This window comes from Stenotrophomonas sp. GD04054, assembly GCF_029836955.1.
In the GTDB taxonomy this organism is placed as follows: domain Bacteria; phylum Pseudomonadota; class Gammaproteobacteria; order Xanthomonadales; family Xanthomonadaceae; genus Stenotrophomonas; species Stenotrophomonas maltophilia_A.
This window is the reverse complement of the sequence record NZ_JAOECR010000015.1, coordinates 1-55,309: the sequence shown is the minus strand read 5'-3', so window position 1 is coordinate 55,309 and position 55,309 is coordinate 1. Positions and strand designations below refer to the sequence as shown.

Below are 55,309 nucleotides of genomic sequence, written 5' to 3'. Positions count from 1 at the left end.
GCTGCACAACGTGGATGCCTCCTCGGCGATGAAGCTGGCGCTGGGCCTGCTGATCGGTGCGCTCAGCCACTACCGTTTCATCGGTGTCATCGGCGTCGGTTTCATCGCGCTGCTGGCATTGCCGCAGGGGCGGCGCATGCTGGCCGATCCGCGCGTATGGGTCGCACTGGCGGTGGGCGTGCTGGCATGGCTGCCACTGCTGGCGTGGAATGCGGACAACCACGATGCCGGTCTGAAATTCCAGGTGGTCGAGCGTCATCCCTGGGCCTTTGAATGGGGCGGGCTGTGGTTCCTGGTGATCCAGCCGATGCTGGTGACGCCGATCCTGTGCATGGCGATGTGGAAGGTGGCGCTGGCAGGAACCCGGAGCGGTGGCGGTGCGCGCGTGCAGTGGCGCTATTTCGGCCTGGTGGGCGGCGTATCCACACTGGGCATTTTCGTGCTTGGCTTCTTCACTGACGTCGAGCGGATCAGTTTCCATTGGCCGCTGCCGGGCTACCTCGCACTGCTGGTGGCGGTGCCGGTAGTGCTCAACGGCTGGCCGCGCTGGCTGCGCCGCACCGGCTGGTGGCTGGCAGGCGCGGGCATGGTGCTGGCGTTCGGCTACTACCTGATGGCATCCACGCCGGCACTGCGCGAGCAGATGGCCGGCAGCAAGTACTACCCGCGCAATTTCGCTGGCTGGCAACCACTGGCCGTAGCGGTCCATGAAGAGCTTCGGCAGATGCCGGAAGGGACGCGCGTGCTGGCCGGCAACTTCAAGGTCGGCGCCGAACTGGGCTTCCAGCTGGGCAATGGCAACATCGAGGTGCTGCCGCATCCGCTCAATGACAAGCATGGCCGCACCGCGCAGCTGGCACAGTGGGGCCTGCTGCATGAGGGCGAGCGCACGGCGCCGATGCTGCTGGTGCTGTCACCCAGCGACCAGCGCTATCGCGAACTGCTGGAGCGCTATCACGCCATCTGCGATCAGGTGGGGCCGATGCCGGCGCCACGCGTGGTCAGCAGTGATCACGGGTTCCAGCGCTTCCTGTTGTTCCGCCTGCCGGTGCAGCGCGCGGAAGGGCCGTGCGTGACGCCGGCGATGGCGTGGCTGGATGCGCCGTCCAATGGCGAGAAGGTGTCCGGCACGTTCGCGATCAAGGGCTGGGCGTTCAAGGATGGCGTCGGCCTGGCACGCGTCGAAGTGCTGGTCGATGGCCGTTCCATCGGTGACGCCCGCTATGGGCGTGTGTTCGACGTGCGCCCCGTGTGGCCGGACAGCACCGATCCGCAGCACCCGGCGGTGGGCTTCGACGCATCGCTGGATACCACCACGCTGGCGCCGGGCAGGCATTGGCTGGGCCTGCGCCTGTATGGCCGCGATGGCAGCGTGGAGCAATGGCAGGAGCAGCCGTTCGAGGTCCGTTGAGGCCTCTGCTTTTGTAGGGTCGAGCCATGCTCGACTGCTTTTTCCGGGCCGCCTGCCATCTACAGCAGAAGCAGTCGGGCAGGGCTCGACGCTGCAGTTCAGGGCACCGCGAAACCGGCCCTGCGCAGCAATCCGCATACCGCAATCAGCGGCAGGCCGACCAGCGCGGTCGGGTCGCGGTTGTCGATGGCGTCGAACAGGCTGATGCCCAGGCCCTCGCATTTGAAGCTGCCGGCGCAGTCCAGTGGCTGCTCGGTGGTCACGTAGCGGGCGATCTCGTCCGGTTCCAGTGCGCGGAAGCAGACTTCGGTCAGATCGACGGCCGTGAATGATTCTCCATCACGGCTGAGACAGACGGCGGTGTGGAAGCGCACGGTCTGCCCGGACATCGCTGCCAGCTGCGCACAGGCGGCCTCGACCGTACCGGGTTTGCCCAGCGGCTGGCCGTTCAGGTCCGCGACCTGGTCCGAGCCGATTACCCAGGCGCCCGGATGGCGGGCAGCCACCTCGGCGGCCTTGGCCGCAGCCAGGCGCGTGGCCAGAGCCCGCGGCGCTTCGCCATTCAACGGGGTTTCATCCACCTCCGGGCGCGCGCAGTCGAAGGCAAGGCCCAATCGCTGCAGCAGCTCGCGGCGGTAGCGGGAGGTGGAGGCCAGGACCAGTGACATGCGAGAATACCGGGGCAGGGCGCGGCAGTCTGGCGTGTCCGCAGCGCCAGCGGCAAGTCCTGTATGGCGGGCATTTGACAGCCGCCGCCCCGATCCTTAGTATTCAGCGGCTTATGTCCGCGAACGTGCCCGAAACGCTGGATGCCTGGCGGATGGTTGTAGCGCGAAGGCGCTTCGACGGTCAGGTGTCCCTGGCTGAATTGACCCGCCTGCAGGGGTTGGTCGCAGATACCGACGGTGAGTGCAATTACTCGCTTGAATTCGGTCGCGACGACGTCTTGCGGGTATCCTATGTGGAACTGACCATCGACACCGCGTTGCCGCTGACGTGTCAGCGCAGCATGCAGCGATTCCTGTTGCCGGTGAAGGTGACCCAGAGGCTTGGCCTGATCCGCGACGAGGACGAGGAATCGTCCCTGCCGGAGGAGTACGAGGCGTTGCTGGTGCCGGAAGACGGCCAGCTGCGTCCGCTGGACCTGGTCGAGGACGAGTTGGTGCTGGCGGTGCCTGTGGTGCCGCTGTCGCCCGACGGTGAGGCAGTCGATCAGGACTGGGCACCGAGCGAAGAAGAAACAAAGCAGGCCAACCCGTTTGCGGCGTTGGCGGCATTGAAGAAACAATAGCAGCCGGTTGTCGTCGGCGGCTGCGGCGAAAGCGAAAAGTGTGCTGGGCGCTGGCGTCCTGTGCGACGAAACGACGAAGCAAAACGAACCGAGTTTGGAGCAATCCCATGGCTGTCCAGAAATCCCGTGTTACCCCGTCCCGCCGCGGCATGCGTCGTGCGCATGACGCCCTGAGCGCCAAGCAGCTGTCGACCGACCCGACCACCGGCGAAGTGCACCTGCGTCACCACATCACTGCCGATGGTTTCTACCGCGGCAAGAAGGTCATCCAGACCAAGACCTCGGCCGTCGAAGAAGATTGATGTGCCGGGAAGGCCGCTGCCTCCGGGCAGCGGCCTTTGCCTTCTTTCCCGGGTGTGCCGGTGATCGGCGGCCCGCGCAACAGGAAACATGATGAGCAAGCGGATCTACTCGAGGATCGCGGGCACCGGTAGCTATTTGCCGGAAAAAGTCCTGACCAACGCCGACCTGGAAAAAATGGTCGAAACCTCGGATGAGTGGATCCAGTCGCGCACCGGCATTCGTGAGCGGCACATCGCGGCCGAAGGCGAAACCACCAGCGACCTTGGCTACAACGCCGCCCTGCGCGCGCTTGAAGCCGCAGGCATCGACGCCTCGCAGCTCGACATGATCGTGGTCGGCACGACCACCCCTGATCTCATTTTCCCGTCCACCGCGTGCCTGATCCAGGCAAAGCTCGGTGTGGCCGGGTGCCCCGCCTTCGACGTCAACGCCGCCTGCTCGGGCTTCGTGTTCGCGTTGGGCGTGGCCGACAAGTTCATCCGCTCCGGCGACTGCAGGCACGTGCTGGTGATCGGCACCGAAACGCTGACCCGCATGGTCGACTGGAACGATCGCACCACCTGCGTGCTGTTCGGCGATGGCGCCGGTGCTGTCGTGCTCAAGGCCGACGAAGACACCGGCATCCTCAGCACCCACCTGCATGCCGATGGCAGCAAGAAGGAGCTGCTGTGGAACCCGGTTGGCGTTTCGACCGGCTTCAAGGACGGCGCCAATGGCGGCGGCACCATCAACATGAAGGGCAACGACGTGTTCAAGTACGCCGTCAAGGCGCTGGACTCGGTCGTGGACGAGACTCTGGCTGCCAACGGCCTGGACAAGTCCGACCTGGATTGGCTGATTCCGCACCAGGCCAACCTGCGCATCATCGAAGCCACCGCCAAGCGCCTGGACATGTCGATGGACCAGGTCGTGGTCACCGTCGACAAGCACGGCAACACCTCGTCCGGCTCGGTGCCGTTGGCGCTGGACGCCGCCGTGCGCTCGGGCAAGGTCGAACGTGGCCAGCTGCTGCTGCTGGAAGCCTTCGGCGGCGGCTTCACGTGGGGTTCGGCTCTGCTGCGCTATTGATAGTGCAAGTTACGACAACGTGAAGCTTTGTCGTTGCGGCCCCTTTGGGGCCGTAACGCGTTTAAGGAGGACCTGTCATGGTTGAGCCCATCGTCATCGAAGGGCAACGTGCCTGGCTGAAGCAGTACGGCAAGGGAAGCCGCGCGCTGGCCCTTGGCCTGCTCAATTTTGTTGCCCGTCGTTTTCATCTGGATGCCCTGCGCCCGCCGCCGCACCGTGGCGGTGACGCCGCGCGCGAAACCGAAGCCCGCCGCCTTGCAGAACTGCAGGCGCAGGGCGTGAACGTGCCCGATGTGCTGGGCACCGGCCATGCTGCGCTGGTGATCGGCGACAACGGCAGTTCGTTCAATACCTGCCTGCGCGAAGCCGACGAGGCCGGTCGCGACCGCCTGGTGATGGCGGCCATGCTGGCCATTGCCGCAGCGCATGCGCGCGGCGCCTATTTCGGTCAGCCGTTGCCGCGCAATCTCACCTGGGATGGCGAGAAGGTCGGTTTCATCGACTTCGAGGAAGATCCGCTGGAAGTGATGGATCTGTCCGAAGCGCAGGCCCGCGACTGGCTGATGTTCGGCTATGGCGTGGCCAAGTACTACGCCGACCGCCCCGAGCACCTGCAGGCGATGATGGCCGAGGCGATGGGCGATGCGCAGGCGCCGGTGCGCGAGCACGTGCATGCGGTCACTGGCCGCCTGCGCAGCCTGGCCCGGGTCTGCATGAAGCTGGGCCGCTCGGCGCGCGCGCTGGCCCACTCCATCTTCATCGCCCATGGTGCCAGCACCGCTGGCGTGCTGATGCTGGTGGGCCTGTGCGTGGATTTCCTCGCCGACGGCGATCTGGACGTCCTGCAGCTGTTCTGCTGACTGTGCGTCCGCCGGGCCATGCCCGGCGGCGTTCCGCGGCAGGCCCACCATACGCGTGCATACGCGCACGTACAGACGACACGGCATGTTCCCCCTTATCATGGCCCGCTTCGATTGCAACAAGCGGATGACCGCGTGACCGTATCCACCCTCGCTTTTGTCTTCCCCGGCCAGGGCTCGCAGTCTGTGGGCATGGTGGCCGAGCTGGCTGAACTGCACCCGCAGGTGCGTGAAGCCTTCACCGAGGCATCCGATGGTGCCGGCGTCGACCTGTGGGCGCTGTCCCAGGGTGGCCCGGAGGAAATGCTCAACCGCACCGAATACACCCAGCCGGCCCTGCTGGCCGCAAGCATCGGCGTGTGGCGCGCCTGGAACGCCGTGGGCGGTCCGCGCCCGTCGGTGCTGGCCGGTCACAGCCTGGGCGAGTACACCGCCCTGGTTGCCGCTGGCGCGCTGAGCCTGCATGACGGTGCGCACCTGGTGCGCCTGCGCGGCCAGCTGATGCAGGAAGCCGCACCGGCCGGCGTCGGTGCCATGGCCGCCGTGCTCGGCGCCGAAGACCAGCTGGTGCTGGACGTCTGCGCCGAAGCCGCAGGCAGCCAGGTGGTGGTGCCGGCCAACTTCAATTCGCCGGGCCAGATCGTGATCGGTGGCGACGCCGACGCGGTCGACCGTGCGCTGGCGCTGCTGGCCGAGAAGGGCGTGCGCAAGGCGGTCAAGCTGGCCGTGAGCGTGCCCTCGCACACCCCGTTGATGCGCGAAGCCGCCAACCGCCTGGCCGAAGTGATGGCCGGCCTGGCCTGGCAGGCGCCGCAGCTGCCGGTGGTGCAGAACGTCGACGCCAAGGTGCATGACGGTATTGACGCGATCCGTACCGCGCTGGTCCAGCAGCTGTACCAGCCGGTGCAGTGGACCGGGTGCGTGCAGGCGCTGGCCGGCCGTGGCGTCACCCGGATCGCCGAGTGCGGCCCGGGCAAGGTGCTGACCGGCCTGGTCAAGCGCATCGACAAGGCCATCGACGGCCGTTCGCTGGCCACGCCAGGCGACTTCGAAGCCGCCCGCGAGGCATGGTCGGCCTGATCCCCCTTGTTCCTGCCGACCGTACCGGTGGCCGCTGCACGCGGTACGGTACGGCGGCCGTCCCAGCCTGAGGAAAACATCATGAGCAAGCCCCTGCAGGGTGAAATCGCACTGGTCACCGGCGCCAGCCGTGGCATTGGTGCCGCCATCGCCGATCTGCTGGCCGCCCAGGGCGCCACCGTCATCGGCACCGCCACCACTGAATCCGGCGCCGCCGCGATCGGTGAGCGCCTGGCCGCCCACGGTGGCCACGGCCGCGCGCTGAACGTCACCGACGCCGCCGCGCTGGACAGCGTGCTCGATGGCATTGCCAAGGAATTCGGCCCGATCTCGATCCTGGTGAACAATGCCGGCATCACCCGCGACAACCTGCTGATGCGCATGAAGGACGAGGACTGGGCGTCGATCATCGACACCAACCTGACCAGCGTGTTCCGCACCAGCAAGGCGGTGATGCGCGGCATGATGAAGGCGCGCAAGGGCCGCATCATCAACATCGCATCGGTGGTGGGCGTGACCGGCAATGCCGGCCAGGCCAACTACGCTGCCGCCAAGGCCGGCATCATCGGCTTCAGCAAGTCGCTGGCCAAGGAAATCGGTTCGCGCGGTGTCACCGTCAATGTTGTCGCACCTGGCTTCATCGACACCGACATGACCAAGGCGTTGCCGGAAGAAGCGCGTACCGCGCTGATCAACGACATCGCCCTCGAACGCCTGGGTTCGCCGGAAGACATCGCCCATGCGGTGGCCTTCCTGGCCGGCCCGGCTGCCGGTTACATCACCGGCGAAACCCTCCATGTGAACGGTGGCATGTACATGCCGTAAGCAAGGGGCGCAGGGATTGCGCCGCAAGTGGTTGATCTGCGGAGGTTTTTGCTGCGATGCAAGGCCGCGCCGGTTTCCACTACACTATCCCACGGCCATCGCCTTTGATGGCGACCACTTTTGAACCACAACTCCATCTGGAGCGAGATCCCATGAGCACCATCGAAGAACGCGTCAAGAAAATCGTCGTCGAACAGCTTGGCGTCAAGGAAGAAGAAGTCACCAACAGCGCATCGTTCGTCGATGACCTGGGCGCTGACTCGCTGGACACCGTCGAGCTGGTGATGGCCCTGGAAGAAGAATTCGAGTGCGAGATCCCGGACGAAGAAGCCGAGAAGATCAGCACCGTGCAGGCCGCCATCGACTACATCAAGGCCCACGTCAAGGCCTGATGTCAGACGGCAGTGCGCGCGCGGGCTCACGCTCGCCGCGCACCGCACCCCATGGGGCCGCTGTTGCGGCCCCGTGTGTTTGAGCATCACACCGAAGCAAACCGAGTTGCCCGTTGAAATCATCCGGGCCAGGAGAATCAGCAATGAAGCGTCGCGTCGTCGTAACCGGCCTGGGTATCGTCTCGCCGTTGGGCAATGATCTGGCCAGCAGCTGGGAAGGCATCACCCAGGGTCGTTCGGGCATCGGTCCGCTGACCAACGTTTCTGATGCCTATCTGGATCGGTTCACCACCAAGATTGCAGGTGAGGTCAAGGGATTCGACATCACCGCCGACAATGAACTGTTCGGCAAGTTCCGGGTCAGCGGCAAGGATGCCAAGAAGATGGACCCGTTCATCCATTACGGCCTCGGTGCCTCGTTCATGGCCCTGCACGACTCGGGCCTGGAGATCACCGACGCCAATGCCGAGCGCATCGGCGCCATCGTCGGTGCCGGCATCGGCGGCCTGCTCGGCATCGAAGAGCAGACCATCGAGTTCCATGAGGGCAAGAAGATCTCGCCCTTCTACGTGCCCAAGACCATCATCAACATGCTGCCGGGCCAGCTGAGCATCATCACCGGCCTGAAGGGCCCGTCGTTCTCGGCGGTGTCTGCGTGCGCGACCTCGAACCATTCGATCGGCACCGCCATGCGCATGATCCAGTACGGCGATGCCGACGTGATGGTGGTCGGTGGTGCCGAGCGTGGCTCGTCGCCGACCGCACTGGGCGGCTTCTGCGCGATGAAGGCCATGAGCACCCGCAACGACGCCCCGGAACAGGCCTCGCGCCCGTGGGACAAGGACCGTGACGGCTTCGTGCTGGGCGACGGCGCCGGCATCCTGATCCTGGAAGAGTACGAGCACGCCAAGGCACGTGGCGCGAAGATCTACTGCGAACTGGCCGGCTTCGGCGCCAGCTCCGACGCGTACCACATGACCGCACCGAGCGAGAACGGCGAAGGCGCCGCGCGCTGCATGGTCATGGCCATGAAGGACGCCGGCGTGACCCCGGAACAGGTGGGCTACCTCAACGCGCACGGCACCTCCACGCCGCTGGGCGACCTGGGCGAGACCATGGCGATGAAGACCGCCTTCGGCGACCACGCCTACAAGATGATGGTCAGCTCCACCAAGTCGATGACCGGCCACCTGCTCGGCGCTGCCGGTGGCGTGGAAGCGATCTTCTCGGTGATGGCGCTGCAGGACAACGTCATCCCGCCGACCATCAACCTGCAGCAGCCGGGCGAAGGCTGCGACCTGGACTACGTGCCCAATGAAGCACGCCAGGCCAAGGTCGACGTGGTGATGTCGAATGGCTTCGGCTTCGGCGGCACCAACGGCACGCTGATCTTCAAGCGCGTCTGACCGAGTTGCAGCGTCGGGCCATGCTCGACTCCGCCGTTGTGTAGAGTCGAGCCATGCTCGACTGAACGTGCGTCACGCACGAGGAGGCCGCCGCAAGGCGGCTTCCGTGCATCTGAATCCCCGAACTGGCTGCCATGACCCACGCACCGCTGATCCACCCGCTGCCGCACCCGATCGATCTGCTGGCCCTGCAGCAGCACGACCCGTCGCGCTTCCCGCTGCTGATGGAATCCACCGCCTCGGGCACCGCCCAGGGCCGCTGGAGCCTGCTGCTGGCCGCGCAGGGCGATAGCCTGCGGCTGGATGCCGATGGCCAGGTGCGCGACCAGCACGACGCGGTACACGCCGGCAGCTTCCTGCAGGTACTGGACCGCGCCTGGCAGCGCGAACGCCTGCCGCACGACGGCAGCCACAGCCTGCCGTTCCGCGGCGGCTGGGCGTTGATGCTGGATTACGAAGTGGCCAGCCAGATCGAGCCGGTGCTGCCGGCGCGTGCGCGCGAGGACGGCCGCCCGACTGCGCTGGCGCTGCGCTGCCCGGCCGCGGTGCTGCACGACCACCACAACGAGGCCAGCTTCGTCATCGTCGAAGCCGGCGAGCAGGCGTTGCTGGATGCGCTGGTGGCGCTGGCCTCGGCCACGCTGCCCGAAGCCGGGCAGGGCTGGCAGCCACCGCAGTCGGTCGGCGAGGACGCGCCGCAGCGCTTCACCGACGGCGTGCGCCGGGTGATCGAATACCTGCGTGCCGGCGATGTGTTCCAGGTGAACCTGTCGCGGCGCTGGAGCGCGCAGTTTGCCGCACCGGTCAGCCCGCAGGCGCTGTACGCGCAGCTGCGCCGTGCCAACCCGGCACCGTTCGCCGGCCTGTTCAGCGCGCACGGCCGCCATGTGGTCAGTTCCTCGCCGGAGCGGCTGGTGTCGGTGCATGCCGGCCACGCGCAGACCCGTCCGATTGCCGGCACGCGTCCGCGCTTCGAGGGGGACGATGATGCTGCGCGCATCCAGGAGCTGGTCGGTCACCCGAAGGAGCGTGCCGAGCACGTGATGCTGATCGACCTGGAACGCAACGACCTGGGCCGTATCTGCCTGCCCGGTACCGTGGTGGTCGATGAGCTGATGACCGTGGAGAGCTACGCGCACGTGCATCACATCGTCAGCAACGTCAGCGGCCATCTGCGCCCGGAGATCACCCCCGGCGAGGTGGTCGCCGCCACCTTCCCCGGCGGCACCATCACCGGCTGCCCGAAGGTGCGCTGCATGCAGATCATCAGCGAGCTGGAGCAGGTGCCGCGTGGTGCCTACACCGGCGCGTTCGGCTGGCTGAACCGCGATGGCGACCTGGACCTGAACATCCTGATCCGCACCGCCGAAGTGGATGGCCACGAGGTGAGCTTCCGCACCGGCGCCGGCATCGTGGTCGACTCGGACCCGGACAAGGAACTGGACGAGACCCGCGCCAAGGCCCGCGGCCTGCTGCGCGCGCTCGGCCAGCAGGGGTAGTGCCGGCCGCTGGCCGGCAACCCCATTCCCCCACGGTGGGTGCCGACCGTTGGTCGGCACGCAGGCGCCACCCCGGTCATGACCCCAATCCACCGGCACGGTATCCTGCACGACGGAATCGAGTTCAGAGGTAGTCCATGGCGGGAGCCAAGCGCGGGTGTCTGTTCGTGGTAACGCTGGTGGTGGTGCTGGCCGCCGTCGTGGCCGGCGCGGGCGCATGGTTCTTCTACCAGCAGACCCGGTTCGCCGACGCCCCGATCACCCCGTCCGCCGAGAGCGTGGTCATCGCCAGCGGCGATGGCATGAACAGCGTGCTGCGCAAGCTGCGCGACGCCGGCGTGGACGAGGGCCAGGACGCGCAGTGGCAGCTGCTGGCGCGTCAGCTCGATGCGGCCGGCAAACTGAAGGTGGGTGAGTACGCGCTCAGCAACGACCTGACCCCGCGTGATCTGCTGCTGCGCATGCGCGCCGGCAAGGTGCTGCAGCATCGAGTAACGATCATTGAAGGCTGGAACATCCGCCAGTTGCGTGCCGCGCTCAAGCGCGCCGAGCCGCTGCTGCACACCACCGACAACCTCGATGACGCCGCGTTGATGCAGCGCCTCGGCTTCGGTGGCCAGCATCCGGAAGGCCGCTTCCTGCCGGAGACCTACGTCTACCAGCGTGGCGACAGCGATCTGGATGTGCTCAAGCGTGCTCACGCTGCAATGCAGGACGCACTGGATGAAGCCTGGGAAAGCCGCGCGCCGGACCTGCCGATCAACACGCCCTACGAACTGCTGACGATGGCCTCGATCATCGAGAAGGAAACCGCGCTGGCCAGCGAGCGCCCGCAGATTGCCGGCGTGTTCATGCGCCGCCTGAAGATCGGCATGCGCCTGCAGACCGACCCGACCGTGATCTACGGCATCGGTGCTGCGTATGACGGCAACATCCGCCGCCGCGACCTGACCACCGATACGCCCTACAACACCTATACCCGCGCCGGCCTGACCCCGACCCCGATCGCCATGCCCAGCCGCGATGCGCTGATGGCAGCCGCGCAACCCGCAGCGGGCGACGCGCTGTACTTCGTCGCCGTGGGCGATGGCAGTGGCGCGCACGTGTTCTCGCCCAGCCTGGACCAGCACAACGCCGCAGTGGCCCGCTACCTGCAGCAGCTGCGCCAGCAACGTACCAAGGAGACCCCGGCGCAATGAGTCCAGCGCTGCTTCGCCACCCGCGTTTCGTCAGCCTGGAAGGCGGCGAGGGCGCAGGCAAGACCACCGCCATCAATGCCATCCGTGACTGCCTGCGCAGCCACGGCCACGAGGTGGTGCTGACCCGCGAGCCGGGCGGTACGCCGCTGGCCGAGCGCATCCGTGGCCTGGTGCTGAAACCCGATGCCGAGATCGCCGCCGAGCCGCTCAGCGCCGAAGCCGAGCTGCTGCTGGTGTTCGCTGCACGTGCGCAGCATGTGCGCCAGGTGATCCAGCCGGCACTGCAGCGCGGCGCCTATGTGCTGAGCGATCGCTTCACCGATTCCAGCTATGCCTACCAGGGCGGTGGCCGCGGCCTCGATCCGCAGTGGATTGCCGATCTGGAACGACGCGCGGTGGGCCTGCTGCCGGGCCTGACCCTGCTGCTGGACGTGGACGTGGCAGTGGGCCGCGCGCGCGCCAATGGCCGCGACCTGTGGCCAGACCGCATCGAGAGCGAACAGGATGATTTCTTCCAGCGCGTGCGCGAAGTGTTCCGCAGCCGCGCGCAGCAGGACCCGCAGCGCTTCGCGCTGATCGACGCCGGCCAGGTGCAGGCGCGTGTAGCGGCTGATGTGGTCGCGCAGGTCGAGCGCTGGCTGCAGGACGGGGAGGGCGCATGAGCACATTCTCGCCGTGGCAGCAGCGCGCGTTCGATCAGACCGTGGCAGCGCTCGATGCCGACCGCCTTGGTCATGGCCTGCTGATCTGCGGCCCGGCCGGGCTGGGCAAACGCGAGGTGGCACTGGCGCTGGCCGACCACGTGCTGGCGCGCGGCGATGCCGCGCATGCCATGCGCACGCGCCAGCTGATCGCCGCCGGCACCCATCCTGACCTGCAGCTGGTCAGCTTCATTCCGAACAAGAGCGGCGACAAGCTGCGCACCGAGATCGTCATCGAGCAGGTGCGCGAGATCACCGACAAGCTGGCGCTGACCCCGCAGTACGGCGTGGCGCAGGTGGTGATCGTCGACCCGGCCGATGCGATCAACCGCTCGGCGGCCAACGCGCTGCTGAAGACGCTGGAAGAGCCGCAGCCCGGCCGCTACCTGTGGTTGATCAGCAGCGACCCGGCGCGCCTGCCGCAGACCATCCGCAGCCGTTGCCAGCGTCTGGAATTCAAGTTGCCGCCGCAGCACGAAGCGCTGGCCTGGCTGCAGCAGCAGGGCCACAGCGAAGCATCGGCGCGCGAAGCGCTGGACGCGGCGCGCGGCCACCCCGGCCAGGCCGACAACTGGCTGCGCGAAGATGGCCTGAGCCTGCGCCGCGAAGTGGGCCGCGAGCTGGAACAGCTGGCCGCCGGCAAGACCGGCGCGGTGGAGCTGGCGCAGAAGTGGTGCGGTGATGACAACGCGGCGCTGCGCCTGCGCTTCGCTGCCGACCTGGCGCTGGCCCAGGCCAGCACCGATGCCTTGACCACGCCGGAGCGATTGCACAAGCTTGCAGCCTGGTTCGATGCGGCCAACCGCACCCGCGACCTGCTGCGCACCACGGTGCGTGCAGACCTTGCCGTGGTCGAGTTGCTGCTGGCCTGGAACAAGGTGAACGAGCGGCCTGCCGCAAGGGGAAATCGATGAGTGCCAGCAACGCCCGCCAGGGCATCCTGTCCCTGGCCGTGAAGGACAAAGCCGCGCTGTACAGCGCGTACATGCCATTCGTGAAGAACGGCGGCATCTTCGTGCCCACGCCCAAGCGCTACTTCCTGGGTGACGAAGTGTTCCTGTTGCTGACCCTGCCCGATTCCAGCGAGCGCCTGCCGGTGGCCGGCAAGGTGATCTGGGTGACCCCGGCCGGCGCGCAGGGTAACCGCACCGCCGGCATCGGCGTGCAGCTGGCCGACGGTGCCGAAGGCGAGGGCGTGCGCCACAAGATCGAGACCCTGCTGGCCGGCCTGACCGGCTCGGACAAGCCGACGCATACGATGTGATTGCGGTAGCGCCGGGCGATGTCCGGCTGCATTCGCCGAAACGCCGTGAACCCGCTGTTCTGTAGAGCCGAGCCATGCTCGGCTGCGCACCCCGAAAACACCCGTGAACACGAATGTGAAAAACTGTTGACGGCCTCTGAAAAGCCCCTATAATGAGCGGCTCAGCAACACACCGGGCGGTTAGCTCAGCGGTAGAGCATTGCCTTCACACGGCAAGGGTCACAGGTTCGATCCCTGTACCGCCCACCATGTTGCAGAACGAAAGAAGCCTCCAGCAATGGGGGCTTTTTTGTTGCCTGTGATTCCGTAGTGCCCGCCGAAGCGATCACCGTTTCAGCCGAGGTCCTCCAGCAGCTCGCGCGCGATCATCGCGGTTGCATCCAGCAGGTCGTGACCGCTGCCGGCCCGCACCACCACCGCCAGCAGGCTACGGCCCACATTGGCATTGCCGCCGCTCAGTTCCATCTCGCCTTCAAAGCACAGATCGGCCAACCATTCTTGGGCCTGCTGCAGCCCGCGCTTGCGGACGCGGCGGAACTCCGCGAGCAGCTTCGCCTGGCCGGCCTCCTGCTCACCATCGGCAAGCAGGCCGATGGCACCGCCGTGCGCCGCGCGCCAGATGGCCGGTAGCGGGCGACCGTTCGCGTCCACCACGTCCGCCGAGAACTGCGCGCAGTACATTTCGTAGCGCTTGCCCGCTGTGCTGCAGGGCACGATGCCGGCCTCGGCCAGCAGGCGTTCGGCTTCATCCAGTTTGCTGAACTTCAAGCGCAGCAGTGCAGGACGGCTCAGGTGTTGTGCCAGCGCCTGCTGGTTGGCGGTGAACCAGACGTTCCAGCCCACGCTTGCGCGGCCTTCCAGTGCGGCCTTGAAGTACTCCAGGTATTCGGCGTCCATTGCGGTCTCCTGCGCTCCCTGCGCGATTGTAGCGGGCGCATATCCGGGCCGGTCAGGCGTCGTCGCCGGAGAGGCAATGATGTGCCTCGCGTACCAGCTGTCGCGCGGCCACGATCAGCCCGTCGGTGTGGAAGGCGCCCAACTGTTCGTCCGGGTCGCCTTCGTTACGCACGTGGGCGGGCCCGTGCCACGAATGGAAGCAGAGGGTTCCATTCCTGCGCTGTCCCGCCGCCCCGGGCAGGCGTAGTCTCAGCCCGTCGCCGTGCCCATCCACTCTGGAGTGCCACCATGCCGCTCGCCCGCATTGATCTTCGCAAAGGTAAATCCGCCGACTACCTGCAACGCGTCGGCGAAACCATCTACCAGGCCATGCGCGCGGTGGGCGTGCCGGAGAACGATCGCTTCCAGATTTTCCAGCAACATGAGCCGGGCACGTTGATCTATGACCCCGGCTACCTGGGCGTGGACCGCACCGACGATTTCATCTGCATCCAGATCACCTGGAACGAAGGGCGCACGCTGGAGCAGAAGAAGGCGCTGTACGCCGGCATCGCCGAGGGCCTGCACGCGGCGGTGGGTATCCGCCGCGAGGATGTGTTCATCAACCTGGTGGAAGTGAAGCGGGAAAACTGGTCGTTCGGGAACGGGCAGGCGCAGTACGTGAGTTGATGCGCGAAGCGCATCCACGCATGGCGTGGATCCACAGCGTGGTGGGCGTGCGCAGGGAGGGCGTGCCCATCGCTGTGGCCGGCAGCACAGCCCTGCGTCACCGTGTCGCAGGGGGCAAACCCTGAACCGGGTCCAAGGTTGGTCAGGGCCCCGTAGAATGGCGGCGTGCGTCGTTCTGTCCTCCACCGCCGGTTCCAGGCCCTGGCATGGCTTGCCATGCTGCTGGTGCTGCTTGCCCCGCTGGTGAGCCGCTGGCTGGCGCATGGCCACGTCGCGGCCGCCGCACCGGTGGCAGCCATGGATCACGCGATGCACGCAGAGCATGTGCAGCACGCGATGGACGGGCACCACGACCATCACGCGATGGCGATGCCGCACGGCGAGGCCGCAAAGAAGCCACCTGCCGATCCACACGCCGATCATGAGATGGGCGTGGACTGCGATTACTGCCTGATCGCTGCACGGCTGATCACGCTGCTGGTGGCGGCAGTGCTGCTGTTGGCGCCGATGGCACCGGTGTGCCGCGCGCTGCGCGGTGCGGTGCGGGCGTTGCCGCAACGGATCAGCGGCACATTGGGAGCGCGTGGGCCGCCAGCCATGATGGCCGCCTGAGCCGCACGCGCGTTGCATTGAACATTTTTCCATGAGGTTGCCGGCCACGGCCGGTGCCCGCACGCGCGTGTTTGCCCCTTTCTGATTGCTGCCCTGCCATTGCGGGGTGGCCTTGCATGCCGTGAAAAAAATGAAAACGAACCCCAACTCCGCGCACCTGCGCCGGGCGACGCTGCCTGTCCTGTGCGCATTGCTCCTGCACGCCGCGCCCCTGCTTGCCGCCGATGCGGCACCACCGACCACGCTGGATACCGTGCGGGTGGTCGATACCCGCAGCGGTGAGCTGTCGTCCACCGCCAACGCCGGTTCCGCGCTGGGCCTGAGCGTGCTGCAGACACCGGCCAGCCTGACGGTGATTTCGCGCGAACAACTGGAACAGCGTGGCGACAGCAACCTCAACGATGCGATCAGCCGGGCAGGTGCGATCAGTGCGATGCCGCACCCCGGCAACGGCCTGAGCGCGCTGTCCAGCCGCGGCTTCACCGATGGCGCTTCGGTGATGCGCCTGTACGACGGGCTGCGCCAGTACGGCGGCGTGGGCATCACCTTCCCGTTCGATACCTGGTCGATCGAGCGCATCGAAGTGCTGCGTGGGCCGGCGTCGGTCATCCATGGCGACGGTGCGATCGGCGGCGTGATCAACATCGTGCCGAAGAAGCCCACGCGTGGTGCGATCGAGAACGAGATCAGCGTAACCGTGGGCAGCGAGGACACCGCGCGCCTGGGCTTCGGCAGCGGTGGCGCGCTGACGCCCGAGCTGGCCTACCGGCTGGACGTGAGTGGCAACTACAGCGGTGGTTGGGTCGATCGTGGGCGCAACAGTGACGCGACATTCTCCGGCGCGTTGCTGTGGCAGCCGCGCGCGGACCTGCAGCTGACCCTCACCCATGCGCAGGGCTACCAGCAACCGATGCGCTACTTCGGCACGCCGCTGGTCGAGGGCCGCCAGCTGGAGGCGCTGCGCCACCGCAACTACAACGTGGAAGACAGCCAGATCCGCTATCGCGACCGCTGGACCCAGCTCGATGCGCTGTGGACGCCGACCGCGAACGTGGAATGGTGCACGCGCCTCTACCAGATCGACAGCCAACGCGATTGGCGCAATGCCGAGGCCTATGTCTACAACCGCGCTACCGGCTTGATCGATCGATCTGGCAATACCGAGATCACCCACAACCAGGACCAGACCGGACTGACCTCGACGCTGCGCGTGCAGGGAACGGCGGGTGGCCTGCAGAACAACTTCGCGGTGGGCCTGGACGCCAACCGCGCGCACTTCAAGCACACCAACAACACCTATGCCGGCAGCTCGGGCCCGATCGACCCGTTCGATCCGGTGCCGGGCCAGTTCGCCAGCGACGCGCCGAACCTGCCGCGCTACCGCAATCGTGCCGAGCAGTACGCGCTGTTCGTGGAAGACCGGTTGGCGCTGAGCGAGCGCTGGTCGGTGCTGGGTGGGCTGCGCCACGACCGCGCGCGCATCGACCGTACCGATCTGATCAGCGGCCAGAACGCGTTCTCGAAGACCTACAGCAGCACCGGCTGGCGCGCAGGTACGGTGTTCGCGCTGCGGCCGACGCTGAGCCTGTATGCGCAGTACTCGCAGGCGGCGGACCCGGTCAGTGGGCTGCTGATGATCAGCCCGGCCAACGGCGCCTTCGACCTGGCCAAGGGCCGGCAGATCGAGGTGGGCCTGAAGCAGGCCTTCGATGGCGGCGAGTGGACGCTGGCGGCGTATCGCATCCGCAAGACCGGGCTGCTCAGCCGCGATCCGCTGGTGCCGGACCGCCGCGTGCAAGTGGGCGCGCAGACCTCGCGTGGTATCGAGGCGTCGCTGAACTGGAACGTCGCGCCGCACTGGACGCTGGATGCCAACGCCACGGTGCTGAAGGCCGAGTTCGAGGACTTCCTGGAAACCACCGGGTCGCCGCCGATGCTGGTGTCGCGCGATGGCAACGTGCCGCCGAACGTGGCCGAACGCCTGGCCAATGTGTGGTTGAGCTGGCAGTTCGCACCGGACTGGAGTGCGGCGGGTGGCGTTCGCTATGTCGGCAAGCGCTATGCCGACAACGCCAACACATTGGAGCTGCCCGGCTACAGCACGACCGATCTGGCACTGACCTGGCAGGCGGCACCGCGCACGCGATTGTCAGCGCGATTGTTCAACGTGTTCGACAAGGCGTACTACGCCACCGCGTACTACACCAGCACGCAGTGGCTGCTGGGCGCGGACCGGCGCGTCGAGTTCACCGTCGACCATCGCTTCTGAGGACGCGCACCATGTCGCTGCGATCCACTGCCAAGCGCTGGACCTACCTGGTGCACCGTTGGCTCGGCATCGGCGGATGCCTGCTGATGCTGTTGTGGTTCGTCAGCGGCATGGTGATGTTGTTCATCGGCTACCCGAAGCTGACGCCCGGTGAACGTCTGGCGGCATTGCCGGTGCTGCCGGAGGCCCGCGATCTGCGCGGGCTGTCGGTGCTGCCTGCAGCCGTGCAGGCCGAGCCGGAGACCGTGGCACTGACCACGCTGCGTGGCGAGCCTGCGTATGTGGTTCGCGCGGGAAGCAACGTGGGGGCGTGGTCAGCCGTCACCGGCCAAGCCCTGCTGCCAGTGTCGGCACAGCGCGCCGAAGCATCCGCTGCACAGTTCGCCGGCGGCCAGGCCTTCGTGGGTGCGACGCGCGTGGACGAGGACCGCTGGACGCATTCGCGTGCACTGGACGCGCATCGGCCGCTGTATCGCGTCGAGGTGGGCGGTGCACAGCCGGGCGACCTGTATGTGTCCTCGCGCACCGGTGAAGTGGTGCTGGACGCACCGCATGTACAGCAGCGCTGGAACTATGTGGGGGCCTGGCTGCACTGGCTGTATTTCCTGCGCATGCAGTCGGTGGATCCGGTGTGGACGTGGGTGGTGATCGTGCTGTCCGCGCTGTGCACGGTGGCGGCGGTCAGCGGCATCGTGGTGGGTGTGTGGCGCTGGCGTTTCCGCGGGCGCTACCGCTCCGGTGCGAAGACGCCGTACGTCGAACCGTGGATGCGCTGGCACCATCTGATCGGACTGATGGCTGCGGCCTTCGTGTTCACCTGGATCTTCAGCGGGCTGATGTCGATGAATCCATTGGGAGTCTTCAGCAGCACGCGTGAAGCGATCGATGTTGAGCGCTATCGTGGCAGCGCGGTAACGGTGGATGGCGCGTTGGGTGAGCCGGTGAAGCTTCTGGCGGTGGCCGATGCTGAGCGCTTCCAACCGGTCGAGATCCAGTGGCGCCGCATCGGAGGCGAGCTGTTCGCAGTGCTGCTGGACGGGCGGGGCGAGACCCGCATCGTGTCCAGCGGCAATGGGCACTTGCAGGTTGCGCGGTTGCTGCCGGCAGCGTGGCTGCAGCAGAAGGTGCGTGCGCTGTCCGCTGCGCCGATGCAGGGCTTCGTGGTGCAGCAGGCAGCGGATGCCTACTTCTATCCGCGTGCGCCCGAAGCCATGAATGGTGCAGCGGTACGCCGCTTCCCGGTAGCAGTGGTGGACTTCGGCGATGCCGAGGCGACGCGCGTCTATCTCGATCAGGCCACCGGCGACCCGTTGCTGACGATGGGGCATCGCGAGCGCGTGGGGCGCTGGTTGTTCTACTTCCTGCACAGCTGGGACCTGCCGGCGATGCTGCGCCAGGAAGGTGCCCGGCTGGCGGTGTTGCTGCTGCTGAGTGCTGCTGGCACCGCGCTGTGTGCCACGGCGACGGTGATCGGCTATCGGCGATTGCGGATGAAGCTGCGGCACAGGCGGCGCTGAGGCCCTGGGCTACATCCGCAGCCAACGTGTGGACACGGCCACCAGCAACAAGGCCGTGGCCACGCCGATGAACGCAGCGATCAGGCCGAAGTGGTTGGCAGCAAAACCGATCAGTGCTGGGCCAGCAAGGATGCCGGCAAAGCCCAGCGTGGAAACGGCGGTGATTGCCAGTGCGCCGGGCATGCGGGTCTGGTGGCCGGCCAGCGAGAACAGCGCGGGTGCGATGTTGGCGCAGCCGAGGCCGACCAGCACATAGCCCACCAGCGACGCCTGCCACGGCGTGACCAGGGTCAGCACCAGCACTCCCGCGGCGGCGAGCAGCGCGCCGAACACGATCGCGCGCTCACGGCCTACGCGTGCCACCAGTGCGTCGCCGAACAGGCGCGCCACGGTCATGGTCAGGGTGAAGGTTACATAGCCGATACCGGCGAGGCTGGCATCGACGCGACGCACATCGCTGAGGAAGACCGCGCTCCAGTCCAGCATCGCGCCTTCACCGAGGAAGGCGACGAACGCCAGCACGCCGATGAACAGCACGATGCCGTGCGGCAGGGCCAGCATCGGTGCGTCGTGCGGCATGCGTTCGCTGTGCCAGTACGCCGCCGACAGCAGCATCACCAGCAGCATGGCGCCGACGCCGATCAGCACCGATGCCAGTGGCGGCAGCTGTGCGGACAACAGCACGGTCATGGTGGCCGCGCCGAGGAAGCCGCCGATGCTGAAGAAGGCATGGAAGCCGGACATCATCACGCGCCGCGCTTCGCGCTCGACGATGACGGCCTGCACGTTCATCGTGCAGTCCATCGCGCCCACGGCGGCGCCGAACACGAACAGCACCAGCCCCAGTGACCAGGCCGAACCGGCCAGCGCCAGGCCGGGCACGGTCAGGCAGATCAGCAGGCTGCTGGCCACCATCACCCGCCGGCAGCCCAGGCGTGCGGCCAGTACACCGGACAGCGGCATGGCCAGCAGCGAACCGGCACCGAGGCAGAGCAGCACCAGGCCCAGCGTAGCGTCGTTGATGTCGGTGCGCGCTTTGGCGAATGGCACCAGGGTGGCCCACAGCGCAGTGGCGAAGCCGGGAATGAAGAACGCAGCGCGGGTCGCGTGCTGTTCGGCACGCGCGCGGTTGGCAAGGGACATGAGCGGTACGGTCAGGGCGGAGTGGGGTGTACCGCGATGCCTGCGGCGCGGAAGCGCGCCGCCAATGCGGGGGGCGCGGTGGTGGTCAGCACCAGGTCGTCGATCTCGTCGAGGCTGGCGATCTGCCAGTTACCGCGGGCACCGAGCTTTTCAGTGGTGGCGGCGACGATGACGCGGCTGCTGCAGGCCACCATCGCGCGTTTCAGCGTGGCTTCTTCCGCATCCATTGCCCAGACGCCGGTGTCGCCGTCCACTGCGCAGGGGCCGGGCAGGTATACGTCGGCGCGCAGGCGCTGCACCTGCGCCAACGCTTCAGCGCCGACCGCGCCGCCACCGCTGGCCAGGCGGCCGCCGATCAGCTGCACCGAGGTGCCTTCAAGCATGCTGGCGGCGGTGGCGATCTGCGGAGCATTGGTGATCACCGTCAGGCCGAGAGCGGTCGGCAGCTGCTGGGCGATCGCCAGGTTGGTCGACCCGGCGTCGAGCAGTACGACCTGGCCGGGCTGCAGCAGCGCGCAGACGCGGGCGGCCAGCTCGGACTTGTCGCCGCGGTCGCGGGTCAGTCGCTCGCGTAGCGGGCGTTCCTTGGGGGGCGGCAGCACGGCGCCGCCGTAGACACGCTGGCACAGGCCTTGGGCGGCCAGCTCGCGCAGATCACGGCGGATCGAATCTTCGGAGACGGCATAGCGGCGCGCCAGTTCGGCGGCGACCACGCGGCCCTGCTGGCGCAGTTCCTCGAGGATCTGCAGGGTGCGCTGGGCGGGGAGGGGGCTGGGATCGGAGCTCATGACGCAATTCTGCACGTTCGTGCATTAACGTGCAACAACGTGCATTGGGCGGGCGTGGTCACAGATCGGCTGGACTGTCGGTGAACCCGACCGCGCCAGCGTCTATGGATCGCCCTCGCGGCCCGGCATTATGGCGGGGCACCTGGCATGGAATCCACGATGTCCCCCACCGTTCACCGCAAGCTGCGCATCGGCGCGGACCAGTACACCGGCCAGAAAGTGGTCGACCAGCAGTTCTACGAATGCGATTTCTCCGGCGCGGACCTGACCGCCACCGAGTTCATCAACTGCAGCTTCTACGACGCTGAAAACCGCGCCGGTTGCCGCTTCAACGGCGCCACATTGAAGGAAGCCAGCTTCCGTAGTTGCGACATCAGCATGTGCCACTTCAGTTTCATCAAGGCGCTGGGCCTGGAGATCAGCGAGTGCCGTGCGCAGGGCGCGGATTTCAGCAACGCCAGCTTCATGAACCAGATCACCACGCGCAGCTGGTTCTGCAGTGCCTTCATCAAGAAATCGAACCTGCGCTATGCCAATTTCTCGCGAGTGACGCTGGAAAAGTGCGAACTGTGGGAGAACCGCTGGGATGGCGCGAACGTGAGCGGTGCCAGTTTCGCCGGTTCGGATCTGTCCGGTGGCCAGTTCGAGGGGATCGACTGGAACAGTGCCAACTTCACAGACTGCAACCTGACCAACTCCGAGCTGGGCGAGCTGGACCTGCGCAGCACCAACCTGCGTGGCGCCACGCTGGATGTGCAGCAGGTGGCGCTGTTGATGCAGCGTATCGGCATCACGGTGGTGCCGTAGGCATCACCCGGTGTACGCCACCCAGCCCTTGAAGCTGAAGCCGGCGTAGAACAGCTCCACACCGTCGAAGCCGGCCTCCTGCAGCAGTGCGACCTCCTGCTCGGGTGCCAGCAGCGGCAACCGTTCGGCAATGGCGTCGATCGCGCGCTGCGCATCGGCGTGGGCAACCCCCGAGGCTTCGGCGAACGCTGCGTAGCGCTGTAACCAGCGCAGCTTGCCGGCCGGGTCCTGCGGCACGCTGTGGTGCGCCACCACCAGTGGCGCGCCGGGTTGCAGGCGCCGGTGCAGTTCGCGCAGCGTGTGCAGGCGCTGCGCGGCATCGAGGAAGTGCAGGGTCAGCAGGCAGCTGGCACCGTCGAAGCGCGCATCGGGTGCATCGTCGATATAGCCTTCCAGCAACTGCACGCGCGACATCAGCGGACCCAGTGTCTGCTCGGCCAGGGCCAGCATCGGCGCGGCCGGGTCGACCCCCAGCAGCTGCCAGCCCGGCTGCGCCTCGGCGAAGGCCTTCAGTTCCAACCCGCCACCGGCACCCAGCACCAGCACGCGGCCCTGAGCGGGAACACGTTCGGCCAGCAGCAGCCGGCTCATCTGCTGCAGGGCGAGGAAGCCAGGCACCTGGCGCAGCGGCGCTTCGGCATAGCGGGCCACCGCCTGCGGATCGGAGAACGTGGACATGCGCGGATTCCTGCAGCGGGGGACATACCACTGTAGCGCGGCGCGCAAGAGGCATTGCGCGCCGCTGCCGCACGGGCAGGATAGGGCTCAGGCCGCTGCGGCCTCAAGCACGTCTTCCAGCCGCACCTCGCCGAGGAATCCACCGCCGCTGGTTGCCGGCTGCTGCGCTTCGATGGCGTGGGCGAACTGCACGCCGGCGTCGTCCTGCAGGCGCTCGAACAGCTGCTGCACCCTTGGGAACTCGCGTCGATCGACCACCTGGTGATAGTCGTTCCAGCGCGCGATGCCTGCGAAGTAGGCGTCGGCAAAGCTGCGCTGTTCGCCCAGCAGCCACGGGTCCGTGCCGATCATCTGCTCCAGCGCCTGGTGGGCGTGGCGCACCTTGGTCGTGCCATAGGCACGCAGCGCCTCGCCTTCATCGCCTTCCGCATGCTCCAGTGCGTGCCAGAGCGGCGCGTAGGCACCGAAGAAACTGGTGTTGAGATAGGCCAGCCGATGGTTGAGGCGATCGAAGCCGGAGGTGCCCTGTGCGAAGCCCAGGCCCTGTGCGATGCCCTTCGCGGCCAGGTGGTTGAGGATGGCCAGGCTCTCGCTGAGCAGCTCGCCCTGTGTGGTTCGCAGGGTCGGGGTTTCGCCCAGTGGATTGAGGCGGTGGTAGTCTTCGCCCTGCACCTGGCCGGGCATCTCGATGCGGCACAGGTGATACGGCTGGCGCAGCCACTCCAGCGCGATGATGGAGCCGAACGAGCAGCCCGAGGGCACGCCGTAGAAGAGGATCGGGGTCATGGCAGGTTTCCGGTTCGAGCCGCGATGCGGCGGGTGAGGAAAGCGTGCCCGCGTGGACATTGCTCCGGAAGCCGTGCGAATGGCATCCTGAAGTCTACATATGTGGACGTTGCGCATGCTCAACCTCAACGATCTGGCCCTGTTCGTGACTGCGGTGGAGCAGGGCGGTTTCGCCGCAGGCGGGCGCCATCTGGGCCTGCCGCGCTCGACCCTGAGCAAGCGCGTGGCGCTGCTGGAAGAACAGCTCCAGGTACGGCTGCTGCAACGCAGTTCGCGCCGCTTCGCATTGACCGAGGTCGGCCAGGAGTTCTTCGAGCGCGCACGCGCAGCGTTGTCTGAGGTCGAGGCCGCCGAGGCCATCGTCCGCGACCGCCAGGCCGAACCCAGCGGCACCGTACGCATCAGCGCTTCGATTCCGGTGGTGCAGGGCGAGCTCGCCGCGTGCCTGCCTGCACTGGCCCGCCGCTATCCACGGCTGCGCATCGAAGTTGAAGTGAGTGATCGTTTCATCGATCTGGCTCAGGAGGGCATCGACATCGCTCTGCGCAGTCACTTCGGTCCGCTGCCGGATTCCGGGTTGGTGCAGCGAATGCTCGGCAGCGAGCGCATCGTGCTGGTGGCGTCCCCTGGCTATCTGGCAGCCGCGCCGGCAGTGGATACGCCCGAGCAGCTACGTGCGCATGCCGGCCTGCTGACCGCGCGTCATGCAACGCGCTGGACGCTGCACGGCCCCGACGCCCGCACCGTGCAGGTGGAGCCGAAGGTGGCGCTGGTCGGCAATGAATCGCAGCTGCTGATCGCGGCGGCCGAAGCGGGTCTTGGCATCACCGTGTTGCCACACAGCCTGTGTGCCGCAGCCCTTGCCGCCGGCCGCCTGCAGCAGGTGCTGCCGGCGTGGCATGCCGGCGAAGTGACCACCAGCGTGCTGCTGCCGCATCGTCGCGGCCAGTTGCCGGGCGTGCGCGTGGTGGTGGATACGCTGGTCGCGCATTACCAGCTCAACGCAGCGCGCGCGCCAGTACCTGCCAGATCCTCGGGTCCTGGCACTGCGAAACGTTGAAACGTACATAGTCGGCCGCGCGCTGCGACTGGCTGAACGCGTTGCCCGGCGCCAGCACGATGCCCTCGCGCAGGCATTGCCGCGCCAGTGCAGCGGCGTCGCGGCCATCCGGTAGTTGGCACCACAGGAACAGACCGGCTTCCGGCTGCAGCCACGGGGTGATGCCCAGCGTGTGCAATTTCCGCAGCGTGTGCCGACGTGCATCGGCCAGGCGCGAACGTACCGACTGCATATGGCGGCGGTAGCCACTGTCGGTCAGCGCGATGTGCATCAACTGCATCGCCAGATGGCCGCCGCCGAAGCTGGTGGCCAGCTTCAGGTCGGTCAGCGCCTCGATCCAGTCGTGGCGCGCAGCGATGTAGCCACAGCGCGAAGCCGCCGACAGCGTCTTGGAGAAGCTGCCGACGTGGATCACCCGCGACAGTCCATCGAGCGCGGCCAGCCGCGGTGCAGGCTGCAGTTCGAAGTCGGCGAAGATGTCGTCCTCGACGATGATCAGTTCATTGCGTTCGGCCAGGCCCAGCAGGCGGTGCGCGGTGCTGGAGGAAAGCACCGCGCCGGTCGGGTTGTGCAGGCCTGAGTTGGTGATGTACAGCCGCGGCGTATGCGCCTGAACTGCCTGCGCGAACGCCTCCAGGTCCGGGCCGCTGTGCGTGTACGGCACGCCGATGGCCTGCACCTGGTGCGCCTTCAGCAACGCGTGGTAGTTGAAGTAGCTCGGGTCATCCACCAGCACGCAGTCGCCGGGCTTGAGCAGGAAACGGCAGAGCAGATCGACCGCGTGCGTACCGGATTCGGTCAGCAGGATCTGCTCCATCGGCGCATCGATGCCCAGCGCCGCGCTGCGCCGTTGCAGCAGCTGGCGCAATGCGGGCAGCCCGAGCGGGCCGGCGTAGTCGACCAGCTGTGATGCATCGGCACGTGCGAGCCGACGCAGGCCGCGGCGCACGCCATCGTGATACAGCCAATCACTGGGCATCCAGCCGCAGCCCGGCTTGAGGTGGCCCGCCGGCGTTTCCAGCGATTGCCGCGACACCCACAGCGGATCCACCGCGCGGTCCAGCCGCGGCTCCATTTCAGCCAGCGCCAGCGGTGCGGCCGGCCCACTGACGTAGAAGCCGGATCCTGCGCGCGCACTGATCAGGCCTTCGGCGGCCAGGCGCTCGTAGGCCTCGACCACGGTCGAGACCGACACCCCCATCGCCGCCGCCTGCGCACGTACCGAGGGCAGGCGGGAGCCGGGGCCATCCACCCGCGCACCGATGCGGGTGCGGACGGTCTGGATGACCGATTCGATGCGGGTGAGCGAACGTGGCATGGCGGAACCGTAGTGGAAGTGTGGGCAGTACAGTTACTTGCGACTGTACTGGATTGTAGCTGGGGTCGTTCCGCGCTGGATGCTTCCATACAGGTCCAGCCGGGCATCGTCCGGCACCTTCAGGAGTACAGGTGTGGAACGGTCGGCGAGTGGTTGGATCAATGGCTTCATCGGTGTGGTGATCTTCGCGGGCTCCCTGCCGGCCACCCGCTTGGCGGTGCTGCAGCTGGACGCCGGATTCGTCACTGCTGCACGCGCGACCATTGCCGCTGTGCTCGGCCTTGGCCTGCTCCTTCTGCTGCGCCAGCCGTGGCCGCGGCGCAATGACCTGCCAGGCCTGGTGGTGGTCAGTCTGGGGGTGGTGGTCGGCTTTCCGCTGTTGACCGCGCTCGCGCTGCGGCATGCGTCATCGGCACACACCATCGTGTTCCTCGGCCTGCTGCCACTGAGCACTGCGGTGTTCGGCGTGCTGCGCGGCGGCGATCGACCGCGCCCGGCGTTCTGGTTGTTCTCGCTGCTGGGCAGTGCCTGCGTGGTCGGCTATGCGGTGCGCAACGGCATCGAGGCCTCGCTGCAGGCTGACCTGCTGATGCTGGCGGCGATCGTGGTGTGCGGGCTGGGCTATGCCGAGGGCGGTCGGCTCGCCCGCCATCTGGGTGGCTGGCAGGTGATCAGCTGGGCGCTGCTGCTGGCGTTGCCGGTGATGCTGCCGCTGACAGTGCTGATGCGCCCGGCCTCGTTCACCGCGGTCGGTGCGTCGGCGTGGTGGGCGCTGGGCTACGTGGCGGTGTTCAGCATGCTGATCGGCTTCCTGTTCTGGTACCGCGGGCTGGCGCAGGGCGGTATCGCCGCCGTCGGCCAACTGCAGCTGCTGCAGCCCTTCTTCGGCCTGGCCCTGGCCGCGCTGCTGCTGCACGAAGCGGTCAGCCTCAGCATGGTGCTGGTGACCGTGGTCGCGGTGATCTGCGTGGCAGGCGCGCGCCGCTTCAGCCGCTGAACGAAAAAGGGGACGGAGGGGATTAAGTCGTAATCGGCCCTACTGTGCCTGAAACGACTTAATCCCCTCCGTCCCCTTTCCGACGATAGCGTGCGCGTATCGTGGAGGGCGGTGAACAGTATTGGCTGCGGCCTGCGTGCTTGGTTGAAGCTGGGCGCATGAAGCCGATCTCGCGTATTTCCTTCGAAGGCCAGGTGGGTCTGGTGACCGGCGCCGCCGGTGGACTGGGCCTGGCCTACAGCCGCCTGCTGGCCGAGCGTGGCGCGCATGTGGTGATGCATGACGTCGGTGCCGGCACCGATGGCCGTGGTACCGATCCGCTTCGCATCCAGCACAGTGCCGAAGCGTTGCAGGCGCGGGGGCTATCGGTGCAGGCCGTCAGTGATCCCATCGACCATCGCACGGGCTGCCACGGGCTGGTGCAGGATCTGCTGCAGCAGCACGGCCGCATCGATTTCCTGATCCACAACGCCGGCTGGGTCGAGTACCAGACGCTGGAAGCGATCGAGGACGATGCGCTGGAGCAGATGCTGTGCCTGGCCGCGAAGACGCCGTTGTGGCTGGCGCAGGCGGCGTGGCCGGCAATGCGCGCGGCGGGCGGTGGGCGCATCGTCATCACCACGTCCGATCGCGCGCTGTATCCGCAGTACGCACAGCGCGGGCTGTCCGCTTACGCGGTGGGCAAGCTGGCCGCGCTTGGTCTGGTCAATGTGCTGGCACTGGAAGGTGCCGAGCATGGCATCTTGGTCAATGCGGTTTCGCCGGTGGCAAAGACGCGCATGTGGGGCATCGATGGTGAGCCCGATGAGCTGCATCCGGAAGCTGTTGCGCACGGTGTGGCCTATCTGGTATCCACGCGCTGCCAGGACGGCGGCTGGGTGCTGCGCGCAAGCAACGGCCAGTTCCACGCACTGCGCATGCAGGAGGCCGAGCATGTGGCATACCCAAGGGATCTGCGCGCGGTCAGTGCCGACAGCATCGAGTCGGTGGCGCTGCAGTGGCCGGCCATCGCCCGCGCCAGCGTCGACGTGCGCGGCTGAGGGCGTACCCTAGGCGGGTTCCCACTGCCTGCTTCGAGATGATCGACCTGCGCCTGCTTCGCCAGTATGTGGCCGTGGCCGAAGAACTGCATTTCCACCGCGCCGCCGCTCGCCTGCACATGTCGCAGCCGCCGCTGACCGCGGCAATACGACGGCTGGAAGACGAACTCGGAAGTGAGCTGATCGTCCGCGGAAACCGCACGCTGGGCCTGACCGTGGCCGGGCAGACCTTGCTCGTGGAGGCGCGGGCAACGCTGCAGCAGGCCGAGCAGGCATTGCAGCGCACGCGCGAAGCCGCAGCGGGGCAGTCCGGCAGCCTGCGCGTGGGCTATGTCGGCAGTGCCCTGTATGGTCGCCTGCCGGGCCTGATCCGCCGCTTCCGCCAGCAGTTCCCGCAGGTGCAGTTGCACCTGCAGGAAGCCACGTCGCGCCAGCAGCAGTTGTGGCTGCGTGAGCAGCGCATCGACGTTGGCGTGTTGATTCCACCGATTCCCGCCGCCGAGCTGGTACTGCACGACTTCGACCATGACCGCCTGGCGATTGCGCTGCCGCGCGCTCATGCGCTGGCCGACGCGCCGGAGGTCAGTGTGGCGATGCTGGCTGAAGAACCGTTCGTTTCATGGCCGGCGGGCGAGGGCATCGGCTTCCACGCGCAGGTGCTGGGCCTGTGCACTGCGGCGGGATTCACCCCGCGCGTCGTGCAGGAAGCGCAGGGCATGCATGCGGTGCTGTCGCTGGTGGCGGTGGATGCCGGCGTGGCGATCGTCCCGGCCAGCATGGCCAGCTTCCGCCCGCAGGAGATCGTCTATCGCGTGCTGGAGGACGAAGCAGCGCGTTTCGACCTGCCGTTCTGCATGCGGCCGGAACAGCCGTCGCCGGTGCTGCGCAATTTCCTGCAGACGGCGGGCACCAACTGATTCTGTGGACCTGCTACGCCTTGTCGCCCTGGAACAGATGCGCAACGGCATAGTCGATGAACACCCGCAGGCGTGCACTGGGATGGCGCCCACCGGGCCATAGCAACGAGAACTGCCCCTGGTGCGTGGGCAGTGCTGGCAGTACCCGCTGCAGGCGGCCATCGGCCAGCGCGTCGGCTGCGAGGAAGTCAGGCATCCAGGCCAGGCCCATGCAACCGATCGCAGCGGCCAGCACGGCCTCCATGTTGTTGCAGGTCATCGCCGTGGGAAGGCGCGCTCCAGCATCGCCTTCGATGCCCGGCAGCTGCCACGGGTGCAGCTTTCCGGTGGTGGGGTAACGGAAGCGCAGCGCGGTATGCAGGCGCAGCTCGCTCACATCACCGGGCGTGCCATGGGCCTGCAGATAGCCCGGCGCCGCACAGAGGATGAAACGGAAGCCGCCCAGCCGCCGTGCGGTCAGGCTGGAATCGGCCAGTTCACCGCTGCGTATCACCGCGTCGAGGCCTTCGCTGACCACGTCGACGATGCGGTCGTTGAAGTCCAGTTCCAGCTGCACCTGCGGGTAGCGTTGCTGGAAGCCAGGCAGCACCGGCAGCAGGAAGCGGTAGCCGATGGTGGGCAGGCCGATGCGCAGCAGCCCGCTGGGGGCGTGCTGTCGCTGCGCCAGGTCTGCCTGCGCTTCGGAAAGTTCATCCAACGCACGTCGGCAGCGCTGCAGCAGCAGTTCGCCTTCGTCGGTGAGGTGCACGCGGCGGGTGGTGCGCTGGAACAGGCGCGTGCCGAGTTCCTGTTCAAGGCGGGCGATGCGCTTGCCCACGGCCGACGCGGAGAGGCCGAGGACGCGAGCGGCGCCGACGATGCTGCCTGCTTCGGCGGTACGGACGAAGGCCAGCAGGGCAGAGATGGAATCCATGCGGGCATGATTACGGACCATTGGGCCGTAATCAACGTCCATCGAGCCTGTTTTTCAGGAATAGCGGCCTGTCCATCATCAATGCCCCTGATGGATGGAGGCCCGCATGGCCCCGGTTTCGATGCTCCCCGTACCTTCCCACACACATCAGCGCTGGACGCTGCTCGCGGTCTGCCTGGCTGCACTGGCGCTGCCGTTGTCCTTCTCGGCCGGTGCCGTCGCGGTGCCGGCGCTGGCCCGTTCCGCGGCGTCGTCGCCCACCGCGCTGGCCTGGGTGACCAATGCGTTCATGCTCACCTTCGGCAGCCTGTTGCTCGCTGCCGGTGGCCTGGCCGATCGTTATGGTCGACGGCGGTTGTTCCTGCTGGGTACGGCGGGCTTCAGCATCGCCACTGCCGTCGTCTGCCTTGCGCCCACGCTGCTGTGGCTGGATCTGGCGCGCGGGCTGCAGGGCGTTGCCGCTGCAGCGGCGCTGGCGTCCGGCACCGCTGCGCTGGCGCATGCCTGGCAGGGCCCGGTGCGTGCCCGTGTGTTCGCCCTGCTGGGCACCACATTCGGTGCGGGGCTGGCGCTGGGGCCGCTGCTCGCGGGTCTGCTGTTGCAGGCATTGGGATGGCGCAGTGTGTTCGCCGCGGGCGGTGTACTGACGCTGGCGGCGTTCGCCGTGGGCGCGCGCGCGTTGTCCGAAAGCCATGGCGAACGCGGGCGGCTGGATGTCGGCGGCATGCTGGGTTTCAGCCTGATGCTGGCGGCGTTGACCCTGGCCCTGCTGTGGCTGGGTGAATTCGGCCTGCATGCCATGCGCGTGCAACTGGCGCTGTTGGCGACGCTGGTGCTGGGCGGGGTATTCGTCTGCATCGAACGACTGCACCGCTCACCGTTGCTGGACCTCTCGCTGTTCTCGCAACCGGCGTTCCTCGGTGTCCAGCTGCTGCCGGTCGCAACCTGCTTCGGCTACGTGGTGCTGCTGGTGGTGCTGCCTCTGCAGCTGCTGGGCGTGCATGGACAGAGCGCGACATTGGTCGGGCTGCAGATGCTGGCCTTGTCTGCGCCGATGCTGGTGCTGCCGATGCTGGCCGCGCGCTGGGCGGAACGCGTTGGAAGTACGCGGCTGTGCACGCTGGGCCTGCTGGTCTGTGCCTCTGGGTTGTACCTGTTGTCGCGCCACGCATCGCATCCGTCGCCGTCGCAGTGGGTGCCGTTGCTGATGCTGATCGGCGCTGGAACGGCCTTGCCGTGGGGCTTGATGGATGGGCTTTCGGTCAGTGTGGTGCCGGTGCAGCGTGCGGGCATGGCCGCCGGCATCTTCGGAACCGTACGGGTGGCCGGTGAAGGCATCGCATTGGCCGCAGTCACCGCCTTGCTTGCGCTGCTGATCGGCCACCAGCTGCAGGGAGCATCGCCTGCATCGCTGGCGCGTGCCGGTGCCTATCTGGCCACGGGGGCGCAGGCACAGGCGCAGGCACTGCTTCCGGCGATGAGCGGCGCACAGCTGCAGCAGGCCAGTGCCGAGGCGCTGGCGATACTGCTGCGTGTCCTGGCGCTGCTGACCGCCGCATGCGCGGTGCTGTTGCACCTGCTGCTGCAGCGGCCAGCGTTGGCCGTGATCAGAACCGATAGCTGATGGTGCCGGTCACCACGCGCGGGTAGCCGGCGAAGCAGTCGCCAAAGGTGCGGCACGGCGCGTAGTAGCGCTTGCCGGTGAGGTTGGTGATGTTCAACGCCATCGTCCAGTCAGTCACCTGTACTTCCACCAAGGCGTCTGCCAGCGTGTAGCTGGGCGTGATGATGCGCCCGCCATTGCCCAGCGACACGGTATTGCCCACATGGCGCACGCCCAGGCCCAGGCGCAGGCGTGCGGCATCATCCAGCTGGAAGCCCTTCGACACCCAGGCCGAGGCCAGGTCCAGCGGGGTGTCGTTGAGGCGCTGGCCTACTTCCAATGCGAAGTTGCTGCGGCTGACCTCGGCCTCGTTGCGCGCAACGGCAGCGGTGACCGTCAGGTCGTTGGCGAACTGGAACTGCCCTTCCAGCTCCACGCCCTTGGAGCGGATCTGCCCGGTCTGCACCACGTTCAGCACATTGTCCGGATCGTTGGTCTGCCGGTTGGTTTCGGTGATGCGGTATGCCGCCAGCGTCAGCAGCAGGTTGCGCGCCGGTTGCCACTTGATGCCGGCCTCGGACTGGCGGCCGCGCATCGGCTTGAAGGCGCTGCCGAACAGATCCTGGCCGGATACCGGCAGGAACGATTCGCTGTAGCTCAGGTAGGGCGAAACACCCGCGCCAAGTTCGCCGATCAGCCCGGCGCGGTAGGTAGTGGCGTTGTCGGTCTGGCTGGGCTGGCCTTCGGTCTTCGAGCGTGCATGGTCGCGGCGCGCGCCCAGCACCAGCGAGATGCGGTCGGCCCAGCGGATCTGGTCCTGCACATAGACACCCAGCTGGGTGGAGGTCTGGTCCGGCTGACGATCCCAGCCACGCACGATCGGTGCGACCGATACCGGGGTGTAGATGTCGATCGGCGTGCCGGTGGCGTCCAGCCGCTGCAGCTGCTCCTTGTATTGGCTGTAGTCCACGCCGGCCAGCAGCAGATGCTGGAAGGCACCGGTGGCGAAGTCGAACTGCAGCGCATTGTCGGCGCTGAAGATCTGCACGTCGGGGCGGGTGCCATAGGCCGTGCGGTTGACCACGCGGCGCTCGGCGTCGATGAAGGGATTTTCCGGATTGCTGTAGCTGTCCACGTACATCTGCTGCAGAGTGGTCCTGCCATCGATGTAACGCACTGCCGAGCGCAGGCTGAGCGTGTCGTTGAAGCTGTGGTCGAAAAGCGCGGTCAGGCTGTAGACGCGCGAGTCGATGCGGTCGAAGTCGGGATCGCCGATGAAGGTGGACGGGTCGAGGCGGCGTCCGGGCGGGGCAAGCAGGGTCGAGGCCAGCGGCAGGAACTGCTGGCTGGAGCCGGTCTTGTCATGCTGATAGCTGGCCAGCAGGGTCAAGGTGCTGCGTTCACCGCGCCAGCTGATCGAAGGTGCCAGATAGACGCGGTCATCCTTCAATACATCGGTCTGCATGTTCGATTCGCGCATCAGCCCGACGAAGCGGCCGGCAAGCGTACCGGCATCGTTCAATGCGCCGCCGATGTCACCCTGCAGCTGCCTGCGGTCGAAACTGCCGAGCTGCACGCCGACCTCGCCGTTGAGGGTGCCGAAGGTCGGGCGCTTGCTCATTGCATTGATGATGCCGCCGGTGGCGCCGGCACCGTACAGCACCGAGGACGGGCCGCGCAGCACTTCCACCCGCTCCAGGCCATAGATTTCCGGGCGGGCGAGGGGGCTGAAACCGTAGCTGCGGCGCAGGCCATCCTGGTACTGCACTGGGTCCAGCCCGCGCACCGAGGTGGCATCGTTGCGGGTATCCAGGCCCCAGGCATCGGCGGTGACGCCGGCGCTGTAGCGCAGCACTTCCTGCAGGTTGTGCGCGCCGCGATCGGTGAACAGCTGCTGGGTGACCACGCTGATCGCCTGCGGCGTCTCGGTCAGGGCGGTGTCGGTCTTGGTCGCGGTGCTGGCCCGCTCGGCCACCACCGTTACCTTGTCCAGGGTGCGCGCCGCCGGGGTGTCCTGGGCCTGGGCGATGGCCGAGGCCAGCAGGGTGGGCAGGGCGAGCGTGTACAGCAGCGGACGCGACGGCAGAGCGGGCATCGGGAGTGATCCGGGAAGGGCGGTGACGGCGGATTATCCGGATGCCCGCCCTCAAATACAAATGATTCCCAAGTGCGATTGGGGCGCCCTGGCCCGGCGTCAGGGCAGGCCGTCCGTCGCGCCGCGGATGCTCATCCAGGCGCCGCCACCGGGGGCGCTGCCGGCGCGGACACGGAAGCCGTGCAGGCCGGCAATGGCGGCCACGATCGACAGGCCCAGGCCGAATCCAGGCCCCTGGCCGGCGCTGCTGCCACGGAAGAAGCGCTGGTAGATCAGCGTGCGGTCCTGTGGCGGAATGCCCGGCCCGTTGTCGATCACATCGATCCTCGGGGCGCCGTGATCATCGACCGCACGCAGCAGGATGCGGCCGTGTGCAGGGGTGAACTGCAGAGCGTTGGACAGCAGGTTGGCCAGCGCTTCGAACAGCAGCTCGCGGTCGCCACGCAGCGGGCCCACCTTCGGGTCCACCTGCAGCTCCAGCAACTGCTGCTTCTCTTCGGCCAGTGGCAGGTAGAACTGGTGCAGTTCCTGCAGCAGCTCGGAGACGTCGACCGCGTCGAAGGCCGAACGTCGCTGGTGGCTCTCCAGTTCCGACACCCGCAGCAGCGCGGCGAAGCGCGCCATCAGCATGTCAGTCTCGGCCAGCGCCTTGTCCAGTGGATCGGCATGCGGGTCCCGTTCGTCCAGGCCCACGCGCATGCGGTACAGGTGGGCACGCAGGCGGGTCAGGGGCGTGCGCAGGTCGTGGGCAATGCTGTCGCACACGCCCTTGACCTCGGTCATCAACTGTTCGATGCGTTCCAGCATGGCATTGACGATGCTCGACAGCCGATCGATCTCGTCGCGGCGGCTGGAGACCGGCAGGCGCTGGCCGAGGTCGCCGGCAACAATTCGATTGGTGGCCGCTTCGATCTGCTGGATACGTTTCAACGGGCGCCGACGCAGCAGATGCCAGCCCACCAGGCCGGGAATGACGGTCAGCGACACGCCCCACAGCAGTGCATCGAGGATGATGCTGTTGACCGCCATGAGCTTGCCATTCTGGCGTACGAATACCAGCGTGCGGCCATCGCGGGTCACCACGCCGAGCGCACTGCCGCCGTTGTCGTGGCGGCCATCGGCCAGCGTCCAACCGTCCACCGCATGCGAGTTGCCATCCAGCGGCAGTCCCTCGGGGATCGCTGTCAGCGGACCCGCCATCGGCATGCCGGCTTTGTCGAACAACCCATAGGTATAGACCTGGTGCAGATCGAAGCGCTGGCTGTCGCGCAATGCTTCATCCAGTGCCGGGCCGTCGAAGCTCATGAAAAGGTGCGCGCGCTGCTGCAGGCCCGATTCGGTCAGGTCACTCAGGTAATCCGAGATGCGCCAGTACATCACGCCCAGCAGCAGGCTCGACCACGCCACGAACAGGATGCAGTACAGGCCCAGCAGTCTGCTGCTGGAAGAGCGCCAGTGGTCAGGATTGCGCGTCGAAGACATAGCCGGTTCCACGTACGGTCATGATCGGCTGCGGTCGGCCGGGTTGTTCGATGCGCTTGCGCACGCGGCCGATATGCACGTCGATCAGGTTGGTACCCGGATCGAAGTGGTAGCCCCAGACTTCCTGGAACAGCATGCTGCGGGTGACCACCTGGCCGGCGTTGCGGACCAGGAATTCGAGCAGCTTGAACTCGGTCGGCAGCAGCGCGATTTCATGCCCGCCGCGTCGCGCCGAACGGGTCATCAGGTCCAGTTCCAGGTCGCCGGCACGCAGCACGTTGTCGATGGCGCCAGTCGGGCCCTGGCGCCGGATCAGCACTTCCACGCGTGCGGCCATTTCGTCGGAAGCGAAGGGCTTGGTCAGGTAGTCGTCGCCACCGGCGCGCAGGCCACGCACGCGTTCATCCACGTCCGACAGTGCGCTGATCATCAGCACCGGCGTGGTGATGCCTTCGCGGCGCAAGGTGGTGACCAGGGCCAGCCCGTCGATGCCGGGCAGCATGCGGTCCAGGGTGATTACCGCGTAGTCGCCTGCACGTGCCAGCGCCAGGCCGTTGCTGCCGTCGCTGGCCAGGTCCACGTCGAAGCCGTGGCTGCGCAGTTCGGTGGCGATCTCCTCGGCGGTGACAAGATCGTCCTCGATGGTGAGTACGCGCGGCATGGGCCAGTGTGCAGAGTGGGACAGGGGCATCCTCGCAATCGTGGGCAGCGACTGCAAATGAAAAATGTTTCATGCGCCATTTAGCAGGATCGTGCCGCCACGTCTTCTATATTCGGCGCCGAACGCTCCCCCACGCGTGGAACCTGCAGCCGATGATCCTTCCGAACCCCTCCCGTCCGTACCGTGCCTGGCGGCTGCCGCGAACCGCGGGCCTGCCGCTGCTGGCGCTCGCCCTGGTGGGGCTGCTCAGCGCCTGCGGCAAGGACGCGCCCAAGCCTGGCGCGACGACGCCTGAGGTGACGGTGCTGACCCTGCGCAGCCAGCCGCTGGCACTGCAGCAGGAACTGCCTGGGCGCAGCGTTGCCTCGCAGGAATCGGACGTGCGTCCGCAGGTGGATGGCGTGCTGGTGAAGCGGTTGTTCGAGCAGGGCCAGTGGGTGAAGGCCGGGCAGCCACTGTTCCAGATCGAGCCCGCGCTGTACCAGGCGGCGCTGAACGAGGCGCAGGCCAACCTGAAGACCGCCGAGGCCGCTGCGGTGACCGCGCGCCTGCGGGCGCAGCGCATGCAGGCGTTGGGCAAGGACCAGCTGGCCGCGCGCCAGGACGTGGACGATGCGATCGCCAGCGACCAGCAGGCTGCCGCCGTGGCGCAGGCCGCACAGGCCGCGCGTGACACGGCCAGCACACGGCTGGGGTTTGCCACGGTGACCTCGCCGATTGCCGGGCGCATCGGCCGCGCGCTGTTCACGCCGGGGGCGCTGGTCACCTCGGGCCAGGCCGATCCACTGGCACGGGTGCAGCAGATGGACCCGATGAACGTGGACATCACCCAGTCCAGCAATGAGTACCTGGCACTGCGCCGCGCCATCGCCGACGGTGGCGTGCAGGCCGACACAGCACCGGTGCGGCTGCGCTTGTCCGATGGCACCGACTACCCGCTGCCCGGCACGCTGGAATTCGCCGACGTGGACGTGCAGCAGGAGACCGGCAGCATCACTCTGCGGGCGCGTTTCCCCAACCCGGATGGGCAGCTGCTGCCAGGCATGTACGTGCGCGCGCTGGTGGGGCAGGGAACCCGCCAGCAGGCGCTGCTGGTGCCACAGGCTGCGGTCGACCGCAGCCCCAAGGGCGAGGCACAGGCGTGGCTGGTGGACAAGGACGGCAAGGCGCGGCTGCGCCTGTTCCGCACCGCGCGTGCGGTGGGCGATCAGTGGCTGGTGCTCGATGGCCTGGCCGCCGGTGAGCAGGTGGTGGTAGCCGGCGCGCAGGGCCTGGCCGATGGCATGACGGTACGGGTGAAGCCGGCACCGGCACCGGCCGGGAAGGACTGAGCAGATGCTGCCGCGCTTCTTCATCCATCGCCCGGTATTCGCCTGGGTCCTGGCGATCTGCATCATGGCCTTCGGCACCATCGCGGTGACCCAGCTGCCGGTGGAGCAGTACCCGGACATCGCGCCGCCGCAGGTCAACATCACCGCCAACTACACCGGTGCCTCGGCGCAGACGGTGGAAGACAGCGTCACCCAGGTGATCGAACAGCAGATCAAAGGCATCGATCACCTGTTGTATTTCTCGTCCACCAGTTCGTCATCGGGGCAGGCGCGCATCACGGTCACCTTCGACCAGAGCGCCAACCCGGATATCGCCCAGGTGCAGGTGCAGAACAGCGTCAACCAGGCCATCAACCGGCTGCCGCAGGAAGTGCAGCAGCAGGGCGTGACGGTGGCCAAGTCGCAGGGCGATTCGCTGATGGTGGTCTCGCTGTACGACACCAGCCGGCGCATGGAACGGGTGGATGTTTCCGATTTCCTGGTCAGCAACGTGCAGGACCCGATCAGCCGTATTCCCGGCGTTGGCGAGATCAACGTGTTCGGCTCGGCTTACGCAATGCGCGTGTGGCTGGACCCGCACAAGCTGCGCGCCTATGACCTGATGCCGTCGGACGTGCGCGCTGCGATCCAGGCGCAGAACACCCAGGTGACGGCGGGTGAGCTGGGCGCGATGCCGTCCAGCCCGACGCAGAGCCTCAACGCCACGGTCACCGCGCAGTCGCGCCTGCAGACCCCCGAGCAGTTCCGCGCGATCATCCTGCGTACCCTGCCCAATGGCGCGGCGGTGTTGCTGGGCGACGTCGCGCGGGTCGAGATTGGCGCGGAGAACTACCAGACCAGCAGCTATCTCAACGGTTATCCGGCGGCCGGCTTCTCAGTCACCCTGGCCTCCGGCGCCAACGCATTGGCCACCGCCGACGCGGTCCGCGCGGAGATCGAACGGCTGCGACCGACTTTCCCGCCGGGGTTGCAGGTGGCCTATCCGCGTGACAGCACGCCGTTCGTGCGGGTCTCGATCGAGGGGGTCATCCATACCCTCATCGAAGCCATCGTTCTGGTCGTGGTGGTGATGTTCCTGTTCCTGCAGAACCTGCGCGCCACGCTGATTCCGGCGATCACGGTGCCTGTGGTGCTGCTGGGCACCTTCGGCGTGCTGGCCGTTGCCGGATTCACCATCAACACACTGACCCTGTTCGCGATGGTGCTGGCGATCGGCCTGCTGGTCGACGATGCGATCGTGGTGGTGGAGAACGTGGAGCGCATCATCCACGACGAGCATCTGCCGCCGCGCGAAGCGACCGAAAAATCGATGGGCGAGATCACCGGCGCGTTGATCGGCATCACCGTGGTGCTGGGCGCGGTGTTCCTGCCGATGGCGCTGTTCGGTGGTTCCACCGGCATCATCTACCGGCAGTTCTCGATCACGATTGCGTCTGCCATGGCATTGTCGGCGCTGGTGGCGCTGACGCTGACCCCGGCGCTGTGCGCGACCCTGCTCAAGCCGTCTTCGGCGCAGAAACCGCAGGGCCGCTTCTTCCGGGCGTTCAACCGGGGCGTCGAGCGCAGCCAGTTGGCCTACCAGGGAAAGCTCGGTGGCGTCGTTACCCGGCCGCGGCGCTGGATGGCGTTCTACCTGCTGCTGGTGGTCGCCATGGTCGCGCTGTACGCGCGCATGCCCACCGGCTTCCTGCCGGTGGAAGACCAGGGCCAGGTAACCTTCCAGTTCTCCACGCCGGAAGGCACGCCGATGGCGCGTACCGAAGCATTGGGCGAGCAGATCAGCCGCTACTTCATGGAGCACGAAAAGCAGAACCTGGATGTGGTGTTCGTGGTGGTCGGCCGCAACAATGCCGGCACCGGCCAGAACGCCGGGCAGGGTTTTCTCGCACTGAAACCCTGGGATGAGCGCACGGGCGACAACACCGCTGCGGCGATCATCACGCGAGCCAATGCCTACTTCCGCCGCTTGCCGGATGCCAAGGTCAATGTACTGGCACCGCCGGCGGTGCGTGGACTGGGCCAGTCCAGCGGCTTCGAACTGTGGCTGCAGGACACTAGCGCGGCCGGGCGCGTGGCCCTGCAGGCGGCGCAGGAACAGGTGGTGCGTGCGGCCGGCGAAGACGACGGGCTCACCTCGGTGCGCCTGAACGGTCTGGGCGACAAGGCCGAGCTGCGGCTGGACATCGACCATGCCCAGGCCAGCGCACTGGGCCTGGCCCAGGCCGACATCAATTCCACGCTGTCGGCGGCCTGGGGCGGCAGTTACATCAACGATTTCCTCGACCGTGGCCGGGTCAAGCGGGTCTACATGCAGGGCGATCAGCCCTACCGCAGCGTGCCCGACGACATCGGCCAGTGGTATGTGCGCGGTGGCAACGGCCAGATGGCGTCGTTCGCCAGTTTCGCCAGCAGCCACTGGGCACGCGGGCCGCAGCTGCAGCAGCGCTTCAATGGCCTGCCGGCGATGCAGATCCAGGGCAGCGCCGCCGAAGGCCGCAGCTCGGGCGAGGCGATGCAGCGCATGCAGGCGCTGGTTGCCGATCAACCCGGGTTCGACCTGCAGTGGAGTGGCCTGTCCTACCAGGAACAACTGGCCAGCAACCAGACGTTGTGGCTGTACATCGCCTCCATTGCCTTCATCTTCCTGTGCCTGGCAGCGCTCTATGAGAGCTGGACGGTGCCGGTGGCAGTGGTGCTGGTGATCCCATTGGGCGTGATTGGTACGGTGCTGGCGACTACCGCGGCCGGGTTCGTCAACGACATCTACTTCCAGGTGGGTCTGCTGACGACCATCGGCCTGTCGGCCAAGAACGCGATCCTGATCGTGGAGTTTGCCGAAGCCCGCTATCGCGCCGGTAGTTCAGCGGTGGAGGCGGCCCTGCAGGGCGCGCGCCTGCGCCTGCGCCCGATCGTGATGACGTCATTGGCCTTCGTGGCCGGTGTGATCCCGTTGGCGTTGGCCACCGGCGCGGGCGCAGTCAGCCGCCGTGAAATCGGCATGAGCGTGATCGGCGGCATGGTCTCCGGCACGGTGCTGGCAGTGGTGCTGGTGCCGTTGTTCTTCGTGCTGGTGCGCCGCCTGGGCCGGTCACGGCCGCAGGACTGAGGGGGGCGCGGCTGTCATCTGGCTGCCGCAGCACCCTCACCCGTTCTTTGCCCAGGTGCCGCTAGCGTAGGTCGTCCCCGTCCCCCACGGAGACCTGCCATGTGGCTGCTCGATCATCTCTGGCCCGGCCGCAGACCTGTTCCTCCCCCGGTCGCCACCGAACCGCAGGCGACGCCCCGCCGGCCCTGGCTGAAGCGCCCGGTGCGGGCAGGCCGCAGCGGCATGGCCCCCTGGCAGAAGGTTGCCGCACCGCCACGGCGCACGCGCCACTAACCGGTGCGGTCGGCGGGATGGTTGACCCCATCGTTGACCGGGATCACACCCAGCGCGAACGGGTCGATGCCTTCCAGGCAGGCCACGTTGTAGCCGTACTGTTCCGGGTTGGAGCGGCGCCGGTGATGGGTGTAGATGCCGCACACGCCACAGAAATAGTGCTCGGCCACATGGGTGTTGAACTGGTACCGCTGCAGGTGGTTCTGCCCGCGCACCACCTGCAGGCCCGCGCGGCTGACGCTGGCGGCAATGGCCCCCCGGCGCCGGCACATCGAGCAGTCGCAGCGTCGGGGTTCGACAATACCGTCCGGCAGGTCCAGCAGCAGTTCGACCGTGCCGCAGTGGCAGGTGGCTCGGTGCCGGGGTTGGACCGGAACGCCGGCCACGGAAGTGATGCCCATCGTTGCTCCTGTGAAGTGAACCTGGCCGCAGAGGCCGCCGCCGACGGTGCGCTGCCCAGCCTGAACGGTCCGTAGATGCCACGGTGAACCCGCTTGTGGCTAACTATGCGGCTTCAAGACCGCGACAGGATGCCAGTGAACGCCGCAGGACGTTGGATGACAGGGAGTGCCATGGCGCTGGCGACGCTGTGGGTGAGCGGGCTGCTGGCCTACCAGCTGCCGGGGCCGGGTTGGCTGGCCACCGGCGTGGCCGTGCTGTGGCTGCTGGTGGCGCTGTGGGCGTCGTGGCGGGTCGCGCGGGGACGTGCCTCGCGCCGCCTGGGCACGGCCTTCGGTGCGGCGCTGGCGCTGGCCGGCCTGTGGTGGCTGCTGCTGACCCCGCGCCAGGACCGCGTGTGGGCCGATGACGTGGCCCAGCGCCTGCACGTGGTGTCCTTCGACGGGCGCCACGTGGTGCTGGACAACGTGCGCGACTTCAGCTGGCGCAGCGAAACCGACTACGACGCGCACTGGGTGCGCCGCGAATACGACCTGGACCAGCTGCGCTCGGCCGACCTGGTGCTGTCGTACTGGATGGGCCCAGCGATCGCCCACACGCTGATCTCGTTCGGCTTCGAGGATGGACGCCACGTGGTGTTCTCGCTGGAGATCCGCAAGGAGCGCGGCGAGTCGTTCTCCGCGCTGGGCGGCTTCTTCCGCAAGTTCGAGATGACCCTGGTGGCCTCGGAAGAGACCGACATCATCCGCACCCGCACCAACGCGCGTGGCGAAGATGTCTACCTGTACCGCCTGCATGGCATGGACCGCGCGCAGCTGAAGGAACTGTTCGCCGCGTACATCGAACAGGCGCGTGAACTGGATGCCAAGCCGGGCTTCTACAACACGCTGACCAGCAACTGCACGACCATCGTCTTCGACCTGGCCCGCCACATCGCACCGCGCCTGCCGTTGGACTATCGGCTGCTGCTGTCCGGCTATCTGGCCGAGTACGCGCAGGAGGTCGGTGCACTCACGCCGGGCGTGCCGTACGCCGAGCTGCACGACAAGGGCCGCATCACCCAGCGCGCATTGGACCTGGGTGATGGCGAGCATTTCTCCACCGTGATCCGCCAGGGCGTGCCCGGCACCGAGCAGGACCCGCAGTAATGACCCAACTCTTTCTGACCCGCTGGCAGCGCCTGCTGCCGGTGTTGTTCGCCGCCTTCCTGCTGCTGGGCAGCAGCGGCTGCGCGATGGTCACCGTCAAGCAGGTCAAATCCAGTGATTCACTGGTCAACAAGCGCGCGGATGTGCTCAACACTGGCAAGCTCAGCCCCGCCGCGCGTGAAACGCTCAGCGCAGCGGGCCTGGACGAATCGCAGTGCGAGAAGGACTTCCTGGTCTGCCGCAGCACGTTGCTGATGACCGACGACCTCAATGTCGAGCAGCGGCTGTCGGCGCTGTCCGAGCTGTGGGTGAAGGCTGCATTGGCGATGACGCCAAAGAAGACCGCCGCAGGCGACCCGCCGATGAGCGATGCGGCATTGGATGCCTGGCTGGAAGCCGCGCGCTATGCCTATGCCTACCTGTTCTACAGTGGCCGCTCACCGTCCGACCGGGCCTTCGAGGACCGCCAGACGCAGGTGCGCGACTACTACAACTACGCGGCCGAGAAGGCGGCGGTGGTGCTGTTCGTGCGCGCACGCGCCGCTGCGCTGGCCGGCGAGGACTATACGAAGCCGCTCACGGTCGGTAGCTGGTCGCTGGCTTCCAACTACCAGCAGCTGGGTCTGAAGAGCATTCCGGCGCAGCTGGTGCCAGCGGGAACGGTCAGCTTCGTTGGCCTGCGCAGCACCTATCGCCGCGATGGCTTCGGTGCCGAGCTGGTGATGGTGATGGACCCGCCGAAACTGGTCGCGCCAGTGATCGCGCCCGACGGCCCGAAGGCTGAAACCGCGCAGGACGACGAGGACGACGAGCGTCGTGGCCGCCGCCACCGCCATGACGATTCGGTGCCCGAGTTCAGTGAGATGTCCTCGATCAACGTCACCGCACTGCTGCGGTTCGAGGGCAGCAGCCTGGAAGACGTGATGCGCACGCGCCGGGTCGAGCTGGATGCCTATTCGCCGGAAGCGACCGAGCGCATCACTCTGCACGGTGAGCAGGTACCGCTGGCCGGCAACTTCACTGCCGCCTACGGCCTGTGGCTGGCGCAGAGTGGCTTCGCCCGGCAGTCGCTGCGTACCCTGTTCGGCATGAGCGAGGGCATCGGCGAGCCGCACATCTACCTGATGCAGCCGTGGGACCCGAACCGCCGCATCATCTTCATGCTGCACGGCCTGGCCAGCAGCCCGGAAGCGTGGGTGAACCTGGCCAACGAGATCATGGGTGACCCCGAGCTGCGCCAGCAGTTCCAGGTGTGGCAGGTCTATTACCCGACCAATGCGCCGATCGCGCTGAACCGCTACGAGATCGCCAATGCATTCAACGACACGCTGAAGCATTTCGATCCCAACGGCAGCACGCGTGCGTCGAAGGACATGGTCTACATCGGTCACAGCATGGGCGGCGTGCTGGCGCGCCTGCTGGTGAGCGATTCCGGCGATGTACTGTGGAACGACCTGCTGGCCAACTACGACCTGAAGGGGGAACGGCTGAAGCGGGTGCAGAACAAGCTGGGTCCGCTGCTGCATTTCAAGGCACAGCCGAACGTGGAGCGTGCGATCTTCATCGCCGCACCGCACCAGGGCACCGACATTGCCGGCAACAAGGTCGGTCGCCTGATTGGTCGCTTGGTACGCCTGCCGCTGACAATCCTCGGCAAGTTCGAGGACGTGTTCATGGCGCTGGCGCAGGCCGAGCAGCAGGTCGATGGCACCGCCAAGCCGAAGATCCCGAACAGCATCGACAACCTCAAGGCCAGCGATCCGTTCGTGAAGGCCGCCGCACAGCTGCCGATTGAGGCGGGCCTGAAGTACCACTCGATCATCGCCCAGCGCAAGCCGGAGCTGCCGGTGGAAAAATCCGATGATGGGCTGGTGCCGTACTGGAGCGCACATCTGCCGGGCGCGCTGTCGGAGAAGGTGATCATCTCCGGCCACAGCGTGCAGGAAACCCCGCAGGCGGTGCTGGAGGTGAGGCGCATCCTGCACCGGGATATCGATGACATGGGGACGGGTACCCGGTAGTGCCGGCCGCTGGCCGGCAATCCCGCAATGCGGCGGTGCTACACCCGCCGCGCGATCACCGTGGACAGCAGCGCCAGGCCGAAGGTGATCGCCAGGCACAGGAAGTAGCCGGTGTGTGGCGCGGCTTCCACGAACAGCGCGAACAGCGCACCGGAAACCGCCAGCGCGGTGGTCACCGACAGCGCCTCGCTCAACTGCAGCGCCGAGGTGTTGGCACCCTGCTCGTGCGGTGCGGACAACGAAAGCGTCAGCACCGACAAGCTGGCGTAGATCATGCCCATGCCGAAGCCGGTCATGGCCCAGCCGACCAGTGCCACCGGCAGCGGCACTGCGTTGAACAGCACGGCCAGTGTGGCGGCGATGCCGATCGTCATCAGCGGTGTGCCAACGCGCAGCAGCTGCTGGCGTGACCAGCCGCGCTGCTGGTGGCCCTGCAGCCATGAACCGGCGAACCAGCCCAGTGCACCAAGACTGAGCACGGCACCGGCCCAGCTGGGCGAGAGCCCGCGTTCGCGCTGCAACAGCAGTGGCAGGTAGGCCTCACAGGCGAAGAATGCGGCCGCCGCGACGCCGCGCAGCGCGATCACGCTGGGCAATCCGCGGCGCAGCAGCAACGTGCCGGCTGGCAACAGGCGGTGCACGCAGAACAGCAGCGCAAGCATGGCCACGCCGATGCAGAGCAGCGCAGGCAGGCCCTGCTGCTGGCCGCCGAAGTAGAGCAGCAGCGCCGCCAACGAAGCACCGCTGGCCCAGCGCACCACGTTGCCGCGTCCATCGTCGCTGCTGGCAGCATCAGTGGGCTGCATGCGTGCCAGTGCAGGGCGCAGCAGCAGCGCGGCCGGGACCGCCAGTAGCGGCACCGCCAGGAACACCCAGCGCCAGCCGAGATGCTGCACGATCAGCCCGCTCAGCGCGGGACCGATCATCGACGGCACCACCCAGCCGGCGGAGAACGCGGCGAATACCTTCGGGCGCAGGTGTTCGGGATAGCTGCGGCCAACCATCACGTACAGCGAGACCGAGATCGCGCCTGCGCCCAGGCCCTGTAGCAGGCGCCCGGGCACCAGCATGCCCATGCGCATGGCGAAGCCGGCCAGCAGCAGGCCAAGCACGAAGCAGCCCAGGCCATACCACAGCGGCCGAGCTGGTCCCTGGCGGTCGGCCCAGCGTCCGGCCAGGGTCATGCCGATGACACTGGTGGCCAGGGTGCCGCCAAAGGCCAGCGCATACAGGCGCAGGCCATCCAGCGCCTCGGCCACGGTCGGCATGGCGGCCGCCACCGCCAGGGCCTCGAAGGCATGCAGCGCCACCAGTGCCACCATGCCGATGGTGGTGGCGCGATAGCGGGGAGACAGGATCGACGTATCAGCCGGCGCACGGGCGTCGGCGGGCGAAAGAGTGGGGGACATACGAGTCAGATGCGGGCCGCGCTTGTCAACTGGCGGCGAAGATAGCAGCATGCCACCTCAACTGCAGTTTAGGTCAAGCAATGGTTTCCCAGGAACTCAGCGTTGGCGAAGTCTCCCAGCGCAGTGGCGTGGCGGTTTCCGCGCTGCATTTCTACGAGCGCAAGGGGCTGATCAGCAGCCTGCGCACCTCGGGCAACCAGCGGCGCTACAGCCGTGACGTGCTGCGACGGTTGGCCGTGATCCGCGTCGCGCAACGGGTGGGCATGCCACTGGAAGCTGTCGGCCGTGCCTTCGAAAGCCTGCCCGAGGGCCGCGCGCCGACCAAGGCCGACTGGGCCAAGCTGTCCGCGCGCTGGCGCACCGAGCTGGAGGAGCGCATCCACATGCTGGAACTGCTGCGCGATGAACTGACCGGCTGCATCGGCTGCGGCTGCCTGTCGCTGCAGCGCTGCCGCCTGGCCAACCCCGAAGACGTCCTCGGCGAACGCGGCGACGGCCCAATGGGCTGGGAGTGACCCGCGAAAAGGGGACGGAGGGGATTATGTCGTTTGTGCATTAACGACTTAATCCCCTCCGTCCCCTTTTTTCTTACCAGACCGTGATCGTCTCGCCGCTCTGGATGCCTTCCACCGCGCGCTGGAAGGCCAGCGCCGCGCGCTGCGCGCTCACCGCTTCGAAGCCTGGGAAATAAGGGCCGTAAGCCGCCATCGATTCGATCAGCACGTTCGGGCTGACCACGTTGATGCGCAGGCCACGCGGCAGCAGCTCCAACGCGGCGGCACGCACGAAGCCTTCCAGCGCGGCATTCACCGAGGTGGCGTTGACGCCATCGCGGATCGGCTGTGCGCTGACGATGCCGCTGGTCAGGGTGATCGAGCCACCGGCGTTGAGGTGGTGCTGGGCGACCAGTGCCAGCCGCACCTGGCCCAGCAGCTTGTCCTGCAGGCCGAGGTTGAACTGCTCGGGTGTCATGTCCTTCAGCGGGCCGAAGTGCAGCTTGCCAGCGGTGGAGATCACTGCATCGACCGGACCGGTGCGCGAGAACAGTTCGGCGACGCTGCCGTCGTCGGTCAGGTCGACGCGCAGCTCACCGCTGTTGCGGCCGGCGGCGAGGATCTGATGCTGCTGGCCGAGCTGGTGGGCGACTGCCTGGCCGAGGGTGCCGCTGGCACCGACGAGGAGGATCTTCATGGCCGTTCCTTGCGAGAGGGGGAATGGGCGCAGTCTGCGCCCTCACGGTGGGGTTAGGTAAGCGGCGTATGCTTCGCAGATTCCTAACTCTGGATTAGCAATGGATACCCTTCGCTGCATGCAGGCCTTCGTCGCCGTGGCCGAGTCCGGGAGCTTTGCAGGAGCTGCCGAACAGCTGCAGGTGTCGGCGGTGATGGTCGGCAAGTACATCCAGCAACTGGAGGCGCACCTGGGTACCGCGCTGCTGCAACGGAACACCCGCCGCCAGCGCCTGACCGAAGCCGGCAGCGCCTACCTGGCCGGGTGCCGGCAGGTGCTGGAGCAGGTGCAGCAGGCGGAGGCGGACGTGGCCGGCCTGCAGGTACAACCCCGCGGACTGCTGCGGGTCAGCGCGCCAACCACCTGGGGCAGTTGTGTGCTGGCGCCACAACTGGCCGGCCTGCTGCGCGCGCAGCCGCAGTTGAACATCGAGCTGGACCTGAGCAACCGCCGCGTGGACCTGATCGAGGATGGCTTCGACGTGGCGATCCGGGTCGGGCCGCTGCCATCGCAGGAGGTGGTGGCGCGGCCGCTGCCGCCGTATGCAATGAGCCTGTGTGCGGCACCGTCCTACCTGCGCCGGCGCGGCACGCCGCGCACGCCCGCGGATCTGCAGGGGCATGATTGCCTGAGCCACCTGGCCTGGCGCGGCGGCCATGGCTGGCAGTTGGCCAACGGCGAACAGGTGGACTGGGAGGCGCGGCTGACCTGCAACGACGGTGTTGCACTGCGCGAGGCCGCCGTGGCCGGCGCAGGGCTGGTGCTGCAGCCGACCGCGCTGCTGGCCGGCGAAATCGCGGCCGGGCGGTTGAAGCCGCTGCTGCGCGACTACCTGCCCGAACCGCGGCCGATGCACCTGATCTACCTGCCGGATCGACGGCCGCGCCCGCGGTTGCAGTGCTTCGTCGATTTCGTCATGGCCACATTGGGGCAGTGAACATCCACGCCATGCGTGGATGATGGTAGGTGCCGACCGTTGGTCGGCACACATCGGGATCAATCATTCGCCGCAGACAGTTCCTGCCCACGTACCTGCGCGGCGCGCAGCGCGGTGTCCACCAGCGCCTCGAAACCACCGGCCTGGAAGCTCTCGATCGCGGCCTGGGTGGTGCCGTTCGGCGAGGTCACGCGACGGCGCAGCTCGGCCGGGCTTTCACCGGCCTCATCAAGCATGCGCGAGGCTCCCAGCAGGGTCTGCACCACCAGCGCACGCGCAGCGTCGGCCGGCAGGCCCTGGGCGATACCTGCCGCTTCCATCGCTTCGGCCAGCAGGAACACATAGGCCGGCCCGCTGCCGGATACGGCAGTCACCGAATCCATCAGCGACTCGCTGTCGATCCACACCGTGCGCCCGGCACTGGCCAGCACCTGTTCGGCGCGTGCGTGCTGCTGCGCATCCACCGACGCGGTGGCGTACAGGCCGGTCACGCCGGCGCCGAGCAGGGCCGGGGTGTTCGGCATCGCGCGCACCACCGGCAGATTGCCACCCAGCCAGCGTTCCAGCTGCGCGCTGGTGATGCCGGCGGCGATCGACACCACCAGTGGCCGGTTCGCCTGCGCCAGCGCCTGCAGCGACTGGCACACATCGCGCAGCACCTGCGGCTTCACCGCCAGCAGCCAGGTGCGGCCGTGCGCGGCGGCATCGGCGGCGTTGTCGTGCACCTGCACGCCGAAGTCGGCAGCCAGTGACTCGCGCAGTGCGGCCACCGGTTCGGCCACGTGGATGTGCGCGGCAGGCACGCCCTGGCGGATCAGGCCGGCGATCAGGCTGCGGGCCATGTTGCCGCCGCCGATGAAGGTGATGGAATCAGCTGCCATGGAAGTCTCCTTGGAAAATCAGGCCGGGCCCGGGCGGGCGCCGAACAGGGCGGTGCCGATGCGCACCAGGGTGGCACCCTCGGCGATGGCTTCGGCGTAGTCGCTGCTCATGCCCATCGACAGCGTGTCGATCTGCGCGTGCTGGGCAGCCAGCGACTGGAAAAGTGTGCGCATGCGCACGAATGCATCCCGACGGCGCTCCGCTTCCGGCCACGGTGCGGGAATCGCCATCAGGCCACGCAGGCGTAGGCTGGGTTCGGCGGCAATCGCGGCGGCCAGTGCATCCACTTCTTCCGGTGCACAGCCATGCTTGCTGGATTCATCGTCGATGTTGACCTGGATCAGTACGTTCAGCGGGCCACGCGCGGCCGGGCGATGGCGTGCCAGCGCGGTCACCAGCTTGGAACGGTCCACGCTCTGCACCCAGTCGAAATGGCCGGCCACGGCATCGGCCTTGTTCGACTGCAGGTGGCCGATCAGGTGCCATTCCAGCGCCAGGTGCTGCAGCGCCTGCATCTTGGCCAGTGCTTCCTGCACGTAGTTCTCGCCGAAGGCGTGCTGGCCCTGTGCGGCCAGCGCGGCCACGGCCTCGGCCGGCTGGGTCTTGGACACCGCCAGCAGGCGTGGGTCGGGCCTGCCAGCGGCCTCGGCGGCGGCGTGCAGGTTGCTCAGGATCTGGGGCAGGGGAGTGGCCACGTAACGCGTTCCGTTGAATCAGGAGGCTATACTGCCGCCCGGGGAAAGATCCTTCCAGTCGAAGCCGTTATTGGGGAGTAGCCGCTCATGGATATCGCCGAGCTGTTGGCGTTTTCCGTAAAGAACAAAGCGTCCGACCTGCATCTGTCCGCAGGCCTGCCGCCGATGATCCGCGTGGACGGCGACGTGCGCCGGATCAACATCCCAGCCCTGGACCACAAGCAGGTCCACGCGCTGGTGTACGACATCATGTCCGACAAGCAGCGCCGCGATTACGAGGAATTCCTCGAAGTGGACTTCTCCTTCGAGATCCCGTCGCTGGCGCGCTTCCGTGTCAACGCGTTCAACCAGAACCGCGGTGCCGGTGCGGTGTTCCGTACCATTCCGTCCGAGGTGCTCACCCTCGAGGACCTGGCCTGCCCGCCGCTGTTCCGCGAAGTGATCCAGCAGCCGCAGGGCCTGATCCTGGTGACCGGTCCGACCGGTTCGGGCAAGTCGACCACGCTGGCGGCGATGATCGACTACATCAACAAAAACGAATACGGCCACATCCTCACCGTCGAGGATCCGATCGAATTCGTGCACACCTCGCAGAAGTGCCTGATCAACCAGCGCGAAGTGCACCGCGATACGCATGGCTTCAACGAAGCGCTGCGCTCGGCACTGCGTGAAGACCCGGACATCATCCTGGTCGGCGAACTTCGTGACCTGGAAACCATCCGCCTGGCATTGACCGCCGCGGAAACCGGCCACCTGGTGTTCGGCACCCTGCACACCAGTTCGGCGGCCAAGACCATCGACCGTATCATCGACGTGTTCCCGGCCGGCGAAAAGCCGATGGTGCGTTCGATGCTGTCCGAATCGCTGCGTGCGGTGATCTCGCAGGCGCTGCTGAAGAAGGTCGGTGGTGGTCGTACCGCTGCATGGGAAATCATGGTCGGCACCCCGGCCATCCGCAACCTGATCCGCGAGGACAAGGTGGCGCAGATGTACTCGGCCATCCAGACCGGCCAGCAGTACGGCATGATGACCCTGGACCAGCACCTGCAGGACCTGGTCAAGCGCAGCCTGATCACCCGCAACCAGGCCCGCGACTACGCCAAGGACAAGCGCCTGTTCGAGTAAGGCGGGCGGCCACGGGCGGCGTGCGCCAGTGCGTCGCCGTTCCCGCGCCGTTTCCGCCTCCGACCGTTTCCTGGTACATGTCCCATTGGGAGCCCGCCGTGAACACCACCGCGACCACCATCGATTTCACTTCGTTCCTCAAGCTGATGGCGCACCAGCGCGCCTCGGACCTGTTCATCACCGCCGGCATGCCGCCGGCGATGAAGGTCAACGGCAAGATCTCGCCGATCACCCAGACCCCGCTCACGCCGCAGCAGAGCCGCGACCTGGTGCTGAACGTGATGACCCCGGCGCAGCGCGAGGAATTCGAAAAGACCCATGAGTGCAACTTCGCCATCGGCCTGTCCGGTGTCGGCCGCTTCCGTGTCAGCTGCTTCTACCAGCGCAACCAGGTCGGCATGGTGCTGCGTCGCATCGAGACGCGCATTCCGACCGTGGAAGAGCTGAGCCTGCCGCCGATCATCAAGACGCTGGCGATGACCAAGCGCGGCATCATCCTCTTCGTCGGTGCCACCGGCACCGGTAAATCGACGTCGCTGGCGGCGATGATCGGTTATCGCAACCAGAATTCGACCGGCCACATCATCACCATCGAAGACCCGATCGAATTCGTGCATAAGCACGAAGGCTGCATCATCACCCAGCGCGAAGTCGGCATCGATACCGACAGCTGGGAAGCGGCGCTGAAGAACACCCTGCGGCAGGCGCCGGATGTGATCATGATCGGCGAGGTGCGTACCCGCGAGGGCATGGACCACGCCATCGCGTTCGCGGAAACCGGCCACCTGGTGTTGTGCACCCTGCATGCCAACAACGCCAACCAGGCGATGGACCGCATCGTCAACTTCTTCCCGGAAGACCGCCGCAACCAGCTGCTGATGGACCTGTCGCTGAACCTGAAGGGCGTGGTTGCGCAGCAGCTGGTGCCGTCGCCCGATGGCCGCTCGCGCAAGGTGGCGATGGAGATCCTGCTGGGCACGCCGCTGGTGCAGGACTACATCCGCGACGGCGAGATCCACAAGCTGAAGGAAGTGATGAAGGATTCGGTCCAGCTGGGCATGAAGACCTTCGACCAGAGCCTGTTCGAGCTGTACCAGGCGGGCGAGATCAGCTACGAGGACGCACTGCGCTACGCCGATTCGCAGAACGAAGTGCGCCTGCGCATCAAGCTCAGCCAGGGCGGCGACGCCCGCACCCTGTCGCAGGGGCTGGATGGCGTGGAGATTTCCGAGATCCGGTGACCTGGGTGTTCCGTAGCGTCGAGCCTGCTCGACTGTTCTTGTCGAGTCGAGCAAGCTCGACTCTACAGGCGGGCGGCTGCGCGTATTGATGAATTCCAGTCATGACCAACTGCAATGCTGCCCATTCAATCCGTGGGCTCTGCAGGCGTATCGTCAGCGCTCCCCCTCTGGAGCACGACGATGCAGACACGTGAACTCGGCCGCAGTGGCCTGAAGGTTTCCGCCCTCGGCCTGGGCTGCATGGGCCTGAGCCATGGCTACGGCCAACCGGTGGAGCGCAGCCAGGGCATCGCCCTGCTGCAGGCCGCCGTCGAGCGTGGCGTGACCTTCTTCGACACCGCCGAAGTGTATGGCCCCTACACCAACGAAGACCTGCTCGGCGAGGCGCTGGCGCCGTACCGCGACAGGCTGGTGATCGCCACCAAGTTCGGCTTCAAGGATGCGCGCGTCGATACCGGGCTGGACAGCCGTCCCGAGAACATCCGCGCGGTGGCGGAGGCCAGCCTCAAGCGCCTGCGTACCGACCATATCGACCTGTTCTACCAGCACCGCGTCGACCCCAACGTGCCGATCGAGGATGTCGCTGGCACCGTTCGCGACCTGATCGCCGAAGGCAAGGTCGGCCACTTCGGCCTGTCCGAGGCCAGTGCCGCCACCGTGCGTCGCGCCCATGCAGTGCAGCCGGTGGCCGCCGTGCAGAGCGAGTACTCGCTGTGGTGGCGTGAGCCGGAGCGCGAACTGTTGCCGACGTTGCAGGAACTGGGTATCGGCTTCGTGCCGTTCAGCCCGCTGGGCCGTGGCTTCCTGACCGGCGCGATCAACGCCGATACCACCTTCGACGCCAACGACTTCCGCAACACCGTGCCGCGTTTCGAAGTGGAAGCGCGTCGTGCCAACCAGGCACTGGTTGATCGCATCAGCACGATTGCTGCCGCACGTGGCGCGACGCCGGCGCAGGTGGCGCTGGCCTGGCTGCTGGCGCAGGCGCCGTGGATCGTGCCGATTCCGGGCACCACCAAGGTCCATCGCCTGGAAGAAAACCTGGGCGCGGCCGACCTGCAGTTGGCGCCGGAGGAACTGCAACGCATCGCGCAGGCGCTGGATGAAGTGTCGATTGTCGGTGAGCGCTACAACGCGCAGCGCGCCGCGCAGGCCAAGGGCTGACCGCCGGCCGTGGGTGCGGACCGTTGGTCCGCACTCCTCACCTCATCCAGCCATCGGCCCGCGCAACGCATCAAGCACCGTCCGCATCGCCACGGTGACGTGGCGGCGCGACGGGTAATACGCGTAGTAGCCATCGAAGTGCGGGCACCAGTCGTCCAGCACCGATTGCAGGCGGCCATCGTCCAGCATCGGCTGCACCTGGTCTTCCGGCAGCCAGGCCAGCCCGCTGCCGGCCAGTGCAGCCGCGCGGGTCATGCCCATGGTGTTGAAGGTCCACTGACCGGTCACGCGCACGCTCAGTTCGTTGCCGTCCTGGCCGAAATCCCACGGCATCAGCCCGCCATGCGTGGGCAGGCGCAGGGTGACGCAGTTGTGGTTGGCCAGGTCGTGCGGATGCCGCGGCACCACGTACTGGTGGAAGTAGCTGGGTGCACCGACCACGCGCATGCGCAGCGGCGGGCTGACCGGTACCGCGATCATGTCGCGCGCCAACCGTTCGCCGAGGCGGATGCCGATGTCGTAGCGCTCGGCGACGATGTCGGCCAGCCCGTAGTCGGCAGCCAGTTCCACCTTCAGGTCCGGATACTGCTGCAGCAATGGCGCCAGCCGCGGCCAGGCGATGTACTCGGCGGCATGGCCGGTGGCATTGATGCGGATGGTGCCGGCCGGTCGCTCGCGGTACTCGGCCAGTGCGGCCAGTTCGTCCTCGATCTCGGCCAGGCGCGGGGCGAGGGTCTCGAGCAGGCGGGCACCGGCTTCGGTGGTGGACACGCTGCGGGTGGTGCGGGTCAGCAGGCGCACGCCGAGGCGCTCTTCCAGCCCGCGCATGGCATGGCTGAGCGCGGACTGGGAGACACCCAGCTGGGCGGCGGCCCTGGTGAAGCTGCCTTCGCGGGCAACGTGGACGAAGGCCTGCAGGTCGTTGAGGTTTTCACGGGGCATAAAGGGATGATACGGCCGGGCTGCGCCCGGCACCCGCCGAAACAACGTCAATGGCAACGTCAAAAGCTGGCTTCCCGTGGGAGGCGGGGTGGCTCAGGTTGCGGGGGACGGCGCAAGTACGTCCATGTAGCCTCGGTCGCGCCATCCATGGCGCTCACGCCCCCGCAACCTGAGCCGCCCCGCCTTCGACAATTTCCCGCGAGCTGTTGGAACGGCTCCGACCCCATTCTGTGTAGGCGTGTGGGGATGTCGATTTCAGGGACTGTGGTTCGTCGAATGAATGACTTCAACGGGAGCTGCACATGAGCACTGACACCAAGCCGAAAGGCCCGGCCTCGTACTTCCCCTCCATCGAGAAGACCTATGGGCAACCGGTGACGCACTGGTTCGGGCTGCTGGCGGGCAAGAAGGGCCTGAAACACATGGAACTGGTCAGCTTCCTGAAAAGCGAGCATGGGCTGGGCCACGGCCATGCCAACGCGTTGGTGGCGCACCATCTGGCCGGAAAGGGCTGAGCAGGCAACCCGGCGCTGAACGGTCGTGTGGGGGGCAGGCTACACGGCCTCCGGGGTCAGGCAGACTGGGCGTTCATCCCGAGGCAGGACGCCCTCATGCAGGTCACGCTGGACGCGATCACCGTCGACAACTACGAAGCCGTGTGCGACCTCGAGGTCAGCGAGGCGCAGCAGGACTTCGTGGCCGGCAATACCTGGTCGCTGGTGCAGGCAGCATTCCATCCCGGCTACCAGACCCGCGCCATCCAGGCCGATGGCGAGCTGGTCGGGTTCTTCATGTGGGTGCCGGAGACGCCGCAGCGCATCTCGATCTGGCGCTTCATGGTCGATCAGCGCTGGCAGGGGCGTGGCATCGGGCGGCGCGCGTTGGAACTGGCGCTGGCGCAGATCCGAGACACGCCCGGCCTGGCCGAGATCGAGATCTGCTACAACCCGCACAATCCGGTGGCGGGTGCCTTCTATGGCAGCTTCGGTTTCGTCGAGACCGGCATGGACGATGATGGCGAGGACATGCTGGCCGTGCTGCCGGTGATGCCTCCGGAATAACCTGAATGGGCGAGCGCAGCTGAACGATTTCATCTGCAACTGTCATGCAGATCGTGTCTAATATCGCTCCCCACCTGCTGTTCCCCCACCCGTATGTCCCTTCCCGCCCATGGCTCTGCGCCGTGCGACGACGCTGACGGCCACCTGGTCACCGCTGGTCCGCTGACCCCACCGCCCGACAGCGCCGGCACCACCGCCGACGAAAAAGCGCTGCGCCACTCGATTGCCGAGGACGTGCAGGGCATGGTGCTGGCTACGATGGTGGCCTCGCTGGGCCTGGCCATCTTCGCCAAGGGTGGGCTGATGATCGGCGGCATGGCCGGCATGGCCTTCCTGCTGCACTACTCGATGGGCTGGAACTTCGGCCTGGTGTTTGTGCTGGTCAATCTGCCGTTCTACTGGGTGGCGCTGCGGCGCATGGGCTGGGAATTCACCCTGAAGACCTTCGCCGCGGTCACCGCCTGTGGCGTGCTGACCGACCTGCTGCCGCGCTGGATCGACTTCTCGCACATCAACCCGTTGTATTCGGCGATCGTGGGCGGTGCGTTGTCCGGCCTGGGCATCCTGTTCTTCATCCGCCACCGCGCCAGCCTCGGCGGCATCGGTATCCTGGCGGTGTACCTGCAGCGCACCCGCGGCTGGAGCGCGGGCAAGGTGCAGATGTCCTACGACGCCTGCCTGATGGTGGCCGCGTTCTTCGTGCTGTCGCCGTCGAAGGTGCTGTACTCGGCGATCGGCGCGGTGGTGCTCAGCCTGGTGCTGATGTTCAACCACCGCCCGGGCCGTTACATGGG

Annotated in this window: 53 protein-coding genes and 1 tRNA gene (1 of these 54 cut by a window edge); 37 read left to right on the top strand and 17 right to left on the bottom strand. The window is 67.0% G+C overall.

Features of this window, described 5'->3' with window-relative positions; all coding sequences use genetic code 11:
* On the top strand, nucleotides 1-1,411 hold the 3' portion of the coding sequence (locus N7573_RS09490) for a glycosyltransferase family 39 protein (protein ID WP_032127769.1). 425 nt of this gene lie to the left of the window's left edge; only the last 1,411 of its 1,836 coding nucleotides appear in the window; its start codon lies off the left edge, out of view; the stop codon is at nucleotides 1,409-1,411.
* A gap of 98 nt (nucleotides 1,412-1,509) precedes the next feature.
* Here N7573_RS09490 and N7573_RS09485 read toward each other — a convergent pair whose 3' ends face one another.
* Nucleotides 1,510-2,079 (bottom strand): Maf family nucleotide pyrophosphatase, encoded by a 570-nt coding sequence (locus N7573_RS09485; protein WP_049400644.1) that lies wholly within the window; start codon nucleotides 2,077-2,079, stop codon nucleotides 1,510-1,512.
* Between the two features lie 113 nt (nucleotides 2,080-2,192).
* Here N7573_RS09485 and N7573_RS09480 point away from each other — a divergent pair, with 113 nt between their 5' ends.
* The 14 genes from N7573_RS09480 to N7573_RS09415 all read left to right on the top strand — a co-directional run bounded on the left by N7573_RS09480 (nucleotide 2,193) and on the right by N7573_RS09415 (nucleotide 13,548).
* A complete protein-coding gene (locus N7573_RS09480) occupies nucleotides 2,193-2,702 on the top strand; it encodes a YceD family protein (protein WP_071228022.1) in 510 nt (169 codons plus the stop codon).
* Between the two features lie 107 nt (nucleotides 2,703-2,809).
* Nucleotides 2,810-3,004, top strand: coding sequence for a 50S ribosomal protein L32 (gene rpmF, locus N7573_RS09475; protein WP_004154640.1), 195 nt, complete (start codon nucleotides 2,810-2,812; stop codon nucleotides 3,002-3,004).
* A gap of 91 nt (nucleotides 3,005-3,095) precedes the next feature.
* Entirely contained in the window at nucleotides 3,096-4,073 is a 978-nt protein-coding gene (locus N7573_RS09470) for a beta-ketoacyl-ACP synthase III (protein WP_032127766.1), read from the top strand.
* A gap of 77 nt (nucleotides 4,074-4,150) precedes the next feature.
* Nucleotides 4,151-4,933, top strand: coding sequence for a hypothetical protein (locus N7573_RS09465; RefSeq protein ID WP_032127765.1), 783 nt, complete (start codon nucleotides 4,151-4,153; stop codon nucleotides 4,931-4,933).
* 135 nt (nucleotides 4,934-5,068) lie between these two features.
* Nucleotides 5,069-6,013 (top strand): ACP S-malonyltransferase, encoded by a 945-nt coding sequence (gene fabD, locus N7573_RS09460; protein ID WP_032127764.1) that lies wholly within the window; start codon nucleotides 5,069-5,071, stop codon nucleotides 6,011-6,013.
* 81 nt (nucleotides 6,014-6,094) lie between these two features.
* Nucleotides 6,095-6,838 (top strand): 3-oxoacyl-ACP reductase FabG, encoded by a 744-nt coding sequence (gene fabG / locus N7573_RS09455; RefSeq protein WP_004146899.1) that lies wholly within the window; start codon nucleotides 6,095-6,097, stop codon nucleotides 6,836-6,838.
* A gap of 152 nt (nucleotides 6,839-6,990) precedes the next feature.
* On the top strand, nucleotides 6,991-7,230 hold the full coding sequence (gene acpP / locus N7573_RS09450) for an acyl carrier protein (protein WP_005415509.1): 240 nt from the start codon (nucleotides 6,991-6,993) through the stop codon (nucleotides 7,228-7,230).
* A 143-nt stretch (nucleotides 7,231-7,373) separates the two neighbouring features.
* Complete coding sequence (gene fabF, locus N7573_RS09445; RefSeq protein WP_049463472.1) at nucleotides 7,374-8,636, top strand: beta-ketoacyl-ACP synthase II; 1,263 nt, start codon at nucleotides 7,374-7,376, stop codon at nucleotides 8,634-8,636.
* A 134-nt stretch (nucleotides 8,637-8,770) separates the two neighbouring features.
* On the top strand, nucleotides 8,771-10,135 hold the full coding sequence (locus N7573_RS09440) for an aminodeoxychorismate synthase component I (protein ID WP_279943140.1): 1,365 nt from the start codon (nucleotides 8,771-8,773) through the stop codon (nucleotides 10,133-10,135).
* Between the two features lie 137 nt (nucleotides 10,136-10,272).
* Complete coding sequence (mltG, locus tag N7573_RS09435) at nucleotides 10,273-11,334, top strand: endolytic transglycosylase MltG (RefSeq protein WP_164079916.1); 1,062 nt, start codon at nucleotides 10,273-10,275, stop codon at nucleotides 11,332-11,334.
* Nucleotides 11,331-11,996, top strand: a complete 666-nt coding sequence (gene tmk, locus N7573_RS09430; protein ID WP_049400648.1) for a dTMP kinase — start codon at nucleotides 11,331-11,333, stop codon at nucleotides 11,994-11,996. Before mltG ends, tmk begins: the two co-directional genes overlap by 4 nt.
* A complete protein-coding gene (locus N7573_RS09425; RefSeq protein WP_164079917.1) occupies nucleotides 11,993-12,949 on the top strand; it encodes a DNA polymerase III subunit delta' in 957 nt (318 codons plus the stop codon). The genes tmk and N7573_RS09425 overlap by 4 nt, the downstream gene beginning before the upstream one ends.
* The gene (locus tag N7573_RS09420; protein WP_005412452.1) at nucleotides 12,946-13,299 is read left to right on the top strand and encodes a PilZ domain-containing protein; all 354 of its coding nucleotides are present in this window, start codon (nucleotides 12,946-12,948) and stop codon (nucleotides 13,297-13,299) included. The genes N7573_RS09425 and N7573_RS09420 overlap by 4 nt, the downstream gene beginning before the upstream one ends.
* Nucleotides 13,300-13,473: 174 nt before the next feature.
* A tRNA-Val gene (locus N7573_RS09415) sits at nucleotides 13,474-13,548 on the top strand.
* An 84-nt stretch (nucleotides 13,549-13,632) separates the two neighbouring features.
* On the opposite strand, the gene N7573_RS09410 is transcribed toward N7573_RS09415, so the two are convergent.
* Nucleotides 13,633-14,196: a hypothetical protein gene (locus N7573_RS09410; RefSeq protein ID WP_279913431.1), complete on the bottom strand. Its 564-nt coding sequence runs from the start codon at nucleotides 14,194-14,196 to the stop codon at nucleotides 13,633-13,635.
* A 288-nt stretch (nucleotides 14,197-14,484) separates the two neighbouring features.
* Here N7573_RS09410 and N7573_RS09405 point away from each other — a divergent pair, with 288 nt between their 5' ends.
* From N7573_RS09405 to N7573_RS09390, 4 genes are all read left to right on the top strand, one after another.
* Nucleotides 14,485-14,865 carry a tautomerase family protein gene (locus N7573_RS09405; protein WP_049400651.1) on the top strand — a complete coding sequence of 127 codons (381 nt, stop codon included), beginning with the start codon at nucleotides 14,485-14,487 and terminating at the stop codon, nucleotides 14,863-14,865.
* Nucleotides 14,866-15,081: 216 nt separating this feature from the next.
* A complete protein-coding gene (locus N7573_RS09400) occupies nucleotides 15,082-15,477 on the top strand; it encodes a DUF2946 family protein (RefSeq protein ID WP_071228030.1) in 396 nt (131 codons plus the stop codon).
* A 130-nt stretch (nucleotides 15,478-15,607) separates the two neighbouring features.
* Complete coding sequence (locus N7573_RS09395) at nucleotides 15,608-17,746, top strand: TonB-dependent receptor (protein WP_279913430.1); 2,139 nt, start codon at nucleotides 15,608-15,610, stop codon at nucleotides 17,744-17,746.
* An 11-nt stretch (nucleotides 17,747-17,757) separates the two neighbouring features.
* Nucleotides 17,758-19,263 (top strand): PepSY domain-containing protein, encoded by a 1,506-nt coding sequence (locus N7573_RS09390; RefSeq protein ID WP_279913428.1) that lies wholly within the window; start codon nucleotides 17,758-17,760, stop codon nucleotides 19,261-19,263.
* A gap of 9 nt (nucleotides 19,264-19,272) precedes the next feature.
* Here the strand turns inward: N7573_RS09390 and N7573_RS09385 are convergent, their stop codons facing one another.
* Nucleotides 19,273-20,406, bottom strand: coding sequence for an MFS transporter (locus N7573_RS09385; RefSeq protein ID WP_279913427.1), 1,134 nt, complete (start codon nucleotides 20,404-20,406; stop codon nucleotides 19,273-19,275).
* A gap of 11 nt (nucleotides 20,407-20,417) precedes the next feature.
* Nucleotides 20,418-21,194 (bottom strand): DeoR/GlpR family DNA-binding transcription regulator, encoded by a 777-nt coding sequence (locus N7573_RS09380; protein ID WP_279913426.1) that lies wholly within the window; start codon nucleotides 21,192-21,194, stop codon nucleotides 20,418-20,420.
* Between the two features lie 159 nt (nucleotides 21,195-21,353).
* Here N7573_RS09380 and smqnr point away from each other — a divergent pair, with 159 nt between their 5' ends.
* The gene (gene smqnr, locus N7573_RS09375; RefSeq protein WP_032127748.1) at nucleotides 21,354-22,001 is read left to right on the top strand and encodes a SmQnr family pentapeptide repeat protein; all 648 of its coding nucleotides are present in this window, start codon (nucleotides 21,354-21,356) and stop codon (nucleotides 21,999-22,001) included.
* A gap of 3 nt (nucleotides 22,002-22,004) precedes the next feature.
* Here the strand turns inward: smqnr and N7573_RS09370 are convergent, their stop codons facing one another.
* Together N7573_RS09370 and N7573_RS09365 are read right to left on the bottom strand one after the other, a co-directional pair.
* The gene (locus tag N7573_RS09370) at nucleotides 22,005-22,679 is read right to left on the bottom strand and encodes a methyltransferase domain-containing protein (protein ID WP_279943139.1); all 675 of its coding nucleotides are present in this window, start codon (nucleotides 22,677-22,679) and stop codon (nucleotides 22,005-22,007) included.
* 87 nt (nucleotides 22,680-22,766) lie between these two features.
* A complete protein-coding gene (locus N7573_RS09365; protein WP_279943138.1) occupies nucleotides 22,767-23,465 on the bottom strand; it encodes a glutathione S-transferase family protein in 699 nt (232 codons plus the stop codon).
* A 100-nt stretch (nucleotides 23,466-23,565) separates the two neighbouring features.
* On the opposite strand from N7573_RS09365, the gene N7573_RS09360 reads away from it, so the two are divergent.
* Complete coding sequence (locus N7573_RS09360) at nucleotides 23,566-24,525, top strand: LysR substrate-binding domain-containing protein (RefSeq protein WP_279914036.1); 960 nt, start codon at nucleotides 23,566-23,568, stop codon at nucleotides 24,523-24,525.
* On the opposite strand, the gene N7573_RS09355 is transcribed toward N7573_RS09360, so the two are convergent.
* A complete protein-coding gene (locus N7573_RS09355) occupies nucleotides 24,464-25,843 on the bottom strand; it encodes a PLP-dependent aminotransferase family protein (RefSeq protein WP_279943136.1) in 1,380 nt (459 codons plus the stop codon). The two genes, N7573_RS09360 and N7573_RS09355, sit on opposite strands and share 62 nt — an antisense overlap.
* Nucleotides 25,844-25,976: 133 nt before the next feature.
* Here N7573_RS09355 and N7573_RS09350 point away from each other — a divergent pair, with 133 nt between their 5' ends.
* From N7573_RS09350 to N7573_RS09340, 3 genes are all read left to right on the top strand, one after another.
* Complete coding sequence (locus N7573_RS09350; protein ID WP_049421562.1) at nucleotides 25,977-26,840, top strand: DMT family transporter; 864 nt, start codon at nucleotides 25,977-25,979, stop codon at nucleotides 26,838-26,840.
* A 158-nt stretch (nucleotides 26,841-26,998) separates the two neighbouring features.
* Complete coding sequence (locus N7573_RS09345; protein ID WP_279913029.1) at nucleotides 26,999-27,880, top strand: SDR family NAD(P)-dependent oxidoreductase; 882 nt, start codon at nucleotides 26,999-27,001, stop codon at nucleotides 27,878-27,880.
* Between the two features lie 38 nt (nucleotides 27,881-27,918).
* Nucleotides 27,919-28,797, top strand: coding sequence for a LysR family transcriptional regulator (locus N7573_RS09340; RefSeq protein ID WP_279913031.1), 879 nt, complete (start codon nucleotides 27,919-27,921; stop codon nucleotides 28,795-28,797).
* Nucleotides 28,798-28,810: 13 nt separating this feature from the next.
* Here the strand turns inward: N7573_RS09340 and N7573_RS09335 are convergent, their stop codons facing one another.
* Nucleotides 28,811-29,710 (bottom strand): LysR substrate-binding domain-containing protein, encoded by a 900-nt coding sequence (locus N7573_RS09335; RefSeq protein ID WP_107431420.1) that lies wholly within the window; start codon nucleotides 29,708-29,710, stop codon nucleotides 28,811-28,813.
* A gap of 106 nt (nucleotides 29,711-29,816) precedes the next feature.
* Here N7573_RS09335 and N7573_RS09330 point away from each other — a divergent pair, with 106 nt between their 5' ends.
* On the top strand, nucleotides 29,817-31,334 hold the full coding sequence (locus tag N7573_RS09330) for an MFS transporter (RefSeq protein ID WP_279913033.1): 1,518 nt from the start codon (nucleotides 29,817-29,819) through the stop codon (nucleotides 31,332-31,334).
* Here N7573_RS09330 and N7573_RS09325 read toward each other — a convergent pair.
* The 3 genes from N7573_RS09325 to N7573_RS09315 form a co-directional block, all read right to left on the bottom strand.
* Nucleotides 31,318-33,408 (bottom strand): TonB-dependent siderophore receptor, encoded by a 2,091-nt coding sequence (locus tag N7573_RS09325; protein WP_279913034.1) that lies wholly within the window; start codon nucleotides 33,406-33,408, stop codon nucleotides 31,318-31,320. The two genes, N7573_RS09330 and N7573_RS09325, sit on opposite strands and share 17 nt — an antisense overlap.
* Nucleotides 33,409-33,507: 99 nt before the next feature.
* Nucleotides 33,508-34,890 (bottom strand): HAMP domain-containing sensor histidine kinase, encoded by a 1,383-nt coding sequence (locus N7573_RS09320; protein ID WP_279913035.1) that lies wholly within the window; start codon nucleotides 34,888-34,890, stop codon nucleotides 33,508-33,510.
* Nucleotides 34,868-35,551, bottom strand: a complete 684-nt coding sequence (locus tag N7573_RS09315) for a response regulator transcription factor (protein ID WP_032969121.1) — start codon at nucleotides 35,549-35,551, stop codon at nucleotides 34,868-34,870. Before N7573_RS09315 ends, N7573_RS09320 begins: the two co-directional genes overlap by 23 nt.
* 152 nt (nucleotides 35,552-35,703) lie before the next feature.
* Here N7573_RS09315 and N7573_RS09310 point away from each other — a divergent pair, with 152 nt between their 5' ends.
* Nucleotides 35,704-36,882: an efflux RND transporter periplasmic adaptor subunit gene (locus N7573_RS09310; protein WP_279913038.1), complete on the top strand. Its 1,179-nt coding sequence runs from the start codon at nucleotides 35,704-35,706 to the stop codon at nucleotides 36,880-36,882.
* A gap of 4 nt (nucleotides 36,883-36,886) precedes the next feature.
* Nucleotides 36,887-39,988 (top strand): efflux RND transporter permease subunit, encoded by a 3,102-nt coding sequence (locus N7573_RS09305; RefSeq protein ID WP_279913039.1) that lies wholly within the window; start codon nucleotides 36,887-36,889, stop codon nucleotides 39,986-39,988.
* Nucleotides 39,989-40,257: 269 nt separating this feature from the next.
* Here N7573_RS09305 and N7573_RS09300 read toward each other — a convergent pair whose 3' ends face one another.
* Nucleotides 40,258-40,662 carry a GFA family protein gene (locus tag N7573_RS09300; protein ID WP_049421554.1) on the bottom strand — a complete coding sequence of 135 codons (405 nt, stop codon included), beginning with the start codon at nucleotides 40,660-40,662 and terminating at the stop codon, nucleotides 40,258-40,260.
* Nucleotides 40,663-40,833: 171 nt separating this feature from the next.
* Between N7573_RS09300 and N7573_RS09295 the strand changes: the two genes are divergently transcribed.
* Together N7573_RS09295 and N7573_RS09290 are read left to right on the top strand one after the other, a co-directional pair.
* Nucleotides 40,834-41,808: a DUF4105 domain-containing protein gene (locus tag N7573_RS09295; protein WP_279913041.1), complete on the top strand. Its 975-nt coding sequence runs from the start codon at nucleotides 40,834-40,836 to the stop codon at nucleotides 41,806-41,808.
* The gene (locus N7573_RS09290) at nucleotides 41,808-43,829 is read left to right on the top strand and encodes an alpha/beta hydrolase (protein WP_049463618.1); all 2,022 of its coding nucleotides are present in this window, start codon (nucleotides 41,808-41,810) and stop codon (nucleotides 43,827-43,829) included. Before N7573_RS09295 ends, N7573_RS09290 begins: the two co-directional genes overlap by 1 nt.
* Nucleotides 43,830-43,867: 38 nt before the next feature.
* Here N7573_RS09290 and N7573_RS09285 read toward each other — a convergent pair whose 3' ends face one another.
* On the bottom strand, nucleotides 43,868-45,289 hold the full coding sequence (locus N7573_RS09285) for an MFS transporter (protein WP_279943134.1): 1,422 nt from the start codon (nucleotides 45,287-45,289) through the stop codon (nucleotides 43,868-43,870).
* Nucleotides 45,290-45,318: 29 nt separating this feature from the next.
* On the opposite strand from N7573_RS09285, the gene soxR reads away from it, so the two are divergent.
* Nucleotides 45,319-45,753, top strand: a complete 435-nt coding sequence (gene soxR, locus N7573_RS09280; RefSeq protein ID WP_279913665.1) for a redox-sensitive transcriptional activator SoxR — start codon at nucleotides 45,319-45,321, stop codon at nucleotides 45,751-45,753.
* Between the two features lie 73 nt (nucleotides 45,754-45,826).
* Here the strand turns inward: soxR and N7573_RS09275 are convergent, their stop codons facing one another.
* Entirely contained in the window at nucleotides 45,827-46,429 is a 603-nt protein-coding gene (locus N7573_RS09275; protein ID WP_279913664.1) for a short chain dehydrogenase, read from the bottom strand.
* Between the two features lie 100 nt (nucleotides 46,430-46,529).
* Here N7573_RS09275 and N7573_RS09270 point away from each other — a divergent pair, with 100 nt between their 5' ends.
* A complete protein-coding gene (locus N7573_RS09270) occupies nucleotides 46,530-47,405 on the top strand; it encodes a LysR family transcriptional regulator (RefSeq protein ID WP_197616502.1) in 876 nt (291 codons plus the stop codon).
* A 59-nt stretch (nucleotides 47,406-47,464) separates the two neighbouring features.
* Here N7573_RS09270 and proC read toward each other — a convergent pair whose 3' ends face one another.
* A complete protein-coding gene (gene proC, locus N7573_RS09265) occupies nucleotides 47,465-48,286 on the bottom strand; it encodes a pyrroline-5-carboxylate reductase (protein ID WP_279913663.1) in 822 nt (273 codons plus the stop codon).
* An 18-nt stretch (nucleotides 48,287-48,304) separates the two neighbouring features.
* Entirely contained in the window at nucleotides 48,305-48,982 is a 678-nt protein-coding gene (locus N7573_RS09260; protein ID WP_279913662.1) for a YggS family pyridoxal phosphate-dependent enzyme, read from the bottom strand.
* Between the two features lie 87 nt (nucleotides 48,983-49,069).
* On the opposite strand from N7573_RS09260, the gene N7573_RS09255 reads away from it, so the two are divergent.
* The 3 genes from N7573_RS09255 to N7573_RS09245 all read left to right on the top strand — a co-directional run bounded on the left by N7573_RS09255 (nucleotide 49,070) and on the right by N7573_RS09245 (nucleotide 52,512).
* Nucleotides 49,070-50,107 (top strand): type IV pilus twitching motility protein PilT, encoded by a 1,038-nt coding sequence (locus N7573_RS09255; protein WP_006422551.1) that lies wholly within the window; start codon nucleotides 49,070-49,072, stop codon nucleotides 50,105-50,107.
* A gap of 98 nt (nucleotides 50,108-50,205) precedes the next feature.
* Entirely contained in the window at nucleotides 50,206-51,348 is a 1,143-nt protein-coding gene (locus tag N7573_RS09250; RefSeq protein ID WP_005408369.1) for a PilT/PilU family type 4a pilus ATPase, read from the top strand.
* A gap of 180 nt (nucleotides 51,349-51,528) precedes the next feature.
* Nucleotides 51,529-52,512, top strand: a complete 984-nt coding sequence (locus tag N7573_RS09245; RefSeq protein ID WP_049400676.1) for an aldo/keto reductase — start codon at nucleotides 51,529-51,531, stop codon at nucleotides 52,510-52,512.
* A gap of 42 nt (nucleotides 52,513-52,554) precedes the next feature.
* On the opposite strand, the gene N7573_RS09240 is transcribed toward N7573_RS09245, so the two are convergent.
* Nucleotides 52,555-53,454: a LysR family transcriptional regulator gene (locus tag N7573_RS09240; protein ID WP_279943133.1), complete on the bottom strand. Its 900-nt coding sequence runs from the start codon at nucleotides 53,452-53,454 to the stop codon at nucleotides 52,555-52,557.
* Between the two features lie 302 nt (nucleotides 53,455-53,756).
* Here N7573_RS09240 and N7573_RS09235 point away from each other — a divergent pair, with 302 nt between their 5' ends.
* The 3 genes from N7573_RS09235 to N7573_RS09225 all read left to right on the top strand — a co-directional run.
* The gene (locus N7573_RS09235) at nucleotides 53,757-53,969 is read left to right on the top strand and encodes a DUF4287 domain-containing protein (RefSeq protein ID WP_005408372.1); all 213 of its coding nucleotides are present in this window, start codon (nucleotides 53,757-53,759) and stop codon (nucleotides 53,967-53,969) included.
* Nucleotides 53,970-54,065: 96 nt separating this feature from the next.
* Nucleotides 54,066-54,515, top strand: a complete 450-nt coding sequence (locus tag N7573_RS09230) for a GNAT family N-acetyltransferase (RefSeq protein ID WP_279914012.1) — start codon at nucleotides 54,066-54,068, stop codon at nucleotides 54,513-54,515.
* A gap of 93 nt (nucleotides 54,516-54,608) precedes the next feature.
* Nucleotides 54,609-55,309, top strand: a 701-nt coding sequence (locus N7573_RS09225) for a YitT family protein (RefSeq protein WP_279943132.1), incomplete at its 3' end; no start/stop codon positions are given.

Coding starts and splice junctions, on each gene's coding strand:
- N7573_RS09290 (WP_049463618.1), top strand. CDS start 41,808: ATGACCCAACTCTTTCTGACCCGCTGGCAGCGCCTGCTGCCGGTGTTG.
- N7573_RS09315 (WP_032969121.1), bottom strand. CDS start 35,551: ATGCCGCGCGTACTCACCATCGAGGACGATCTTGTCACCGCCGAGGAG.
- N7573_RS09440 (WP_279943140.1), top strand. CDS start 8,771: ATGACCCACGCACCGCTGATCCACCCGCTGCCGCACCCGATCGATCTG.
- fabG (WP_004146899.1), top strand. CDS start 6,095: ATGAGCAAGCCCCTGCAGGGTGAAATCGCACTGGTCACCGGCGCCAGC.
- N7573_RS09230 (WP_279914012.1), top strand. CDS start 54,066: ATGCAGGTCACGCTGGACGCGATCACCGTCGACAACTACGAAGCCGTG.
- N7573_RS09295 (WP_279913041.1), top strand. CDS start 40,834: ATGGCGCTGGCGACGCTGTGGGTGAGCGGGCTGCTGGCCTACCAGCTG.
- N7573_RS09420 (WP_005412452.1), top strand. CDS start 12,946: ATGAGTGCCAGCAACGCCCGCCAGGGCATCCTGTCCCTGGCCGTGAAG.
- N7573_RS09285 (WP_279943134.1), bottom strand. CDS start 45,289: ATGCTGCTATCTTCGCCGCCAGTTGACAAGCGCGGCCCGCATCTGACT.
- N7573_RS09405 (WP_049400651.1), top strand. CDS start 14,485: ATGCCGCTCGCCCGCATTGATCTTCGCAAAGGTAAATCCGCCGACTAC.
- N7573_RS09335 (WP_107431420.1), bottom strand. CDS start 29,710: ATGGATTCCATCTCTGCCCTGCTGGCCTTCGTCCGTACCGCCGAAGCA.
- N7573_RS09240 (WP_279943133.1), bottom strand. CDS start 53,454: ATGCCCCGTGAAAACCTCAACGACCTGCAGGCCTTCGTCCACGTTGCC.
- N7573_RS09330 (WP_279913033.1), top strand. CDS start 29,817: ATGGCCCCGGTTTCGATGCTCCCCGTACCTTCCCACACACATCAGCGC.
- N7573_RS09470 (WP_032127766.1), top strand. CDS start 3,096: ATGAGCAAGCGGATCTACTCGAGGATCGCGGGCACCGGTAGCTATTTG.
- N7573_RS09245 (WP_049400676.1), top strand. CDS start 51,529: ATGCAGACACGTGAACTCGGCCGCAGTGGCCTGAAGGTTTCCGCCCTC.
- N7573_RS09400 (WP_071228030.1), top strand. CDS start 15,082: ATGCTGCTGGTGCTGCTTGCCCCGCTGGTGAGCCGCTGGCTGGCGCAT.
- N7573_RS09395 (WP_279913430.1), top strand. CDS start 15,608: ATGAAAACGAACCCCAACTCCGCGCACCTGCGCCGGGCGACGCTGCCT.
- smqnr (WP_032127748.1), top strand. CDS start 21,354: ATGTCCCCCACCGTTCACCGCAAGCTGCGCATCGGCGCGGACCAGTAC.
- N7573_RS09370 (WP_279943139.1), bottom strand. CDS start 22,679: ATGTCCACGTTCTCCGATCCGCAGGCGGTGGCCCGCTATGCCGAAGCG.
- N7573_RS09235 (WP_005408372.1), top strand. CDS start 53,757: ATGAGCACTGACACCAAGCCGAAAGGCCCGGCCTCGTACTTCCCCTCC.
- N7573_RS09410 (WP_279913431.1), bottom strand. CDS start 14,196: ATGGACGCCGAATACCTGGAGTACTTCAAGGCCGCACTGGAAGGCCGC.
- N7573_RS09325 (WP_279913034.1), bottom strand. CDS start 33,408: ATGCCCGCTCTGCCGTCGCGTCCGCTGCTGTACACGCTCGCCCTGCCC.
- N7573_RS09485 (WP_049400644.1), bottom strand. CDS start 2,079: ATGTCACTGGTCCTGGCCTCCACCTCCCGCTACCGCCGCGAGCTGCTG.
- N7573_RS09360 (WP_279914036.1), top strand. CDS start 23,566: ATGTGGACGTTGCGCATGCTCAACCTCAACGATCTGGCCCTGTTCGTG.
- N7573_RS09275 (WP_279913664.1), bottom strand. CDS start 46,429: ATGAAGATCCTCCTCGTCGGTGCCAGCGGCACCCTCGGCCAGGCAGTC.
- N7573_RS09300 (WP_049421554.1), bottom strand. CDS start 40,662: ATGGGCATCACTTCCGTGGCCGGCGTTCCGGTCCAACCCCGGCACCGA.
- N7573_RS09310 (WP_279913038.1), top strand. CDS start 35,704: ATGATCCTTCCGAACCCCTCCCGTCCGTACCGTGCCTGGCGGCTGCCG.
- N7573_RS09480 (WP_071228022.1), top strand. CDS start 2,193: ATGTCCGCGAACGTGCCCGAAACGCTGGATGCCTGGCGGATGGTTGTA.
- mltG (WP_164079916.1), top strand. CDS start 10,273: ATGGCGGGAGCCAAGCGCGGGTGTCTGTTCGTGGTAACGCTGGTGGTG.
- tmk (WP_049400648.1), top strand. CDS start 11,331: ATGAGTCCAGCGCTGCTTCGCCACCCGCGTTTCGTCAGCCTGGAAGGC.
- N7573_RS09255 (WP_006422551.1), top strand. CDS start 49,070: ATGGATATCGCCGAGCTGTTGGCGTTTTCCGTAAAGAACAAAGCGTCC.
- fabF (WP_049463472.1), top strand. CDS start 7,374: ATGAAGCGTCGCGTCGTCGTAACCGGCCTGGGTATCGTCTCGCCGTTG.
- acpP (WP_005415509.1), top strand. CDS start 6,991: ATGAGCACCATCGAAGAACGCGTCAAGAAAATCGTCGTCGAACAGCTT.
- N7573_RS09465 (WP_032127765.1), top strand. CDS start 4,151: ATGGTTGAGCCCATCGTCATCGAAGGGCAACGTGCCTGGCTGAAGCAG.
- N7573_RS09305 (WP_279913039.1), top strand. CDS start 36,887: ATGCTGCCGCGCTTCTTCATCCATCGCCCGGTATTCGCCTGGGTCCTG.
- proC (WP_279913663.1), bottom strand. CDS start 48,286: ATGGCAGCTGATTCCATCACCTTCATCGGCGGCGGCAACATGGCCCGC.
- N7573_RS09345 (WP_279913029.1), top strand. CDS start 26,999: ATGAAGCCGATCTCGCGTATTTCCTTCGAAGGCCAGGTGGGTCTGGTG.
- soxR (WP_279913665.1), top strand. CDS start 45,319: ATGGTTTCCCAGGAACTCAGCGTTGGCGAAGTCTCCCAGCGCAGTGGC.
- N7573_RS09380 (WP_279913426.1), bottom strand. CDS start 21,194: ATGAGCTCCGATCCCAGCCCCCTCCCCGCCCAGCGCACCCTGCAGATC.
- N7573_RS09355 (WP_279943136.1), bottom strand. CDS start 25,843: ATGCCACGTTCGCTCACCCGCATCGAATCGGTCATCCAGACCGTCCGC.
- N7573_RS09270 (WP_197616502.1), top strand. CDS start 46,530: ATGGATACCCTTCGCTGCATGCAGGCCTTCGTCGCCGTGGCCGAGTCC.
- N7573_RS09365 (WP_279943138.1), bottom strand. CDS start 23,465: ATGACCCCGATCCTCTTCTACGGCGTGCCCTCGGGCTGCTCGTTCGGC.
- N7573_RS09425 (WP_164079917.1), top strand. CDS start 11,993: ATGAGCACATTCTCGCCGTGGCAGCAGCGCGCGTTCGATCAGACCGTG.
- N7573_RS09390 (WP_279913428.1), top strand. CDS start 17,758: ATGTCGCTGCGATCCACTGCCAAGCGCTGGACCTACCTGGTGCACCGT.
- N7573_RS09385 (WP_279913427.1), bottom strand. CDS start 20,406: ATGTCCCTTGCCAACCGCGCGCGTGCCGAACAGCACGCGACCCGCGCT.
- N7573_RS09320 (WP_279913035.1), bottom strand. CDS start 34,890: ATGTCTTCGACGCGCAATCCTGACCACTGGCGCTCTTCCAGCAGCAGA.
- rpmF (WP_004154640.1), top strand. CDS start 2,810: ATGGCTGTCCAGAAATCCCGTGTTACCCCGTCCCGCCGCGGCATGCGT.
- N7573_RS09340 (WP_279913031.1), top strand. CDS start 27,919: ATGATCGACCTGCGCCTGCTTCGCCAGTATGTGGCCGTGGCCGAAGAA.